We start from the raw sequence: 57,671 nt of genomic DNA, 5'->3' as shown, positions 1-57,671 counted from the left end.
TTTTAGATTAGATGATGTAGCTTCACAATTTGGTGTAAATAAATATAAATTTATAAGACTCTTTAAACAAGAAACTGGTTTAACTCCAAATAATTTTGTGCTTCTTAAAAAAATTGAAATGAGTAAAGAAATGCTCAAAAAAGGGAATTCAATTTTTGATGTTGCCATTGATTGTGGTTTTTACGATAATTCTCATTTCTATAAAAACTTTAAAAGATTTATTGGAGTAAACCCTTTAGAATTTCAAAACGCTTTTCTATCAGTATAGTGCAATATTTTACAATAGAAGCAATTTCAAAATTTTCATCTTTGTTAAAATTTTAAAAAAATGAAAAAATATTTTTGGGTACTATTGTCTTTAAATACAATAATTTTTTCTGCACAAAATAGAGATAATTCTATTGAGAAATTAGAGCATAGATTAGATTCTCTTATTAATAAAACAATGAAGAGTGAGCATATTCCAGGAGCTTCATTCATAATTGTTAAGAATAATAAAACTTTACTTAAAAAAGGATATGGATTCACATCACTTGGACAAAACGCAAATTATATTCATCCAGATTCTACTATTTTTAGAATTGGTTCAATTACAAAAACATTTACAGCATTTGCATTACTTCAAGAATTGGAAAGGAAGAAAATAAAAGTTACAGATGACATTAGTAAATATTTACTTTCTGTAAAAATTCCTGATACGTTTTCTGAACCAATCACTTTTCATCATTTACTAACTCATAGTGCAGGTTTTGATGAAATAGGAGGAAGGAGGATTTTTCAAGAAAACTTACAAATTCCTTTAGCTGTTTTTTTGAACTCCAATTTAGTAAGAATCAGAAAACCTGGAATTATTTCTGCATATTCCTCTTATGGAATTGCAGTAGCTGGTCAACTTGTTGAAGATTTAAGTGGGCTTTCTTTAGAAGATTATATGCGAAAAAACATATGGAGCTTATTAGAAATGAAAAAAACAAGTATCAATTTACCTGAAAATGATCGAAATTATTTGTCACTAGGTTACGAAATGTATAATGGAATTAATCTTCCTCAACCTTGGGAATGGTATCATACATTTCCTGCATCTTCTATAAATAGTACAGTTTCAGATATGGGAAATTATATAAAAATGTTGTTAAATAATGGCAATTATAAAGGGAAACAAATTCTATCTAAAAGAAATGTGCTTAAAATGCAATCACAACAACTCTCTATTCAACCTGAAGTTTTTGGTTTTGCTTATGGCTTTTATGAAAAGCATCAATTTAGATTAAAAGTATATAATCATGGAGGAGATATGTTGGGTTACAGTTCATTATTAACTTTAGTTCCAGAAATTAATTTAGGAATTTATATAGTGCATCATCATGAAAGTACAAGTTTGAGAAAAAAAGTCATGGAACTTGTTTTGGAGTATTTTGGTAAAAAGAATATCATACAACCTAACCCCAAAAGAATATATAAAGATGTTTCTAAATTTGCAGGCTCTTACAAATGGATGTCAGAATGTTATACTTGTTCAAATAATAAGAAAGTGAAAAAATATCAGCTTGTTAAAAGCAATAATAACACACTTTCTGGTTTTGGAAGAAAGTTTTATCAAGTAAAACCATTAGTGTTCAAAAGCTTTGATGGAAAAAGAATTATGGGTTTTTTAGCAAATAAAAAAGGAGAAATCAAGTATATGTCTCTTGGAAATGTAAATAGTTTTGAAAAAATCGAATAAAATTATTCAAACTCCTCTTTAGAATGTTCAGAATACGTTCTCCATTTTTCTAAACAATCTGCCATATCTTTTGGGATTTCAGAATCAAATTGCATAAACTCTCCAGTTTTTGGATGTGTAAAACCTAATGTTTTGGCATGTAAAGCTTGTCTTGGTAAAACCTTAAAACAGTTGTGTACAAACTGCTTGTATTTGGTAAAAGTAGTTCCTTTTAAAATGTCATTACCTCCATAACGTTCATCATTAAAAAGTGTATGACCAATATGTTTAAAATGGGCTCTAATTTGATGCGTTCTTCCAGTTTCCAATTTGCATTGCACTAAAGTAACATAAGTTAAACGTTCTAAAACCTTAAAATGAGTCACTGCATGTTTACCAAAATCGCCATCAGGAAAAACAGCCATTTGCAGTCTGTTTTTTAAACTTCGTCCAATATTGCCTTCAATGCTACCTTCATCTTGTTCAATATTACCCCAAACTAAAGCGTAATATAAACGTTCTGTAGTTCTATCAAAAAATTGGCGAGATAAATTAGCCATTGCAAATTCAGTTTTGGCAACCACCAAAAGTCCACTTGTATCTTTATCAATTCTATGGACTAAACCAGGTCTTTCATTAGAATTAGTAGGTAGGCTTTCTATGTGATGAATTAATCCATTAACTAAAGTACCACTATAATTTCCATGACCAGGATGTACCACCATTCCTGCTGGTTTATTTACAACAATAACAGTATCATCTTCGTAAACGATATCTAAAGGAATATCTTCTGCAACCAATAAATTTTCATGTGGTGGATGAGCTAAAACCACTCGTACAACATCATGAGGTTTTACTTTGTAATTTTGTTTTACAGCGACATCATTTACTAAAATATTACCAGCTTTCGCAGCTTGTTGAACTTTATTTCTTGTAGCATTTTCAATAAAATTCATCAAGAATTTATCCACTCTTAAAGGAATTTGTCCTACACTAGCTGTAAATCTGTAGTGTTCGTACAAATCATCATTTTCTATTTCTTGCGGATTGTTTTCTTGCACTTTTTTTATTTAAAGTTCAATATTTAAAGTTTTAGTTTGTCAGTTCGAGTGATTTTCGATTTTATGAGAAAATTGTATCGAGAACTTTTTATTTTTTCTAACTCCTAATCATCGTTTTCCATCGCCCAAAACCAAATCAATAATGGTGTTTTTAGGTAATTTATCATTTGGATTTATAATTTTTCCCTTATATCTCAAACCTCTTACTACGTCTTTTCCAATATCTCTTACGTAAGTGTAGTTTGTGCCAATAATAAAACCTATGGCTTGTAATTCAGATTCAGCCTGTCTTTTAGTACGTCCATTTAAATCTGGTATGGTAATATCTCTATATTTTGATGGATTTAAAGTCAGATAGATTTTTCGTTTTTCTTTTACAAAGTCACCTGCTTCTGGGCTTTGCTCAATAACAGATTTTTTTGGATACGTAGGATTATAACTTGCACTATCAATCACTTTAAAATCTAAATTAAGTTCTTTTAATTTTCGTTCAGCTTCATCAATTGTAATTTTATGTAAATCTGGAACTTGAATTTTTTGATCATGATTGGTGGTAATATTCAACCAAAATTTTAAAATGAAGAAAAATAAAACAAAGCCAATAATAGCAATGGCTATTTGCTTAAAAAAAGATTTACTTTTTAAAAACTGAAAAATACTCATAAAATGTTTTTTGTTAGTGGCACAAATATATAAAAACTAAACGTTGTACTTTCTATTTATATTTTGATAAATTTGTTACAATTAACTAAAACTGATGAAAAAAAATATTGCCATAATTATGGGTGGCTATTCTTCTGAAGCAGACATTTCTATAAAAAGTGGAAATGTGGTTTATAAGAACCTAAATATAAAAAAATACAATCCTTTTCGAGTTCATATTTTAAAAGAAAAGTGGATAGTTTTAGATGATGAAAATCATGAACATACTATTGATAAAAATGATTTTTCTTTTGTTTTGAATGATGAAAAAATCACTTTTGACTGTATTTTTAATGCCATTCACGGAAATCCTGGAGAAAATGGAATGATTTTGAGCTATTTAGAATTATTGAATATTCCACATACATCAGCACCTTTTTATCAAATGGCATTAACATTTAACAAAAGAGATACCTTAAGTGTTGTTAAAGAATATGGAATTAAAACTGCAATTTCTGTGTATTTAAATAAAGGTGATAAAATTAATACTGATAAAATCATTGCTAAAGTTGGTTTACCTTGTTTTATAAAGCCAAATAATGCTGGGTCTAGTTATGGAATTTCAAAAGCATATAGTGTAGATGAAGTTTTAGCAGGAATTGAAACTGCGTACAAAGAAGATGATGCAATTTTAATAGAATCTTTTTTAGATGGAACAGAAGTTTCTGTGGGAGTGATTGAATATAATAACGAAATAAAAGTATTGCCAATTACAGAAATAGTATCAGAAAACGATTTTTTTGATTACGAAGCAAAATACGAAGGAAAATCACAAGAGATTACACCAGCAAGAATTACTGAAACTCAAAAAAGTAGGGTAGAATCAACAGCTAAAAAAGTGTATAAAGCGTTAAATATGAGAGGTTTTTCGAGATCTGAATTTATTTTTGTTGATGATGAACCTCACTTTTTAGAAATGAATACGGTGCCAGGAATGACAGAAGAAAGTATTTTACCACAGCAAGCAGCAGCAGCTGGTATTTCTTTAAAAGATTTATTTGGAAATGCTATTGAGAGTGCTCTAAAATAAAGTTGATTTGTTTAAAGGTTTATTTGTTTACAATTAAACTTTTAAATGTATAAACAGTTAAACAACCAAAAATGAAAAAAGCAATTTTCCCAGGATCTTTTGATCCGATTACATTAGGACACTATGATATTATTGAAAGGGGTGTTACCGTTTTTGATGAATTAATCATTGCAATTGGTATTAATGCAGATAAAAAATACATGTTTAGTTTAGAAGAACGTAAAAAATTTATTGAAGATTGTTTTAAAGATAATCCTAAAATAAAAGTGGTGACTTATAAAGGATTAACAGTAGATTTTTGTCAAAAAAATGATGTCGAATTCATTTTAAGAGGATTAAGAAATCCTGCAGATTTTGAGTTCGAAAAAGCAATTGCACATACCAATAGAGATTTAGCACCAATTGAAACTGTATTTTTATTAACAGCAGCAAGTACTTCTTACATTTCATCTTCAATAGTAAGAGATGTAATTAGAAATAATGGAGATTATACCAAATTAGTACCTAAAACTGTAAGAATAAAATAAATATATATCATTTCGACTTTATGGAGAAATCTTATAATTTATGTTGATTATATTATCGACATTTCAACAAAATATAAAATGAAAAAATCAATATTACTGCTTTTATCAATAGCTTTTCTAATGATTTCTTGTGATAAAAAATCAAAAGAAACCAAAGATTTTACTACACTTTTTGAGAAATCAAAAGGAACAAAAACACCAGAATATAAAGACGTAATTGCCTATTATAAAAAATTGTCTGAAACCTATGATGAAATTTCATTATTCACATTTGGGCAAACAGATTCAGGTGAGCCTTTACATTTAGTAGTATATAACAAAGAAGGAATTTATAATGTATCAGAAATCAAAAAATCTACAAAAAATAGAATTTTAATTAATAATGGAATTCATCCAGGAGAATCAGATGGAATTGATGCTTCAATGTTAATGTTAAGAGATATTGTTCAGAATGATTCTTTGCAGAAAAAATATCAAAATTCATTAATATGTGTAATTCCTGTATATAATGTTGGTGGTGCTTTAAATCGAAATTCGTATACAAGAGCTAATCAAAACGGACCTTTAGAATATGGTTTTAGAGGCAATGCCAGAAATTATGATTTAAACAGAGATTTTATCAAACAAGATACAAAAAATGCTGCCACTTTTGCAGAGATTTTCCATACTGTAAATCCTGATGTATTTATAGACAATCATGTAAGTAATGGAGCAGATTATCAATATGCAATAACACATTTATTTACACAACATAACAAATTAGGAGGAAATTTAGGAGCATTTTTACAAGACAAAATGCGTCCAGAGTTAGAAGCTTCTTTAGTCGCAAAAAACATTAATATTACACCTTATGTAAATGTTTGGGGTACAACTCCAGAAGCTGGTTTTTCTCAATTTTTCGATTCTCCAAGATATTCTACAGGGTACACAACTTTGTTCAATACACTAGGCTTAATGGTAGAAACACATATGTTAAAACCCTATAAAATTAGAGTAGAGCAAACTTATGAATTAATGCTTTCTACTTTCGATTTTACAGAAACCAATTCAGAAATTATTAAAAATTTAAGAACAAAAGCAACAGAAGAAATTTTAGCAAAAAAAACATATCCAATTCATTTTAAGGTTGATAAAGAAAAATATAGAGATTTAAATTTTAAAGGTTACAAAGGAGAAATGATAGAAAGCAAAATAACCAATGGAAAACGTTTATTTTACGATAAAACAAAACCTTTTGAAGAAACAATTAAATATTATGACGAGTTCGAAGTAACCAAAGAAATAACCATTCCAAAAGCTTATATTTTGCAACAAGGTTGGCACAAAATTATAGATCGATTAAAAAATAACAATATCGAGTTTACTAGATTTAAAAAAGATACAACAATTGCAGTTATAGTAAACCACATCAAAGATTTCAAAACTAGAAAATTACCTTATGAAGGTCATTATTTGCACTACAATACAACAGTTTCTTCATCTACAGAAAATGTCAACTTTAAAAAGGGCGATTTATACATTTCTACAAATCAAAAGGGAATACGTTATTTGTTAGAAACTTTAGAATCAGAAGCTACAGATTCTTTTTTCAATTGGAACTTTTTCGACACTATTTTGCAGCAAAAAGAAGGTTATTCTGCCTATGTTTTTGAGGATATTGCAGAGAAGTATTTAGTTGAAAATACAGAACTAAAAAAACAATTTGAAGACAAATTAAATGATGATGAAACTTTTTCGAAAAATCCAAGAATGCAATTAAACTTTATTTATAAAAATTCTCCTCATTATGAAAAAGCACATTTAAGATTGCCAATTTTTAAAATTAAATAAATGAAATATATCGCTTTTTTTATCCTTATAGTTCTAATTATAGCTTGTAAATCTGTGGAAAATAAAAATAACGAAACAAAACATTTTTATGTAGGAACATACACAAATGGAGAAAGTGAAGGGATTTATAAATATCAAATTGATGAAAATGGAAAATTATCTAAAATAGGTTTAGTAGCAAAAGCAAATAATCCATCATTTTTAGCAAAAACCAAAGACAATAAAACATTGTTATCAGTAGAAGAAACTGATGAAAATGGAACTGGATTTGTAAAATCATTCAAAATTCAAAAAGATAGTTTGGTGTTTGTGAGCAAATCAAAATCTGGTGGAGCACATCCTTGTTTTATCACTGTAAATGATAAAAACCAAGTTTTGGTTGCCAATTATTCAGGTGGAAATGTTGGTTATCTAAAAGTTGATGATCAAAATGGATTGACTAATTTATTGTCTGTTCAACAACATAAAGGAAAAGGAACAACTGACAGACAAAAAGCACCTCATGCACATTCTACTTGGTTTCATCCAAATAAAAATGAAATTATTTCTGTTGATTTAGGAACAAATGAATTATGGTTTTCTACTATAGAAGATGCAAAAAATGAATTCACCTTCACAAATCAGAAAAAATTAAAATTTACTGATGGAGCAGGTCCAAGACATTTAACTTTTCATCCAAATAAAAAATGGATATATGTTTTAAACGAATTGAATAACTCTGTTGCTTTAGTAAAAGAAAAAGAAGGAAAATATGTTGTAGAAACTTCAATTTCTATGTTACCAAAAGGATATAGTAAATACTCAAAAGGAGCAGATATTCATATTTCTAATGATGGGAAATTCTTGTATGCTTCTAATAGGGGGCATAATTCAATTATAGTTTATAAGGTAAATTCTAAAAATGGAATTTTAAAATTAGTTGATTTTGAGGCTGTAAATGGAGCAAATCCAAGAAATTTTACATTAACTCCTAATAATAAATACTTATTAGTTGCTAATCAAGATACCAACAATATCATCTCTTTTAAAAGAAATTCTGAAACAGGGAAACTAACTTTTGTTGATGAAGTAAATGCACCAAATCCGGTATGTATTTTGTTTTAAAATTTACGTAACTTGTAGTTTTTAAATCTTTACAGGTGAGCAAAATTTTATCAATTAATGGAAAATCTTATACAATTGATGTACAGGAGGATATGCCTTTATTGTGGGCAATAAGAGACATTGTAGGTCTTACAGGAACTAAATTTGGATGTGGAGTAGCACAATGTGGAGCATGTTCTATTTTAATTGATGGCAGACTCACAAAATCTTGCAGTATGCCTGTTTCTTATGGAATTGGAAAAGAAATTTTCACAATAGAAGGTACTTCAGAAAATTTAGAATTTTTAAGAGAAGCTTGGAACGATGGTAATGTGCCACAATGTGGATATTGTCAATCAGGGCAATTAATTGCAGCCACTTCTTTGTTAGATAAAGTTGCAAACCCAACAGATAAAGATATTAATGATGTAATGTCTGATAATATTTGTAGATGTGGAACATATACAAGAATTAGAAAAGCAATTCACAAAGCTGTAGCACTTAAAAATAAAGCAATATGAGCAATATTCATCAGGTAAATCGTAGAGATTTTATGAAGCTTTTTGGTTTGGCTTCTACTGGAATTATTTTAGGATGTACATCTACAGTAGAAAAGAAATTTCAACCAGAAATAAATAAAGATTTTTTTGCTCCGAATTTATTCATCCATTTAGAAAAAAACGGGAATATCACTTTAATTGCTTCACGTTCAGAAATGGGGCAAGGAATTAGAACCTCATTAGCATCAGCAATTGCTGATGAATTAGAAGCAGATTGGAAATACGTTGCTGTAAAACAAGCTACAGGAGATGCAAAATATGGCAACCAAAATACGGATGGTTCTAGAAGTGTAAGAACTAGACTAGAACCTATGCGTAAAATGGGAGCTGCTGCAAAAATGATGCTAATTTCAGCTGCTGCAAAAAAATGGAATGTTGTAGCAACTGATTGTAAAGCAGAAAATCATTTTATAATCAATACAGTTACAAAAGATAAAATTTTCTATGGAGATTTAGTAGAAGACGCTTCAAAAATAGCCATTCCTGATGATGCAACTATCCAATTAAAAAAAGTTGAGGATTTTAAATTTATAGGAAAAACTTTAAAAAGTGTCGATTTAAACCATTTTACACACGGAACTGCAACCTATGGAATTGATGTTCGTATTCCTAATCTAAAATTTGCAGCCATTGTAAGATGTCCTGTAACCTTTGGTACACTGAAAAGTGTTGATAAAACTGATGCAGAAAAAACGGCTGGTGTAGAAAAAGTAATTGAGCTGGATAGAATAGTGCCTCCAGTTGGACAATTTTTTGGAGCTTTAGGAGGTGTTGCTGTCATTGCCAATAATACTTGGTCTGCTTTTCAAGGGAAACTCAACCTAAATGTTGAGTGGGATTATGGAGAAAATCATTCTTTTGATACTGATAATTTCAAACAAGTTTTAACAGAAAGACTGCAAGAAACAGGAAAGTTAGTTCCTGGAAGCAGAGGTAATACTATATCAGCTTTTAAGAAATCAGAAAAAATTATAGAAGCCACTTATCACGTCCCTTTTTTAGTGCATGCACCAATGGAAGTGCCTAATGCAACTGCTTGGTTTCAAGGAGATAAAATAGAAGTTTGGGCGCCTTTACAAGATCCACAAACTGCCAGAGCAGAATTGGCGCACTTTTTTGAAATTCCTTTAGAAAAAATTACCATAAATGTTACTTTTTTAGGTGGAGGTTTTGGGCGAAAATCAAAATCTGATTTTGTGGTTGAAGCAGTTGCGTTATCCAAAGAAATAGAATCTCCTGTTCAAGTAGTTTGGATGCGTGAAGACGATATAAAACATAGTTTTTATCACGCAACAAGTGCACAATATTTAAAAGGTGGAATTGATAAAAAAGGGAATGTTACAGGTTGGTTGCAAAGAGTTGCTGTGCCATCTATTGTATCTTCATTTAAACCAATGTCAGATTACGCTTCTGGTTTAGAATTGAACCAAGGTTTTACCAATAATCCCTATAAATTGGATAATTTTAGGTTAGAAAATGTAAAAGCGGAGTCGCATTTAAGAATTGGCTGGTTGCGTTCTGTAGTGCATATTCATAGTGGTTTTGGAAACAATTCTTTTGTAGATGAATTGGCAAATGCTGCCAAGATTAATCCTGTACAATTTCATTTAAACTTAATAGGAAAAGATAGAGTTATTAAAGGAAAATCGAATTATCCTTATGATTCCAAGCGAATGAAAGACGTGTTGAATAATACAGCAAAAATGGCAAATTGGGAAAAACATTATCCAAAAATCACGGAATTGGAATTGCTATTCATTATAGTTTTTATTCTTATGTAGCAACAGCAGTAGAGGTTGTTGTAATTGATGAAAAAGTAAAACTAGAAAATGTTTGGACAACCATAGATTGTGGTTTGGTACTGAATAAAGACAACGTAAAAAACCAATTAGAAGGTGCTGCTATTTTTGGAATGTCTATAGCACTATTTGGAAAAATTTCCACAAAAGAAGGTGCAGTTGAACAAAATAATTTCTTCGATTATCAAATGACAAGAATGAAACACGCTCCAAAAATTCATATTGATATTTTAGATAAAATGCACGAAAAACCAACTGGAGTAGGAGAACCTGGAGTTCCTGTAATGGCTCCTGCTATTTGCAATGCTATTTTTAATGCAACTGGAAAACGTGTAAGAAATTTGCCTTTGGTAGATTTGGGGATGGTTTAAAATATCAAATTATGTTTAAAACTTATACTCCCCCAAAGGTTTAGGAAACTTTTCAGGGTTAGCAGCCAAATGATAACGTGGGTCATCAATATCTTCTTCAATAATATCTGTAAAAATTGGACTAGCTTTATACAAAAGAACTTTACAATCTTCACTCAAATGTTTTAAAGTAATTTTCTTGTTCGCTGCTTGATATTTCTCTACTAAAGCAAAAATAGCTTCAATTGCAGAATGATCAGAAATTCGAGCCTCTACAAAATCTATCTCTACAGTATCAGGATCATTTTTTACGTCAAATTTATCATTAAAAGCAGAAATACTCCCAAAAAATAATGGTCCCCAGATTTCATAAACTTTTGTTCCATCAGCATTAAAACGTTTACGAGCTCTAATTCTTTTCGCATTTTCCCAAGCAAAAACCAAAGCAGAAACAATAACACCAGAAATTACAGCAATTGCTAAATCAAAAATTACTGTTAGAGAAGAAACTAAAATCAATACAAAAACGTCAGATTTCGGAATTTTATTCATAATTCTAAAACTAGACCAAGCAAAAGTACCAATAACCACCATAAACATTACTCCAACCAAAGCAGCAATAGGAACTTGTTCAATATAAGAAGATGCAAAAAGAATAAACATCAACAAGAAAACAGCTGCTGTAATTCCTGATAATCGTCCACGTCCACCACCTTTTATGTTGATAATCGATTGTCCAATCATGGCACAGCCACCCATTCCTCCAAACAAACCAGTAATAATATTTGCACCACCTTGGGCCATACATTCTCGGTTTGAGTTTCCTCGAGTTTCAGTTAAATCATCAATTAAATTTAAGGTCATCAAGGATTCTATCAACCCAATAGCTGCTAATATTAAAGCATAAGGAAAAATAAACCAAAATGTTTCCATATTTAAAGGAATATTTGTGAATGTCTCTAAAACAGGCACAGGGAAACCACCTTCTAAACCTTCTCCACCACCATCTCTAATAAAAGAACCTACAGTAGCAACATCTAAATTTGAAAAAATTACAATTCCTGAAACTACTAAAATAGCAATTAAAGCTTCTGGTAATTTTTTAGTTGCTTTTAGTTTTGGTAAGCCCCACATCATTAGCATTGTTAAACCTACTAAACCAATCATTAACCATAAAGAATTTCCTTCTAGCCAAACTTTATCTCCATCAATAGTTTCTTTAAACATTCCTAATTGAGATAAGAAAATCACAATAGCCAAACCATTCACAAAACCCATCATTACTGGGTGTGGAATTAATCTGACAAATTTACCGAGTTTTAAAACTCCAGCTAAAAACTGAATAATTCCCATCAATATTACAGTTAAAAACAAATAGTAAAGACCTAAATTTTCATCTGGGCTACCCATTGCATTTCCTTTGGCTACAAGAGTTACCATAACAACTGCTAAAGCACCTGTTGCACCAGAAATCATTCCTGGTCTTCCTCCAAAAATCGACGTAATTAAACCAATCATAAAAGCCGCATATAAACCTACTAAAGGGGCAACTCCTGCAACAAATGCAAAAGCCACTGCTTCAGGAACTAACGCTAGAGCAACAGTAATTCCAGATAAAATATCATTTCTTACGTTACTTACACGTTTTGTGATAAATTCAGTCATAATTTTGGTGATTTTTTAAGTCGGCAAATATAGAACGTTTTTTTAGAAAACTATGCTTCTTTATAAGTATCATAAACCAATTTAATATTAGCATAAGATTTTTCTAATATTGCTTTTATTTCACTTTCATTTTTAAAAGTAGCTTCAGTAATACCTTCCTCAATTTGAGGTATTAAAGGCTTATTGTAATTAGAAGTCATTAAAAACCAATGTGTTTCTTTTAATCGTAATCCTTTTTGATAATAGGTGTGATAAGTGGTAATTAATTTTTTTAAAATTGATAAATTAAAAATGCCACATTCTTCTTCAACCTCTCTAATTGCAGCAATATCAATAGTTTCTCCTTTTTCTATTCTACCTTTTGGTAAATCCCAAATGTCATTTCTAAAAATAAATAAAAATTCATTTTTACTGTTTTTAACTAGTCCACCAGCAGCAGGCACAACTTTAAAATTTGTTTTAAAACGATTCCAATCTTTCTCTAAATTAGTAGTATATAGCAATATGCCTTGTATCGCTTCATTTTTTAATTTATAAATGACTTCATCAAAAACAATATTCTTATAAATGTAAACAGGATAATTATTTTTGTTTTGTGAAGAAGAAGTGATAATTATTGGCTTATCATTTACAAAAACTTTATACATTTGTTTTATGATTTTAAACAAAGATACTGCAAAAAAGACAGCTGAACTTTTGTTGCAAATTAAAGCAATAAAATTGAATCCTTCAGAACCATTTCAATGGGCTTCTGGTTGGAAATCTCCTATTTATTGTGATAATAGAGTTACATTATCTTATCCTCCTGTTAGAGTTTTTTTAAAAGAAGAAATTGCTAAAATTGTTGAATTAGAGTATGGTAAGCCAGATGTTATTGCTGGTGTTGCTACTGGTGCAATTGCTATTGGTGTTTTAGTAGCACAAGAGTTGGGGATTCCATTTGTTTATGTTAGGCCAGAGCCTAAAAAACATGGAAGAAAAAACCAAATTGAAGGACATTTAGAAAGTGGTCAAAACGTGGTAGTTGTAGAAGACTTAATTAGTACTGGTAATAGTAGTTTAAATGCTGTTGCTGCTCTAAAAGAGGCAAATGCTGTTGTTAAAGGAATGGTAGCAATCTTTTCTTACGGATTTGATATTGCAACTAAAAACTTTGAAGATAACAATGTAAGTTTAAAAACGTTAAGCAATTACGAAAACTTGCTAGAACAAGCTTTAGACAGTAATTATGTTACTCAAAAAGAATTAGCTACATTGCAAGAGTGGAGAGCCAACCCAAGTGAATGGAATCAATAAAAAGTAATCAAAATGAATATATCAGGAAATAGAGTAGTAGTAGAAAAATCTCAAAAAGAAACTTTTGAATTTTTAACTGATTTAAAAAACTTTGAGCAATTAATGCCAGATACTATCGAAAAATTCGAAGTAGATGGTGATTCTTTTATTTTTGGATTAAAAGGAATGCCAGAAATACGATTGGTTTTAAAAGAAACTACTCCATATTCTAATGTTACTTTAGGTGCAGCTAGTAGTAAATTAGATTTTCAATTAATTGCTGATATTGCAGAAATCGATGAAGATTCATCAGAAGTACAACTAGAATTTAATGGTAAATTTAATATGATGATGGCAATGATGGTAAAAAAACCATTAACAAATTTCATTGAAACACTTACCGACAATCTAGAAACTATCTAGGCAAAAGCAATTTCTTTAATGCCAAATTCTTGTATTGTATCGTTTTCAAATTTAATTTGAAGCTTACCGTTTTTAGAAATTCCAATAATCATTCCAGTAAATAAATTATCATTTACATCTCTAAATGTTGCTACTTTATCTTTCTTATAAAGATTTTTTAAGTAACAATCTTCTAAATACTTTTTGTCAGTATCTAAATACTGAATCCAATTTTTTACTTCTGATACAATTTTTTCTAATAGATCATCCAAATTAAAATCTTTGTTTTTTAATAATTTTAAAGAAGTAACGTTTTTAATACTTTCAGGAAAATTAGTTTGATTCACATTCAGTCCAATACCAACTATAGAAGAGGTAACAATATCTTTTTTGAGGCTATTTTCTATAAGAATACCACAAATCTTTTTATTATCTGACATAATGTCGTTAGCCCACTTAATAGCAATGTTTTTTAAATCTAGTCTTTTTAAGACTTTATAAATTGCTAAACTAACTGCGAAATTTAAATATTTTTGCTGATAAAGTTTTACTTTAAGGTTGTTTAATAAGATACTGAATGTTAGGTTTTTATTAGGTTCAGAAAGCCATTTGGTATGCATTTGACCACGACCATTTGTTTGCTTTTTAGTAACTATAACTGTATAGTTTTCTACTGTAGAATTTTTAACCATTTCCTTTAAAAAAGAATTGGTAGAATCAATGGCATCAAGTTTGATTATTTTCAACTGTTAAATAAAGTGTAAACTAGTTCAATATTACACAAAATAGTCGCAAAAAAATAATAACTTTGCCAAAAATTTAGAAAAGCGTTAATGACAAAAAAAAATGTAAGCGCAGATAATTTAATATCTGTAATTATTAAGGGGATAGATGATGTAAAAGGAGAAGATATCCAATTACTAGACTTACGAGAAATTGAAAATACTGTTTGCGATTATTTTATTATTTGTTCAGGTAATTCTAATACGCAAGTAAATGCAATTTCAGGATCAATTCAAAAAGTAGTTAGCAAAGAAACAAAAGATAAGCCTTGGCATATAGAAGGTCAAGGAAATGCTGAATGGGTTTTAATGGACTATGTAAACGTTGTGGTACATATTTTTCAAAAACATGTAAGAGATTTTTACGACATAGAAAGCCTTTGGGGTGATGCAAAAATTACTGAAATAAACCCAGTTTAAAAGAATAATAAGAACATGAGTGACTCAAATAAAGAGAATAAACCAAATTTGCCAAAGTTTAAATTTAGTTCTTACTGGATTTATGGTGTAATTTTAATAGCTATAATAGCAGTTCAGTTTTTTAACACAAGCGATTTAGCTTCTAAAAGTATTTCAAAAAATAAATTTGATGAAATCTTAAGGGATAATGATATCAAAGAAATTGTTGTTATCAATAAAGATGTTGCACAGATTTATTTAACACAAGATGCACTAAAAAAGACAAAACATAAAGAATTTACTTCTTCAGCTTTTTATAGACCAGGTTCTCCTGTTTATGAATATAATTTTGGTGACCAGAAGAATTTTGAAGACAATGTTTTTAATGCAAAAGAAAAAAATAATCTTATAGTTGATATAAGAAATAAAGAAAAAACTAGTGTTTTTGATATGATTATCGGGTTTTTACCATTTATCATTTTAATTGCAATCTGGTTATTTTTTATGAGAAGAATGTCTGGTGCTGGAGGTGGTGCAGGAGGAGGAGGTCAAATTTTTAGCATTGGTAAATCCAAAGCAAAATTATTTGACAAAGACACTAAAGTTAAAACTACTTTTGAGAATGTTGCAGGTTTAGAAGGTGCAAAAGAAGAAGTACAAGAAATTGTCGACTTCTTAAAAAGTCCAGAAAAATATACTTCTTTAGGAGGTAAGATTCCAAAAGGAGCTTTACTGGTAGGACCTCCAGGAACTGGTAAAACGTTATTGGCAAAAGCAGTAGCAGGTGAGGCAGGTGTACCATTTTTCTCTTTATCTGGTTCAGACTTTGTTGAAATGTTTGTTGGTGTAGGAGCTTCTAGAGTTCGTGATTTATTTAAGCAAGCACAACAAAAATCTCCATCAATTATTTTTATAGACGAGATTGACGCAATTGGTAGAGCAAGAGGTAAAAATAGCATGACTGGTGGTAATGATGAGCGTGAAAATACCTTAAATCAATTATTAACTGAAATGGATGGTTTTGGAACAGACACAAACGTTATTGTTTTAGCTGCTACAAACAGAGCTGATGTTTTAGATAAAGCTTTAATGAGAGCTGGACGTTTTGATAGGCAAATTTATGTTGATTTACCAGACATTAGAGAAAGACAAGAAATTTTCGAAGTACACATTAAACCTTTAAAATTAGCAGATGATGTTAATTTAGAGTTTTTAGCACAGCAAACACCAGGTTTCTCGGGTGCAGATATTGCAAATATGTGTAACGAAGCAGCTTTAATTGCTGCAAGAAATGGCAAAAAAGCGATTCATCATCAAGATTTTTTAGACGCTGTAGATAGAATTGTTGGTGGTTTAGAAAAGAAGAAAAAAGTTATAACACCAAAAGAAAAAGAAGTAATTGCTTATCACGAAGCTGGTCATGCAACTGTAAGTTGGATGTTAGAACATGCTGCACCATTAGTAAAAGTTACTATTGTACCTAGAGGTCAATCTTTAGGAGCTGCTTGGTATTTACCAGCAGAACGATTAATTGTGCAAACAGAGCAGATGCTTGATGAAATGTGTGCAACTTTAGGAGGTAGAGCTGCTGAAAAAATAATTTTCAATAAAATTTCTACAGGTGCTCTAAGTGATTTAGAAAAAGTTACCAAACAAGCAAGAGCAATGGTTACTGTGTATGGTTTAAATGAAGAAGTTGGTAATATTACATATTATGACTCTTCTGGAAACGATACGTTTGTAAAGCCTTATAGTGAAGAAACTGGTAAGAAAATTGATAGAGAAATTTCAAAGATGATTGAAATTCAATATCAGAGAGCTATAGAATTACTTGAAAATAATAAAGAAAAGTTGAGTGTTTTAGCTGAATTATTATTAGAAAAAGAGGTTATTTTTAAGGATGATCTTCAAAAAATATTTGGTAAAAGACCTTTTGAGAATGAGGCAGTAGAAAAAGAAGTTAAAGAAGAAGTAATTTCTAAGAAAGAAGATATTTAGAAATAACCAACTTGTTTTTAAATGAATTTTTTTAAAAAACTTTTCAATATTTCATCCCAAGAAGAAAGCCATATACAAAAGCAAAATGTAAGGCTATCTTTAGATGATTTGTTTGTACATAATTTTGTTGAAAAAGGAGGTAAGTTTTTATATTGCCTCAAAAAAGAAGAAGTCTTACAAAACATTAACAATATTCTAAAAGAGAATAACTGGTCAAAAGTATTTTTACTAGATCAAAAATTATCAAAACTAATTAATAAGAAACAAGCAGAAATTGTTACTCGTATATCTTTAGATGTACCTGTTTTTACTTCATGTGAACACTTAATTGCAGATAAAGGCGATGTTTTATTCTCTTCTAATCAATTAGCTAGTAGGAAGTTAACAGAATATCCAGATAATTTTATTGTTTTTGCAACTACTAGTCAATTGGTAAAAGATACAGGACAGGGGCTAACTGGAATAAAAACGAATTCAAAATCTAACTTACCTACTAACATTTCTTCAGTTAAAAATTACGTTCTCAATAAAAGTGATGATAATTTTTTAAACTACGGTAACAGTAATTCAAAAAACTTATATTTGCTGTTATTAGAAGATTTATAATATGCGCAACCTTTTACGAAGGAGTTTCTCTGGAATAATTTACATTATAATATTTATTTCTGCCATTTTATTTTCTAAAGAATCTTATATAACTCTCACAACTATATTTGGTTTTTTATGTATTTGGGAGTTTGCAAAAATGGTAAATTTAAAAAACTATGCTGCATACTTATTTTTTCCTGCTGTTTTATTTTTATTGTTAAAAAAACAAGATAATATTGCGACTTTAATTGTCTTAATTATAACTTTATTATCATCTGTATTTTTAATTTATCAATTAATAAATAAAAAGGAAATTGGTTTTTCTAATGATAGAGCAAAATTAGGTACAACCATTAGGTACGTTATTTTTTCCACCTGCTTTTTAGTTATGTTGCCTTTTTATAAGAACAGTTTTCATCCTTATTTAATGATTTCTATTCTATCAATTATCTGGGTAAATGACTCTTTTGCCTTTTTAGTAGGCAAAAATTTTGGAAAACATAAGCTATTTGTTTCTGTCTCTCCCAAAAAAACGATAGAAGGTTTTTTAGGAGGTTTAGTTTTTGCACTAGTTGCTGCTCTTCTTATAAGTAAATTTAATTTAGATTTTTCATTATTTAATTGGTTAGTTATTGCATTCTTAATTTCCACTTTAGGGACTCTTGGAGATTTAGTTGAGTCTAAATTTAAAAGGCAGGCTAACATAAAAGATAGTGGTAATATTATGCCTGGTCATGGAGGAATTTTAGATAGACTAGATAGCTTGATGTTTGCTGCACCATTTGTATATTTGTATATTCATTTTATTATATAACTATGATTCGTTTTCACAAAGAAGGATATAAAATTATTTTAGTAACGTTTATTTTTTGTATTGCTGTTATTTTGTTGGCAGAAAAGTTTTTAGATATCATTTGGTTGTCTAAAACCATACAAGTATTAGCAGTAGCTTTTTTAATAATCGTCTTACAGTTTTTTAGAAATCCCAAGCGATTAACATCATTAAATGATAATACAATTATTGCACCTGTAGATGGTAAAGTAGTTGTAATAGAAGAAGTTGAAGAACCAGAATATTTTAAAGATAAAAGAATTCAGGTTTCAATATTTATGTCGCCAATTAATGTGCATGTTACAAGGTACGCAATGAGTGGTATTGTAAAATACAGTAAATATCATCCAGGAAAATATTTAGTAGCTTGGCATCCAAAGGCATCAACAGAAAACGAAAGAACTACTGTAGTTTTAAAGAATGAAACTATTGGAGAAATTCTATATAGACAAATTGCAGGTGCTTTAGCTAAACGGATTGTAAACTATGCTAAAGAAGGAGATAAGGTAACTCAAGGTACTGATGCAGGTTTTATTAAATTTGGCTCTAGAGTAGATGTGTATTTACCTTTAGGCACTAAAATAAACGTAAATTTAGGAGATAAAGTAAAAGGTGGTGTCCAAGTTATCGCAGAAAAATAAATCTTCAGATAATAATTTAGATGGTCAATACAAAAAAGCTTTTGACGAAATTTCTAAATTAAAAGAAGCAGTTGCACCAGATGTAATGCTTAAATTATATGCATATTATAAACAGGCAAATTTTGGCAATAATTTTTCTTTTAATAGTGGTTTAGATGTTAGAAGTGCTTTTAAATTTAATGCTTGGATGCAACTGAATGGTATGTCTGCAAAAGAAGCAAAAAAAGAATACATAAAATTAGCAAATAAAGTTTTAATTAAAAAAAAGTAAAAACATGAAAAAAATAGCAATTATTTCATTTTTATCAATTGTAAGTGTGCTTAACTTTTCTTGCAAATCGGAAGCAAAAAAAGAGGAAAGTAAAAAAGAAGTTAAAAAGAGTACAGCAGCATTTATGGTTTCACAGGCTAAAAATGATATTAAATTTACAGCATATAAAACTACAGAAAAAGTTGGAGTAGCTGGTTGGTTTAAAAAAGTTAATGTGGTTTCTGGTGGTGAAGGAAACAGTGTTAAAGAAGCAATTAATAACACCGAATTTTCTATACCTGTGAGTAGTTTATTCACAAAAGATACCAGTAGAGATTATAAAATTCAAAATTTCTTTTTTGGTAAAATGGAAAATACAGAACTGCTTTCTGGTAAATTAATGATAAAAGATGATACAAATGGAATAGCAGAAATTAAAATGAATGGATATACAAGAGAAGTACCTTTTACATATACAATTGCAGAAAAGACGTTTAGTATGTCTTCTAAAATTGATGTAAATGATTGGAATGCTTCAGCAGCTTTGGCTGCTTTAAATAAAGTATGTGAGGTTTTACATACTGGTGCAGATGGTGTTTCTAAAACATGGAGTGAAGTAGCATTAAATATTACCTCTACTTTTTAAAGAGGTCATTTAAAGCTTCAGATAATTTAGAAAATCGAAAAGTAAATCCTTGCTTTTCGATTTTTTTTGCAGAAACTCTACTACCTTCTAATAGTATTTTAGACATATCTCCAAAGAGTAATTTTAGCATAAAGCTTGGTACATTAATGCCTACAAAAGGTTTGCCAATACTTTTTGCTAAAATTTTAGAAAAGGTTTTACTTGTGTGGTGTTCTGGTGCAACAGCATTAAAAATACCAGTTATATTTTTTTCAATTAAAGATATATACATATTACACAAATCGTCTATATGAATCCAAGGCATATACTGTTTTCCTGAACCTAAAGCAGAAATTACAGGAGGAGCAATCATTTTTTCTAAAGCCCCACCTTTTTCAGACAAAACAATACTTGTTCTTAAGATAGTAATAGGTATATTTAGTGATGAAAATTGATGTGCAGCATCTTCCCATTTAATACAAACCTCTCCTAAAAAATCATTACCAGCCTTATCACTTTCTTTAAATATTTTATCTGATGTTACTGCTCCATAAAAACCAATTCCAGAAGCAGAAATAAATCCTTTTAAATTAATTTTTAATTTTTTAATTTTATTAAAAAGTAGATTTGCAGTTTCTACTCTGCTATTAATAATAACTTTTTTTCTTTTTTCAGACCAACGTTCATCAGCAATTCCTGATCCAGCCAAGTGAATAATATAGTCTATATTTTCAAAAGCTTTTTCATCAATATAGTTTTTAGAAACATCCCATTTAAATTCATTTTTCTTTTCAGGGTTTCTACTTAAAATAACAACTTCGTGTTTTTTATTAAGTAATAATTCAGTAAGTTGTGTACCTACTAAACCAGTGCCTCCAGTAATTAATATTTTACTCATTTTTAGGTGTAAGTTTTAGAATTGTATCTGTAAAATTGAATACTTCTTTTTGTACATTTAAATAATTAGGGTTAAAAAAGCGAGAAGCTATAGAATGTTGCTTTGCTTCTGGAAATGCCATTTTTATTTTTTTTTCTGGTTTTGTAAAAGTTTCTTCAAACATTTCTAGCATTCTTTTAACAGAAACTGTTTTATCTTGTTCTTCTTCATTCTTATAATAATATCCCATAAAAAATGGTTGATGAATTTTCTTGAACGTTTCTGTATTCATTGTAGCTTCAATCATTGCCTTTAGTTGAATAATAGCCTCAACTCTATATTTTCCATACCAGAACTTATCTGCTCCATTTGGCGGGCTCCAAATCTGATAATCGCTACCCATTACTGTTTTTAATAGTTGTTCTCCCCATGGTTTTGTAATTAAGTTTGATGTTGAATCATAAATATCAATATTCGGAGAAATTAAAATTAACCCAGTAATTTCTGGATGATGAGCAGCTAAATATAAACCAGCTGTAGCTCCTGTACTTGCGCATATCAAAATTACTTTTTCACCTAACTTTTTTCCTATTGCTAATCCTCTTTTTGCAGAATTTATGTAGCCTTCTGCAGTAAAATCTAATAAAGGAGCTGCATCGTTTAAACCGTGTTTAAAAAGGCGAGGAGCATATAAGTTGGTTTTATATCGTTTTGAGAAATTAGTATACAATACTTCATTTTCAGCAGGACTAGCAGAAAAACCATGCAAGACTACAACAGAATATTCTGTTTTTGTAGGAATACTATCGGCCCAAATTAATCTAGATTCATTACCTTTTCGAATATTCTTATTTAGATTCTCTAAATTTACTTGAGTATTGATTTCAGATAAATCATTTGTAACATTTGGAAGATTATAGGATAAATTAGGAGTTTCTACTTTAGGTCCTAAAAAGTAGATAAGAATTAAAATTATAATTAATATACCTAAATATTTTAGTATTTTTTTTATCATTTAGTAAAGATAAAAAAACCGCAATCAAAAAGATTACGGTTGCAATAAATATATGTAATAAAATTACTTAATTTCTTTCATGGCATTAGTAATTAATGTTTTTAAGTGATTTTTATGTGCTTTAGTAGCTAAATCTCCTGAACCATTACTTACCCAAGTTCTAATATTTTTTAAATTATAAATTGCCATAGATTTAGCAGCAACAGTAAATCTACTACTAGTTTTACCAGCAATCATGCTTATTAACCTTTTAGTATAAACAGCTTGCAAATTTTGGCGAAAAGAATTGATACTTCCATATACATCTGGTTTAAACATCATATTATTTAAGTCTGTCATATAAGTTGACAATTTATAATTATTACCATAAAGTGTTGAATTAGAAATTCTCTGTAATGTATTTGGATGCATTAAATGTGATAACACATAAGTTTGATACCCTAACACTTGCTCATGAATTTTTGGATCTTCTGGTCCTCCAAAAAAATCATAACCTCTTCTCTGTCTTGCCAAATGTGTATACACGTCTTTTGGAGCCTCAAAAGCATTTGGAGCAAAAATATATTTCTTTAATGCATTCATTGCTCTTTTTTGGTCTTCTAAACTTACTGGTGTATAAGGTTGTGTTCCACCTTCTTGCCCAATGTTTGACCTATCTACATAAACACCTCCAATATATCTTGCTACAACTCCACCAGCAATAGCTGATTGATTTTGTAACGTATAATAAGCTCTCCTCAAATTCTCATAGGTCTCCCCATCTTTCATAAATTTAGGTTTAAAGTCTTTCAGCATAGAATTTACCAATTTAAATCTGTTTACAGAATACCCAATTGCATCATTAGATAAATCTCCAATCATTACTCTTGGATCTATTCCTCTTGATGAAGAACGCATATCATCAGCATCATTTCCAAAAATCAATTTTGGTTCAGAACTTCTGTTTAATAAAGCATTTTTTTCTGCTTCATTTTTAAATGGTGTGTATCCAAATTGGATTGCCCAAACATCATAAGGACCAACAGCCATATCATAATATTGACCTTGCTTACTTCTATCATTAGTAATATTTATTCCTGCATAATCCATAACAGAACCTGTCAATGCTTTTCCCTTAATAAAATTAGCATCTGCCAGTTGTTTTGGCGAAAATAATTGAGAAGCTTTCATATTGTGATTTAATCCTAAAGTATGCCCAACTTCGTGCATGATTAAAGACTTCATTCCTTCCTTTTTAATAGCTTCCATATCTAAACTTGAAGCTCCTGAAGCTTGTAAAACAGCAGTTCCTAATTGTAGGTTTTCATGCATAACATGTCCAGCAGAACAGAAAAGCATATTATTTTTTGCTAGATATTTTTGTACTTCAAGCTCTTCTGAAGTTTCTAGATGCATATTAGCAGCTGTATTATTATATAATTTATCAGCAAAGACTCTGTTTGTAAAATGAACAAATTCTAGCATAATATCTGCGCCTAAAATTTCACCAGTTCTTGGATTAACAAAACTTGGTCCATAACCACCAAAAGGAGGATTTGGTGAAGATGTCCAACGTAAAACATTATATCTTACATCTCCAGCATCCCAATCTGCATCATCTGGTTGTACTTTTACAACCATAGCATTATTAAAACCAGCTTTTTCAAAAGCTTCATTCCAAGCTAAAACACCTTCTTTAATAGTTTCTCTCCATTCAACAGGAGTAGAATTTTCTATCCACCAAGTAATTGGTTTTACAGGTTCAGAAATGGCAGCTTCCGGATTTTTTTTGACTAATTTCCATCTGTGAATCATATCTTTATAGTTCACAGTTTCTGTAGTAGTCATATCATTTACTTGAGTATTTATATAACCAACTCTTGGGTCATCAATCCTTACCTCATAGTCATCTTCAGGCATTTGCATAAATGAATGAAAAACTTTCACAGAAACATTTCGACCATCTGTAACATCTCTTCCTCCACCATTTAAAACAGATGGATTGCTATACACGTATTCTGTTTTAATATTAGTATTTTCTGGGTAATTTTTAATATGATGAATTTTAGATTTGTTTTTATCAAAACGTCCTAATGAAAAAGCAAAAGGAGATTGTCCTGGAAATCTTGGAGATTTTATTCTTGTAAAAGTTTCTGATAAGAATAGACCATTTGCATCAATTAAGTATTCTCCTTTCTTATCATCTGAAGCTAGAATCTTCCCACTTGCAATTACTGCATCACTAATATTTGCTTCTGCAGATTTAGAAATTGCATTATTCTCGTCAAAATAAAATGATGTATTTGGAGCTATAATTTCTAATTTATTAAAATGTTTTTTAACATGAAAAATACTTGATCCTCTATAACTTCCTCTAAAGGCTCTTACAGCAGCAACTCCGTCTGCAATTTGAGAAAAATAAATAAAGTCTTTATTTAATTGCTCTTTTTTTACCAACATTTTTACGGATCCAGTTATTGTATCTTGATAGATTGTAAAAAGACCGTCAATTTTTTTGCTACTTTTTGTTAGGCTAGCAATTGTTTTTCCTTTCTTTTTTGGTGGTTTCTTTTTTTGAACAGTTTTTGTTTCAACTTTCTTTTTTTTCTTTTTAAATAATTGTGCATTTGCATCTGGAATACTCAATACTGAAATACATAATAATGTAAAAAGAATTTTAAATTTACCTAAATTTATTATCTTCATAAAACATGATTTAATTAAAAACATACAAGTTAACTTTTGAAATAATTTTAAATGTTAAGATTTTTATAAAAAATGAAAACTATTATTTTTAGATGACCAAATTTATAAATTTCATCAAATTTATTTTATTAATTGATTCCAATAAAATAATTGCTTTTTTCAATTGGTATAATTGATGCTTTTATATGTTAAAGCAATGCTAATGTTTTTTAATAATCTCTGTAAAGCCTTATTTTTATAGTGATGAAAAACAATACAAAAAGAAAAGGTTTCGTTTTTAAAACATACCAACCTAAAAATCAATCTCCTTTTGAGAAACTTTTTGAAATCTTTAAAGAACTAATTACTTACACTTCTGGCGATTTTGATGAAGCCATAGATTGGTTGCGTTCTTTAGATAAAGAATATAATTTAACAACAGCAGAATATACTATAGATGATTTTGTTGAAGATTTAAAGAAGAAAGGCTACATTAAAGAAGAGATTGATGGAGATGGAGTAGGTGGAACAAAAATCACTGCAAAAACGGAAAGAGCAATTCGTCAACAGGCATTAAATCATATTTTTGGAAAGATTAAAAGAACAGGTTCTGGAAATCATAAAAGTAAATCGCCAGGAGTAGGAGATGAGCATACAGGAGATTTTAGAGCCTATCAATTTGGAGATAATTTGGATAAAGTTTCGATGACAGAAAGCATCAGAAACGCTCAAATTAATAACGGAATTGGCGATTTTTCATTAACCGAAAATGATTTGGTTGTAGAAGAGGCATTACACAAAAGTCAAATGAGTACTGTGTTGATGATTGATATTAGTCATTCTATGATTTTATATGGTGAAGACAGAATTACACCTGCCAAAAAAGTAGCAATGGCTTTGGCTGAATTAATCACCACTCGTTATCCAAAAGATACATTAGATATTTTGGTGTTTGGTAATGATGCTTGGACCATCAAAATTAAAGATTTACCTTACTTGCAAGTTGGCCCTTATCATACAAACACAGTGTCTGGTTTAAATTTGGCAATGGATTTGTTGCGAAGAAAGAAAAATACAAATAAACAAATTTTTATGATTACTGATGGTAAGCCAAGTTGTTTAAGTTTGCCAGATGGACAGTATTATAAAAACAGTAATGGATTGGATAAATACATTGTAAATAAATGTTATGCAATGGCACAACAGGCAAGAAAACTACACATTCCAATAACTACGTTTATGATAGCTCAAGATCCATATTTAAAACAATTTGTGAGTGCTTTTACACAAGCAAATCAAGGAAAAGCATTTTATACAGGATTAAAAGGTTTGGGTGAAATGATTTTTGAAGATTATGAAACCAATAGAAAGAAGAGAATAAAAGGCTAGAAAGCTGTTCGCTTTTGGCTGATAGCAATTAGTATTTACTAAAAGTTTTTAGCGAAAAGCTAATGGCAAAAAGCAAAAACACTACAAATGAATTTAGAAGATATAAAAACATTAGGAGAATTAAAAAAATCAGGATACAAATCAAAATCAATAAAAGACGAGTTACGTGAAAACTTAATCAGTAAAATGATGAGTAAAGAAACCGTCTTTAAAGGTGTTCACGGTTATGAAAATACAGTAATTCCTGAATTAGAAAGAGCAATTTTAAGCAGACATAATATCAATTTGTTAGGTTTGCGTGGTCAAGCAAAAACACGTTTGGCAAGATTGATGGTAAATTTGTTAGACGAATATATTCCTGTTGTGGAAGGTTCAGAGATTAATGATGATCCACTCAATCCAATTTCAAGATTTGCTATTGAAACTATTAAAGAAAAAGGAGATGAAACTCCTATTTTTTGGTTGCATAGAAACGAACGTTTTGCAGAAAAATTGGCAACTCCAGATGTTACTGTTGCAGATATTATTGGAGATGTTGATCCTATAAAAGCAGCCAATTTAAAGTTGAGTTATGCTGATGATAGAGTCATCCATTATGGAATGATTCCAAGAGCAAACAGATGTATTTTTGTAATTAATGAATTACCAGATTTACAAGCTCGTATTCAAGTAGCTTTATTTAATATTTTACAAGAAGGTGATATTCAAATACGTGGTTTTAAATTACGCTTGCCTTTAGATATGCAGTTCGTTTTTACTGCAAATCCTGAAGATTATACAAATCGTGGAAGTATAGTAACACCTTTAAAAGATAGAATTGGTTCGCAGATTTTAACGCACTATCCAGAAGATATAGAAACTGCAAAAATCATTACACAACAAGAAGCCAAAAATATTCAGAAAGACTTTATTCAAGTTCCAGAATTGGCAAAAGATTTGTTAGAACAAATTGTTTTTGAGGCAAGAGAAAGCGAATATATTGATGCAAAAAGTGGTGTAAGTGCACGTTTAAGTATTTCAGCTTTTGAGAATTTGTTGAGTACAGCAGAAAGAAGAGCCATTTTAGCTGGAGATTCTGATACAATGATTCGTTTAAATGATTTTGACGGAATTATTCCTGCAATTACAGGTAAAGTGGAGTTGGTTTACGAAGGTGAACAAGAAGGAGCACAGGTTGTGGCTGAAAATTTAATCAAAAAAGCGATTAAATCGTTATTTCCAACATATTTCCCAGAAATTAAAAAATTAGCAAAAACAACAGATGAATCTCCCTATGATGATATTGTTTCTTGGTTTTTTAATGCTGATGAAGATTTTGAATTGCTTGAAGATTTTACAGACGAACAATACAAAAATGAGCTGGACAAAATAAAACCAATAGATAATTTTTTAAAAGAACATCAACCTAATATGAACAAAGCAGATGCCTATTTTGTAAAAGAGTTTTTACTTTGGGGATTAGTTGAATTTAAGAAATTGAGTAAATATCGTTTTGCAGAAGGCACTCAATTTAAAGATCCTTATGGAGATTTTATGAGTGGGTTATAAACTAAAACTTTTAAATTATAAAAGCTGTCATTTTGAGCGAAATGAAATGAAGTCGAAAAATCTATTTTTATTAAGGAATTTATATAAGATTTCTCCACAAGGTCGAAAAGACAGCTTAATTTTTATTAATTCAAAATCAAAGGGTAATCAATATCTGCAGGTTCAATAATTTCATCTTGGAAACCATTTAAATCAATACCTAATAAAATGCGTAAAGCTTTTAGCTCATAAATATCAAAAATTAAAACTAAATTTTGATGCGAAGTAGGTATTGGAATCTTTCTTTTTTGAGCAGAACAACTATTATAATCTAACCAATAATCTACATCTATTTGAGATACATAAACTTTAAATTTGTACAATTGCTCTTTTGTAAACTGAAAGAAAACATTGTTAAAAGTTAATGCATAAGTTTTACAAGTATTACAAATAGAAAGTTCTCCATTTTTTACTCTTGATATAATTTTTGAATTTTGGCACATAGTTTCTTTTTTAATAGCAATCTGTTTTTATTTGATTCTTTTGCTTAAACTCTTCTAATGAGGTTTCTAAAAGTTCTTCTGATATTTCTTGTAAAACCAGTTCAACATCTTTTTGCATTGCCAAAGAACCACAAATTAGAATAGTATTTCCGTTTTTCAAAAACTCGGAAATAAAGTGATTGTATTTTTTTAATACATTCTGAACGTATATTTTTGAATCACTTTCTCGAGAAAAAGCAGTTTCAAAAGAATTAAGAGACCCTTTTTTTAAAGCTTTATCAATATGAGGTTTATAGATTTTTAAAGACTCTTTTGTTCTTCCTCCCCAAAAAAGGCTAATCTTTGTTTTTTTGTTTTTAGCAATCATCCCTAAAAACGGACCAATACCAGTTCCGTTTGCAATTAAAATAACTTCCTTTGCTTTTTTAGGAAAGTGAAAATTTTTGTTTTCTTGAATAGTAGCTTCAAAATTATTTTCTTTTGAGAGTTGCTGTAAAAAAGTAGAACAAACTCCAAATTTATGCTTTTTGATACTTAACAAAATGTGTTTATCAACTTTTGCTATTGAGTATAAACGTGGTGTTTTTTCATTTTTTGGAGTAATAGAAATCAAATCTCCTGAATTAAATTTTATATTTTTCTTCAGTTTTAATTTCAGTAAAAAAGTATCATCTATGTTTAAATCAGATTTTTCAATTACTTTTATAATTGTTTTTTCTTTTGAGTTAAATATTTGACTTTCATCGATATAAATATCGAATTTATACAGGTTTTTCAACTGTGTAAACCATTTTTCAAAATCTACAAAAGATTGATTATTCACTTTAAAAAGAGGCAGAATAGGAGTGAAGTTTTCGTGAATTTGTAAGTTAGCTTGTACTAATATCGCAAACTTGCAAAATTCAGGGTAATTTGTAGAACCAAAACCAACTACAGAAAAATTGATATTATTTATAGGTTGATGTTCCTTTAATTTTTTTAAAAATAAATTGGCGTTTGCAGGTGCATCTCCATCTCCATAAGTTGCTGTAAAAATAAGCAGATTGGTTGCTTTTTTATAGGAAGTGTAATTATCTAATTCATCAATAAAAACCTTCTTTTTTTGTTCAATAAGTGCTTTGTAAATTGCATTAGCATATTTAAAAGTACTACCAGTTTCAGAACCGATTAGAATGATAAATTCAGCTTCATCTTTCATAATTATATTGTTTAGGGTATCTGTTTTTTTACGCCTTTTTAAAGTCATAGAAAATCCTGAAATAATAAAAAATAGAATCGCAAAACAAGACAATAATAAAACCAAAGACCAAAATATAGAACCTCTACCAGTATGCAGAAACAAACTATAATTAGATAATAAATTGACTAAAGTTTGTTTTTTTTCACTGATGATTTGTCCTGTAAACTGATGAACTGCAATTTCTTTATTTACCAATTTTACAAAAAAGAAGTCTTCTTCATCCGTAGAAAAAGGAAACTCAATTTTTTCGACTTGATTAAGTTTTATGTTTTTAAAAATCTCAAAATCAGTGGTTTTTAGTTTTTGAGTTGTTGTTTTAGTATTTAGAGTTTTGTGTTTTGAATAATCTTTTGGTAATAAAGAAAATTTTTCTAAAGACAGACATACTCCTGTGAGTGTAATAATAATAATCGGAATTAAAAACCATCTTCCAAAAACAATATGATAATACTGATTAACTTCCTCTTTTATGATTTTGGTAAATACTTTTGAAAAACCACCTTGTCTTTTAGCAATTAAAATAACACCAGTTATTGCAATTAAGAACAAGAAGAAAGAGAAGAAGCCTACTAAAAAACGACCTGTTGATTTTAAAAATAAAGAACGATGTAGGTTGGTTGCAAATTCAAAAATGGTTTTTTTTGGGATGAGTTCTCCGATTTTTTCTCCTGTTTTTGGGTTGATGTAAAAACTAGCACTTTTACCATCTTTAGTAATTACAGAAGCTTTAACAAAACTGTTCTCATCAATAGAAAGCGAAACAATTTCATCATATTCGTTTTGTAACACAGTAATAGTTTCAGCAATAGAAACAGTTTCTAAATCAATATAATTATAAGGTTTTATTTGATTTGAAATTGGCTCAAAAGCTAAAATAATTCCTGTTATAGCAGCAATTAGTATAAAAATAGCAGAAGATATAGCCAAGGTTAAATGACTATATCTCCAAATTGAAATTGTCATAGATTTGTGCTTATTGAGGCATCATTCTAATATACCTGATAAAACCTTTTCCCTCAATTTTAGATTTTACATTTGTTGATGTCAGCTCAAATTCTACATCATCTTTATGATAATCTTGATCTTCTACAGCAGATTCAAAGCGAATTTTATAGCCTTTATCAATTTTATTATCAGGAATTTGAATTACGCTAATTTTACGTTCACCACCACTTATGGTTGCTCCAGTAATTGCGTCTATATCTGCACGTTTTTTGCCTTGAAAAGCCCACCACTCTGTAATATCAAAATACCATTCATCATCATCACCTTGCACATAAAGTGTTTCTTCATATTTACCTTCAGGATTTAATAATGAAATGACAATGTATGCACCTTCACCAGAATAATTTTTCATCTGAATCATACATTTGTAAGGCGATTTTGTTGCAGATTCTGTAAAACTGAACAATAGGAATCCAGTTAAAATAAAAAATGGAATGATTTTAATGATTTCTTTTAGTTTCATTTTGATTTATATTTCGAGATTTCTCGACTTCATTTCATTTCACTCGAAATGATATCGATTTTGTCATTTCGATCTTGTAGAGAGATCCCAATAAATATCTTTTTTGAGATTCCTTAATTACACTGCGTTTCATTCGAAATGAAATCCTTAATTTATTTTAAAAAGCTAATATTAATATTGTTTTTCTTCAACAATTCGTTTTCTGATGCTAAATCGTAAACGGTTTCTTCAAAATCGGTTTTTACGTTTTTATCTGCTCCAATAGTCAATAAATATTTTATGATTTTATCATTTTTAGCTTTCATAGCAGCAATTTGTAGTGCAGATAAACCCTCTTCGTTTTTTGCATTTACATCAATTTTGAATTCAGCTAACCTTTTTAGTAAATCTAAATTATTTCTTTCAGTAGCAATATGTAATAACGTATTTCCTGCATTTTGAAGCTCATTTATAACCAACCCTTTTTGTTGTAATAGCACTAATTTATCTTCAAATCGTTTTGTGTTTTTTGCAGGATAATTGTTCATTATATAATAAGACAAAGTATTTCCTTCTTTATCAACAGTATTTATATCTGCTCCTTTTTCAAGTAAGAATTTAATAACATCAGTTGTATTTCTGTTCACAGCCATTGCCAAAGCAGAACGTCCATTTTCATCTTTTACATTATAATCTTTTACATATTTTGATAAAAATTTGACAACTGCTAACGTATTGCTATTGGCAGCATTCATAAATGGAGAATCTCCTCCTTTATCTTGATAATTTACATCCAAACCTTTATCAATAAAGTAAGAATAGGTGGCTAAATCTTTACTACTGTATGCAATATAGTGCAAAGGGCTTCTACCTCTTTCGTTTAAAATATTGGCTTTTGCACCTTCTTTTTCTAAAAATTGATACATTTCTAACGTATTCTTTTGTCTACGCAAACCTTGGCTGGCAAATATCATTGCATTTTTACCAGGCTTTACTCCTTTTTTAATTGTTTCTTTCAAAAAAATGATATTACCACCTTTTGCAGCATACTCAAAAAAACCATTACCATTGTTGTCTTTGTCTTGCAAACTAGCTCCTTTAGAAACTAAAAAGTTTACCAATTTAAAATCTTTTAAATAGGGTGCCACTAACAATAATGCATTAGCACCACTATGATTTTTTTCTGTATTAATATTTGCACCAATATCTAAAGAATACTTGTAAATTTCTTGGTTTACAACACCAGCTGAAGCTGCAAAATTTAGAAACGTATATCCATGCGTATCTACAATATTTGTTTTTGCACCATTTTTATAAAGGTGTTTCATAATCTCTAAATTATTTTTGTAGGCAGCCCAAAAAATGTAGGTTCTTCCATCGTGTGTTTTTTTATTTACTCCATTTCCTTTTTTAGAAAGTAAGTGTTTTATGGTTTTATCATCTACATTTTCAAGTATAGCATACACAACAGCATCAAAAGCATTTTGGTTTAGTTGGGTTGCATTATGTCCATCAGAAATTTTTTCTTCAATAGTTTTTATAGATGGATTCTCTTTCCAAAAATCTCTATTTAAAAAAATGTTAGAAGTTTGTGCTTCTACAAAAACACTGGTTAGAATAAAGCAGGTAATTAGTATTTTTTTCATTATTTATTTTTTTACGAAAGATTCTATGATTTCACTCATTTCTTCTTCTTCCATTTTTTTATCAGTAAATAAATGTTTGTATAATGGCTTGTTATCCACTTTTGCTACTAAAGTTAAGTCTTGGCTTCTACTATATACTTCTTCCCATTTGTCTCTTACTTTTTGCCATTTGTCATTTTTTGCTATCCACCAATCTTGAGCAGCTTTACATTTGCTATCAGCCACTTTTTTATAAACATTATAGCCTTTTTCTTTTGCTAAAATGATATCATCTTTACCAGCTTCACGAATTATTTTACTATTATCTTGATCGTGAACCCAACCAAAATCTGTAATTTCTTGTCTGTTTCCTCTTAAAGTGATATTGTAATCGCTTCTTTTGGTGTATTCTCTTCTTGGTAAAGGAGCTGTGGTTGTATTCTCCCAATAGCTTTTCCCATCTACATGAACCCAAGAACCAGAACCTTCATAACGTGGACTGTCATCTACTTGATATACTTTTTGTGTCCACTGTTTTTTTACATCCTTTTTATCCTTTTTTGTAAACGTCCAATTGTTATCACCATCATACATATAGAAATCTGTGTTTTGATAAATCCAATCTTGCCTCCAATGTTTTACTATCATTGGTTTTGCAGGGTTACCCACTTGTAAAATATGTTGAATAGAGATTTTATTTTTGCTATCTTCAACTAAACCAGCCCATTCTAAACCTTTACTAACTTTATTTTTAGAAGGTTTATAGTTTTCATCTTTACTATAATTGAATGTTTCTGCAAAATTGAAGGTAACTTCATAACAGCCACACATTTTTTTAATGGCATTTTTATCTTGCTTCTTTTTGCTCTGTGCAGTTAAAAACGAAATACTTAATAACAGACAGAAGGTTGTGATAGTTCTCATAATTAAATTTTTATATTTATTTAGAATAAATTAAAATAAGGTTTATATTTGCAACAAATTTAATAAGAATGAGTCTAAATAAAAATAAGAAACTCACTTTTTTTCTGTTAATTTTTTCTGTTGCTATTTTAGGGCAACAAAAAAAAGAGATTGATTCTACAAAAGTGGAGGCTCTAGAACCTGTTGTAATTACTGCAACAAGAACTATTAGACAACTTTCTTCTTTACCAATGCCAGTTACTTTAATCTCTAAAAAACAGATTAAACAAACTGGATCTACTCGTTTACGAGATATTTTACTAGAACAAACAGGAATCAATTTTGTAACCGATCAAAGTGGATTTACAGGAGTGCAATTACAAGGTTTATCTGCAGAATACACCATGATTATGATTGATGGTGTACCACTTGTAGGCAGAAGTGCTGGTAATTTAGATTTGAATAGAATTTCTGTAAATAACATAAAACAAATCGAAATTGTGAAAGGACCATCATCCTCTTTATATGGTTCTGAAGCTTTAGGAGGTGTTATTAATATTATCACAGAAAAACCGAAGTACGATACTTTAAAAGGGGATATGTCTTTTTTTGCTAGAGGTGGAGAAAGAAATGAATTGGATATGAATGGAAATTTGATGTACAAAAAAGATAAATTAAGTATCATTTCTGGATTTAACTACAATTCTGGGAGTGCTTTTGATTTATCACCAGAAACACAGGGGAATACTACTGAAGCTTATCAAAATTACACAGCAAGCTTACAATTGACATATGAGTTTTCTGATCGATTACGTTTGTTGACTTCTCAACGTTATTTTTCTGAAATTCAAAATGTTGTTAACAAACAGGTAGATTGGAATTTAAACACAGAATTGAATCATATTTTAAATGATCAATGGAGCTTCGATTATACGTTTTACGCTACTCGTTTTAAGACAGAAAGTCAATTTAATAATGCTACTTCACTATTTAATCAAACGTTGTTTAGACCAGAAATTAGAACCACTGCCAATTTTAGCAACAGCACTTTAAATGCTGGTATAGGTATTAATTTTGATGCTTTAGATAGAACGTTTTTTTCAAAAAAAGAAACCTTTAATGCAAAATATGTATTTCTTCAATATGATTTTCATCCTCTTAAAAATATGAACACAGTTGTTGGTGCACGATTTGATGCACACAACAAATACAAATCTGCTTTTAGCCCTAAAATATCATCAACATACACTATTAACAGTTGGCTAACAGCTAGAGGTTCTGTTGGTTTTGGTTTTAAAGCACCAGATTTTAGACAGTTATTTTTCAACTTTATTAACAATTCTGGAGGTTATATAGTATTAGGTACAAGAACGTTACACGAGTTATATGGAAATGAACCTAATGTAGCTGTTTTAGATAAAGATTTGAATCCAGAAACTTCTATTGGATACAATTTTGGATTTCAAGTAAAACCTACATCAGACCTAAAAATTAATATTAACTTTTTTAGAAATGACATTAAAGATTTAATTAACACGATTGCTTTACAAAAACCTGTAAACACTCCTGTAGGTACTCCAGTTTTACCTGGTTTGGGAGCAGGTACCTCTGTTTTTTATTATGAAAATAGAGATGAAGTTTTTACACAAGGTGTAGAGTTAGATATTAACTATAAAATAGCTGATAATTTACGTTTTATAGGAGGTTATCAATATTTGGAAGCTAAAGACAAAGAGCAATTAGATTTAATAAATTCTGGGACGGTTTTTTTTAGAAGAGCTCCAAGTTCTCCTTCTGAACTATTGACCAAGCAAGATTATTTTGGATTACCAAATAGATCTAGACATACTGCAAATGCAAAGTTATTTTACAGTAATAGAAAATATCAATTTAATGCAAATGTTAGAGCATTGTATAGAAGTAAATATGCACTTTTTGATACCAATAATAGCCAAAACATCATAGATAAATATGATGATTTTGTGGCAGGAAATGTTCAAGTAAATATTGCTTTAGATAAAACTTTTCTAGATACTATGAATGTACAAATAGGTATAGATAATTTGTTTGATGAAAGAGGTTTAGAGAATGAAAGTACCTTTCCAAATAATGATGCAGTTTTACTTTTAGGAAGAACAGTATACAGTAGAATTCGATTCAATTTTTAAATATATAAATCAATAAATAGTAATAATGAGAAATTTAAAATCAATTTTAGTCATCGTTTTTGTAAGCGTAATTATGGTGTCTTGTGACAAAGATAACGAAGTAGTTTTAGAGCCTGTAGTTGCTCAAAAAGTAGAAAATTTACCTGCTCCTGCTGTAACAGATAGAACTGTAAACCCACCAGTAGAATCTGGAGAGTTTGTAAAGTTTAGTTTTAAAACAGGTACAATTGTAACTAGTGATGATTGGGATATCGCTTTTAGAGCAACAAAAATTTTAGTAAATGGAGGTGGGTCAATTGGTTTAACAGATGAACCTACAAGAACTGGTAACGCTTCTTTAGCATTGGTTAGCAGTACTTTTTCTGATGTAAAAGAAGCACCAGCAGAAAGCAATTTTGGTCAAGATTCTAATGGAACTTATGCTTTGCCTTGGGGAAGTGGAAATGGTTGGTATACTTACAATGGACAGACAAATATTATCAGTACAATTGCAGGAAAAATTATAGTTGTAAAAACACTGGATGGTAATTATGCAAAAATGGAAATTATTAGTTATTATAAAGATTTGGATGCTTCAAATCCAGCAAATGGAAGATATTATACATTTAACTATGTGTATAATCCAAACGTAGGAGAAAAGAGTTTTGAGTAAATTCTTGTTTTGTTAACTAGTAAGCTTCAAAAATCAATTTTTGAAGCTTTTTTGTTTTTAATTATTTAAAGGTTTTTCTTTTGGGGAGATTTAGCTGTATTTCTTCTAAATCCTACTCTTTTCATCCTCAATTCCTGTTTTTCTTTTTCGTGCTTTTTTAATTTCATTACCACCAAAATTATAAGTTAGGTTTATTTTGAATTGCCTGCTATCTCGTCCTCCAGAACCATCAATAAATAAATCTCCAAACTGGGTAGTTCCACTCCAAGGAGAGGTAAATAATACGTCATCAACACCAATTCTTACATTTAACTTATCATCCAAAAACTTTTTTTGAAGTGCTAAATTCAACGAACCTAGGCTATTGGTTCTATAAGTTCCTCCCCAAATAGATGGTGAATTGTACCAACCAGAAACTTCAAAACGAAAATCATTTGGAAGCTTAAACGTATTTTGAGCATAAAAACTTAATGAGTTTTGAGAAATACTCAAAAAGTCAGGGTTTGTTGCAATAAATTCATTTCTTGAAGCATTTATACTGATGTAATAACTCCACCAATTTGTAAATTTAGATGGATAAGAAACGCCTAAATTATAGACTCTTTGATTAGCAACATTTCTAACATTGATAAAGTTTTGATTGTTTGCACCTGCTTCTGTAATTTGAGCAAACAAATCTTTGATAAAACTATAACTCAAAGAAGTATTTAAACGATATTTATAGGTATGAGATAGTTTAAAATTATTAGTGTATTGAGGTTGCAAAAAAGGATTTCCTTTTCTGAATGAAAGCTCATCAATTCTATTTTCAAAAGGGTTTAAATTTTGATAATTAGGTCTTTGAATTCTTCTGCTATAATTTAATGCCCAAGAATTATTTCGATTGACTTTGTAGGTAACTCCTGCACTTGGAAAAAAATCGGTATAATTACGTGGAACTACATTGTTGTTATTGGCTTGCATACTTGTTAAAGTTCCTTTAGAATCTGTATTTTCTACTCTTAAACCTATCTGATAATTAAATTTTTTAAATTTTTTATTAAAGTTGATATACGCAGCATTTATGGTTTCATTATAATCAAAATCATTAGATCTTGTATTATCTAAAACATTATTTCCATTATTTCTATTGAAAAAGTCAAAATCATTTTCTGTATTAATTTTAGAAAATTTCACACCAAAACTCAATTTTCCTCTTAAAAATTTTTGCTCATAATCTGCTTTTGCAGAAAAGAGGTTGATTGTGGTTGGTGATACTATAAAAAAAGTAGTTTCACTAATAACTTGTGTTTCATCTCCGTTAAAATAGCTGTTAGGTTGCAAATTATCTCTATCTCTGCTGTATTTACCAAAATCAACATCTACATTAAAGGTAGTTCCTTTTTTGTTATCAAATTTATAATTTACGTTTCCATACAAATTATAAACATCAGAATTTGTGTCACTTCCAGCAACTAAAACGTTATCAGGATTATTTTGGTTTTGTGGTGTAATTGGTGTTCGGGAATTAGAATTTGATAACAAGTCACTAAAATTACCTGATAGAATTATACCAAAAGTAGATTTTTTATTCGCGAAATAATCAAATCCAAAACGTGTATTTGTTCTGTTATAATCAGAAACTGTTTCTGTTTTAGCATCAAAAATAGTATTATTTTGTATTCTATAAAGATTCAAAAAACCAAAATTATCTCCTTGTGCATTGCTAATGGAACCATACAAACTTGTTTTTTTAGCTCTATAATTAAAAGAAACAGAATTGTTAAAACGCCCAAAATCTCCTTGAGTGTAGCCACTTGTTAAACTTCCATTTGTTCCTAACGTTTTGTCTCTTTTTAAAACGATATTTATAATTCCTGCATTTCCTTCTGCATCGTATTTAGATGAAGGTTGTGTAATAATTTCTACAGATTCAATATCTGTTGACTGTAAAGTCTGCAAGAAGTTTACCAAATCTTCTCCTCTTAAAATTGATGGTTTTCCATCAATATAAATAAGCACTCCGTTTTTACCTTCTACAATAATGTTATTGTTGTTATCGATAACAATTCCTGGTGCTTTTCTTAACAAATCAAAACCAGAATCACCAGCAGCATTAATGGTGTTTTGCACATTAAAAACAGTTTTATCTGCCAAAACTTGTACCATTGGTTTTTCTGTTTTTATAACTACTTCATCCAGTTTTTCTGAAGAAGTTTTTAATGGTAAATTTCCAAAATCAATAGATTCTGATAACTTGAATCTTCTAGTTTTGTAGGTTTGAAAACCTAAACTTTCTATCTTTAAAAAATAATTATCTTCTTTTATATTTAATAATGAAAAGTTCCCTTTTGTATTGGTAATAGCTGCTTTGACAAATTTTTTAGTATTAAAATTGATTAATGAAACTGCAACAGCTTCTAAAGGAGTATTTTTATCATCAGTAATTTTTCCTGAAATTTTAAATTGAGAAAATCCTGAAAAAGTAATAAGTAAAATAATAATAAGTATGCAATTCTTCATTTTTGATTAATTTTATTGTTTACACTGCAAAGATGTCAGATTGATAGATATTAAAAAACTAGAAGTCTGTGAATGGTGCTATAAACCGATAAATTGTCTAGGGCATTTTAACTGCAAATAGGACAACTCGTAGAAAAGCAATTCTTATAATAAATGATTACTTTTAGATTTGTAATAAATATTATGTGTATGAAAAACATCAAAAAGAAAGAAGTTTTACTCATTTTTTTATTCTATATTTTCTTTTCCTTTCTGTATAGAATTGTTTTGTGGTATAATATAGGTGGTTTTAAAGATGAAGGGTTTTTTGGGTGGGCAAATCTACGTGATTACTGGTTTATGGCTGGAATGCAATACTTTTTTTATTTTTTAGCATCTATACTTATTTGGTTTTTGGGCATAAGATTATTAAAAAATAAACCTCATTTTTTACAAATGATAACAGTTGGTGTTTTAATTCCTATTTGTGTCTATTTTGTAAGAAGTTGGAGATATGCCTATTTAGATTCTATAGATATTAAGCATTTAATAGGTACAGGTTCTGTTTGGGATTGGTATATACCTACTTTATTTATGTTTATTCAATTTGGTGTCTTTTTCGCCTATAGATATTTTATAGACAATCAAAAGAAAATAAAGTTAGAAGGTGAGTTAAAACAAGTGGCTTTAAAAAGCGAATTATCTGCACTAAAAGCACAATTAAATCCGCATTTTTTATACAACGTGTTCAATACCATAAGTGCTTCTGTGCCTGCAGAACAAGAGAAAACGAGAAATATGATTGCAGAATTATCAGATTTATTTCGCTATCAATTAAAAGCAAGTCAGGTAGAAAAAGTTTCATTACAAGAAGAATTGAGTTTTGTAAATAAATACCTACAACTAGAAAAAGAACGTTTTGAAGAGCGTTTACAAATTAATATTGATGTTGATAAAGAAATTTTAAATGAAAAAGTGCCACCAATGTTATTACAACCTTTGGTAGAAAATTCTATAAAACATGGTTTATCTAGCTTGATTGAAGGAGGAGAAATCAACATAAAAATTAAAAAGAAAGAAGATAAATTATTTTTTGAAATTACTGATACAGGCATTGGTATTAAAAATAAAGAAACTGTTTTTAATAAAGGAATTGGCTTAACCAATACAAAATTACGTTTAGAAAAAATGTATAATAGTTCTTTAAAATTATCTGATAATTCCCCTAAAGGATTAAAAATTAGTTTTGAATTGTAATAATTTTTCTGTCATTTCGACGTTGTGGAGAAATCTGTAACATTAGATTTTTCGATTTCATTTCGCTTAAAATGACATTTCTTAATTTTAAAAATAGATTTAATATTATAAAGAAGTAATGAAAAAAGTAATTATTGTTGATGATGAAAAGGCTGGGAGAAAACTCATTAAAGAGTATTTAAAAGATTTTCCTGATTTAATTTTATTGGGTGAAGCTAACAATGGAGTAGATGCTGTAAAAATAATAAACGAGTTTAAGCCAGATTTGGTTTTTTTAGATATTCAAATGCCTGGGTTAACTGGTTTTGATGTATTAACACATTTACAAGAATTACCACATATTATTTTTTCTACAGCTTTTGATGAGTATGCTTTAAAAGCATTCGAAGTTCACGCTGTAGATTACCTTCTGAAACCTTATACTAAAGATAGATTCAAAAAAGCAATTGATAAAATTCCAACACAAATTGCAGAAAATTCAGCTAAAGAACTGACAAATAGTTTGTTGATGGATTCAGAAAAGTATCCAGAAAAAATATTGGTACAATATCAAAACAAATTAGTTACTATTGCTGTGGACGATATCATCAGAATTGAAGCTTTTGGAGATTATTCTAAAATTATTACAAATAATAAAACATTTTTAAGCAATTATGGAATATCACAATTAGAAGAAAAGCTAAATGATGCGATTTTTTTAAGAGTACATCGTTCTTCAATTATCAATATCAATAAAATTGAAGAACTCAATAAATATGGAAAAAGTTATGATATTACTATGCTGAACAAAGATGTTGTAAGAGTAAGCAGAGGTTATATGGAAACGATTAAGAAGTTGATGTATTAATTATTCTAGTTTAAACATTTTAATAGGTTCATGGTTTCCTCTCTTTAAATTCTCGCACATAATTAAAGATTTATCAATTTTTTGCTGACTATTTTTAAAACGCAAAACACCATAAATAATACTTCTTTGTTTGCCTTTTGTTAAAGATTCAAAAATTTGGTAAGCATCATAATCGCTCATTAAAACTGCTTCTAATTCTTCTGGCATATCTACTCCGTATTTAGAAGTATCTTCAAAAAGTTGAATGGTAAATTCATCTCCCAAATCTAAATTTAGTTCTTTTTGTTTGGCTTTACTGAACATCATTTTAAAATCTCCAGAATTTTTATCTCTTTTTATAGCAGCATAAAAATCAATGTTTTTCTGTTGATGACTAATTTCAACTTTTACACGATTCATTTTTTGATCTGCAAAAGGTTGAAAAATTTCAGCTGGGATAAATATATTGTATTTATCAATATGAGTTATTTTAAAAACATCGGTTTTCATGATTAACGAGTGCTTCTAGATTTAATATTTTGTTCGCAAAAAGTTATAATTTCTGAAATTCTATTTTTTCTTGTAGTTTCTCTTTTTGCTTGATTTAACCAATATAAATAATTCTTTCTATAACTAGGAGCAAAGTTTTTGTAGTTTACAAAAGCGTTTTTATTGTTATTAAATGCTGTTTGTAAATCGTTGGGAATAATCCCTTTTTCAACAGCATCTAAAGCAGTCCAAGAACCATTTAACTTGCCAATTTCTATGATTTTTAAACCGCTTTTATGCATTAAATTATTGGCAGTTAATTCTTTAATATATTTTTTATTTAGTGCACTCCAGACACTTTTCGAGTTTCTTGGGCAGAAATATTGTCGTCTTTTACCATTTCCTAAACTTTTTACAGTAGAGTCTATCCAGCCATAACATAGTGCTACTTTAACTGCTTCTTCCCATCTCATAGATGGTTCAGTATTTTCTACTTTAAAAAAAATAAGATAAACCCCTTTTGAAATATTGTAATTAATAGCTAGCCAATTACGCCACTCAATATCATTTTTGAAATATAATTCTTCTTTATTTTTCATGAATTAAAAATAGAAAATATCATGAAACCTAAAAAAATAATCAATCACTAATTTTTGTTTCAAATTTGTGATTGATTATTTTATACTACTAAAGCTGGGGAACTGATTTTAAAAATTAATAGCTAAAATGTTAAGGCTAGTGTTTAATGTTTTTTCAATATCTGTTTTGTACATTTTATTTAAATACGGATAAAGACTTTTTCCTATTTGTATTTCTACATTTTCTGATATATTTCCGTATACAATCAACTTATTTTCTAAATTAGAATAGTTTCTATATAAATCAATATTTCTATCTCCGTAAGTAAATGATTCATTAAGAATAATATTCTTTTTTAATTCTTCATCAAGTTTTTTAATTATAATATTATCAACAAATTTCTGTTTTATATCTGTAGCTAAATGTATGTTTTTTGCATCAATATATTTCATATCATTTGTAGAAGTAATTTTGTTAAAATAATCTTTTTCTTTTTTATTTACCAAAAACTTTCCTTCAGAGTTTTCTTTAATTTTAAATGATTTAGTTTCAATAATCTTCCATTCTGGAATCTTATAAGTTTTATCATTTTTATTTAGTACATCAATTTTCAAAAAATCTTTATTGTAGAATTTCAAATCTACTTCTTCTTGTGAAAAAATAGGCTGAATAATAAAAATTAATGCTAGGTAGAGTAAGTTTTTCATAATTAATAGTTTTATACGTAAATATAATAGTAATACTTTTATTTAAGAAATTAAAAGTGTTATTTAACATTGTATTTAACAAATTTTTAAGAATATTTTGTTAAAACTAATTGTTAAAGGCAAATTTCCCTTTTTTATATTTTTTTGTGGGAATAGAATCTAAAATATAAGGAATAGAGATAAACCCTTTGGGTGTTGCTTTAAAAACACCAAAATGTAAATGAGGCTCTGTTGAATATCCTGTATTTCCTGAATAGGCTATAGGTTGTCCTTTTTTTATTGTATCACCTTTTTTTACTATAACTCCATCTTTCTTTAAATGAACATACTGCGTATATAAACCATCTTCATGAAATAACATTACATAATTACCATCATTCAAATATCTTTTGTTTTTGCCTCCTTTATTAGAGTCTTCTTTAACAGAGATAACAATACCATCTTTCATAGCACAAACAGTTTGTCCTACTTTCATCCTAAAATCTATGGCGTACCTAGAAGTAGGGCTATTGTGAGTAAAATTGGTATTCTGACCTTGTATTATTCTGTAACGTTTTCCTTTTAGAAAAGGCAATGCATAGTTATACAAAGTATCGTAACTTTTTATAGGGTATGAAGTACCGTAATAAAAATTAAAAGTATATTGGTTTAAAATTTGAGTAGAATCTTTCTTACTTTTAAGAAAAGTCAATACTTTTTTTTGTTCGTAAGGATTAAAATCTAAAATAGTATCTTTTTGAGTTTTCTTATTTTTAATTTTAAAATGAGTAGGGCAAGCCCAGTTACTTTTTGCTATTACTTGTATAGTATCATTTTTGAACTCAAAATTAATAAAATATGGTTTTTCTTGACTTTTAGTACAAGAATTAAAAAACAAACATATAATAACAATTCTAAACATCTATTTTCTCCAAATTTTATTAGGAAAAGTAACTACACTTTCATAACCGTTTTTGCCAACAGTTGCCACTCCAAAAAAGAAATTGTCAATAACAATTCCTTCTAAAGTAAATTCTGTTCCTTCCACATATCTTGAGTAATCCCAAGTAGGTGAAGTAGTATCTCTCCAATAAATTTTATAACCTTTAGCACCTTCTACCTTGCTCCATTTTAATTTTGCTGATGGTTGAACAATACCACCAATAGCTACTTCTTTTGGTGCATCTGGAGCCCAAGCTAAAGAAGCCAAATTAATAGCATTTACTGCAGTTAGTTTTTTTGCATATTCAAAGTTTACATGTTCAAAAGTATCTCCATATTTTATACCATTTTCAGTTCTAATATCTTGATGTTGTTGTGTGTAATTTTCATGAGCTTCCATAATTCTAATACCAGCAAAACCTAAATCGTTAAAAGGTCTGTGATGTCCTCCTCGTCCAAATCTGTCTAGTCTATAAATCATCATTGGGTTCATTTCTGGCATATAGGTTTTTACATTTTTATGAATGTATCTTGCTAATTGACGAGAAATGCCATCAACTTCACCACCATAAAAACGCCTAGCTCTTGCTTGTCTTGCTAGTTTCTTTGGATCTTTTTCATTAGTGGTTATGGGTTCAGAAAAAATTCTAAATGCTCTATTATCGATAACACCATCAACACCTGTAATATTGCCAATCATATCATTGTTTAAGATGCCAATAATGTCCCACTCTTTATCTTTAGCAAATTTTGCTAAACCTGCACCTCCGAAAAGTCCTTGCTCTTCACCAGATAAACCTACATAGATAATACTACTTTCAAATTGATATTTACTCAATACTCTAGCTGCTTCAATAGTACCAGCCATTCCAGAAGCATTGTCATTTGCACCTGGTGCATCTGTTGTATAATCCATTGTATTACTGGCTCTAGAGTCTATATCTCCACTCATAATTACATATCTGTTTGGATATTTTGTGCCTTTTTGTATAGCAACTACGTTAACCACATAAGCATCATGAGGAACTCTACTTCCCATTTTTTTAGTTACTAAATCTTTTTGATAAAAAACATTTAAACAATTATTACAATTTGTAGATATTTTATCAAATTCAGATTTAATCCATCTTCTTGCAGCTCCAATTCCTCTTGTGTTAGAAATGGTATCAGAAAATGTATTTCTTGTACCAAATTCAGTTAAAGTTTTTACATCAGCCTTAATTCTATCAGCAGAAACAGCATCAATAATATCATAAATTTTGTAATCTGTTTGTGCTAATGTTACTGATGCTAAAAGTATAAGAAGTAAAGTTATTTTTTTCATTTTTATTGTTTAATGTACCAAAAAGGAATATCAATAATATGTTCCTTTTTTAATTTTTTTTGATTTTTTAAGGTAATAAACCTTTTTATATTGATAATATGTTTGCCATAATTAATTGAATCTAAAGGAATAATTGTCTCGAAACCAAGCTGATTATTTATTTCTGTTGTAGAAAATTCTGGCTTTAATAATAAGCTATCTAGTTTAAAAGTATAAATTTTTTGGAAAGCTTTTAAATATAATGAAGTTAAACTATCTTTATTTTTTATATTTTTTTTTGATGAGAAAAAATCTGTTCTGAAACCTCTTTTATCATCTAAAGGTTGTAAATTTTTATATTGATCGAAAATTAAATTTTCAATTTTTTCCTTAAATGGAATGAATACATATATATAATTATCTTTTATTATTTTAGATTGTATTGCAGCCGCTGAAACGTATTTGTTTTTACCTAAAGTATTTAAATAGTTATTTTTATTAGAAAAATGAACAGAAGAATTATTACTTTTTAAAACGTAATTAGATCGAATATTTTGAAATGTTGTTAGAAAAAAAATTAAAATATAAATTGGTGTTAAAATAAAAGTAAGTCTTCTACTAAACTTATCATCTAATACATTATAAACTAAAGGTCTATATAAAAATGAGAGTGTAATTACAGAAAAAACTTTATAGATAGGAAAATATAAAAAAGAAGTCCACTCTTTTTTCTTTAAGAAGCCTTGTGTTATAAAATCAATAAAAACGATAAAGGCTAGAAAAATAAAAAAACAACCAAATATGCCAAGTAGAAAATAGCCTAAAAAATCTGGTAATAGCCCAGATTTTATAAAAATATTACCAGCAAAAACAATAACTAGTATAATAGTAAAAAAAGAAATTATATAAAAAAGATATAAAAAAGTTAATGCAAATAAGATGCTACAATAGTTTTCTAATACACCTATAAACTTATCAAAAGAACCAACCTTTTTCTTTAAATATTCAGTAAATCTTTTTTTATAATTTAAAGAATCGTAGTCTATATCTCCAGATACATAGCGTAAACCAATGGCACCTATCCATAAACCTCTTAAAACTACGTGAATTACAAGATTTATGATTAAAACCCAGCATGCAATGTATGCAATTGGTAAGAGGTATTTGCTATAACTTTCTAATGCTATTGCTTCATTAAGAAATTTTTCTAAATAGTTTAAAGATGAAATTAAACCAAAAATAGCAAAACCAGAGATTAATAATTCTAATTGCCAACTTTCTTGCTGTAGCTTATCTAAAAGCTTTTTAAACTTACTATCATTATATTCGTTTTTCATTAAATCTTATTATTGTTTAAAGTACCAAAAAGGAATATTAACTTCTGTTCTTTTTATGGTATCTTTTTTTCGATTTCTTTTAATTAACCTTTTTACTTTAAGATAATGTTTACCTTCAGCAAGTTTTTTTATATTTACGTAAGTTTCAAAACCTAATTGATCTTTTTTATTTTTTGAAATTAAAAAATCACTTTCAAACCGAATTGTATCAATATAAATTTGATGCATTTCATTAAAAACTTCCAAATACTTTTTAGTTAAACTATCTCTTGATTTTATAGATTCTGTTGAGTTGAATGTAATAATATCTGTACTAAAACCTCTTCTATCTTTTTCTGGTTTTAAAGATGGATGATAGTTGTAAATTCTATTCTCAATACTTTCAGTAAAAATTTTAAATACTTTTACATAAGGCTCACGAATTATTTTAGATTGAATTGTAGCTACTTTTCCAAAATCATCATCTTCAGTAAGTAAATCTTCATAATTTTTAGAATTTATATATGTTGAATTTACATATTTTGCATCTATAAGATAATTTGTTTTTGTATGTTTAAATGAAATTAAAACAGAGATAGCAATGTAAGATGGTACTAGAAAAAAACTTAACCTTTTAGTAAATTTATCATCTAAAAAATTATAAACTAAAGGTCTATATAAAAAGGTTAATGTAAGAAAACTAAAGACCCAATAAAAAGGAAAATAGATTTTAGAAAGCCATTTTTTCTTTTTAATATATCCTTGAGTTAAAAAATCTAAAAATACAAGTAAACTGCCTATAGCTAAAAAAAGCATTAAAGCAATACCAACTACAGTTCTAGGTATTTCAGGGAAATCATCGTTTGAAATAATTAATGATGCTACTCCCACAAAACTAACCATTAATAATGAGATACTTACAACATAAAAAATCAATAAAAAGGATACAGCAAATAGCACACTACAATAGTTTTCTAAAGTAGCTACATATTTATCAAAAGAAACTATTCTTTTTTTTAAATAGGTTGTAAACTTATTTTGATAGTTTAGTTTTTCAAAATCAATATCACCAGATACATAACGTAAGCCTAAAGCTCCAATCCATAATCCTCTTAAAATTACATGTATTAATAGATTGAAAATTAAAATACAGCAAGCAACAAATGCAACTAAAAGAAATATAAAAGGAATAAATTCTCTATCATTTTCAGCAATTAACATTGCTGTTTTAATATGAGGAATGGCAGTTATTAAACCAAAAATAGCAAAACCAGAAATCAGTAATTCTAATTGCCAGCTTTCTTGCTGAAGCTTATCTAATAATTCCTTAAACTTATTGTCTTTGTAATCACTACTCATCTAAAAAACTTTGCTTAAAGATACTGACCTTTTTAAAAATAAAAAAACAGAAAGCTTTAAAAGCTTTCTGTTTCTAATTTGTATAGTTTTACCTAATATTATTTAAGTAAAATAAAAGTAGATAATGTTAACCTTTCATTTTTTTCTTAAACTTATCAAACTTATTCGCTTTTTCTTTAGGAAAACTATTGTTAGAAGTATCAACATCTGCTGTTTCTAAATCTGGGTCTATCATAATACTTTCCACTTGTTTGTTAGAAGAAAAGACTTTAGTAACTTCATTATCATTATATCTCCAAATTTCTGCAGGATACATTTTCTTTTCTTTTGTACCATCTTTGTACGTGAATTCTACAATTATTGGCATTACTAAACCTCCAGGTTTATTGTAAGTAATTTCATAATGATATTTATCTTGTTTAGAAGCAAAACCTAAACCCTCTGAAGTATCTTCTATAAATTCAACTGATTTTTCTCCTTCTTTCGCACTGAATTTTTTTACACCTTTTATGCCTATATCAGTAACATCTGTTGTGTAAAACCATCCTCTCCAAAACCAATCTAAATCTATGCCAGAAGCATCTTCCATAGTTCTAAAGAAATCAGCAGGAGTAGGGTGTTTAAATTTCCATCTTTGTGAATATGTTTTAAAAGCATGATCGAATAATTCTCTACCCATAATAGTTTCTCTCAACATCCAAAGACCAGTTGCAGGTTTACCATAAGCATTACTACCAAAGCTGTATACATTATCTCCTTTAGACATTATTGGTGCAATTCTATCTTGATTGCCACTCATATATCTTACAATATTTTTTGGATATCCTCTTGTAATAGGGAAGTTAGGATCGTAATCTAACTCTGCTAACATTTCCATATATGAATTTAAACCTTCATCCATCCAAGTCCATTGTCTTTCATCAGAGTTTACAATCATTGGGAAAAAGTTATGCCCAACTTCATGAATGGTTACTTTTATCATTCTGTATTTTGTTCTGTCAGAATATGTACCATCAGGATTTGGTCTACCTGGGTTAAAACATATTTGGGGATATTCCATTCCCATTTGTCCATCTACTGAAATAGCTTTGTGATACGGATAATCAAAAGTATATCTAGAATATGTTTTTAGTGTTTGTGCAACTGCTCTTGTAGAATGATCTCCATATAAAGGATTTGCCTCTTTAGAATAGAGAGATTCTGCCATTACTGTTTTACCATTAATGTTTACAGCCATTGCATCAAAAATAAATTTTCTTGATGTCGCAAAAGCATAATCTCTAACATTTTTAGCTTTAAACTTCCATGTTTTTGTGCCTTTTGCTTTTGACTTCTCTATCTTTTCTGCTTCTTTTTGCGTTCTGATGATAACAGGTTTATCAAACGTTTTTTTAGCAGTTGCATATCGTTTTAATTCTTTTCTAGAAAAAACTTCGCTTCTGTTTTGTAAAACTCCTGTAGCTCCTAACATATGATCTTCTGGTACAGTAATGTTTACATCAAAATCTCCAAATTCTAATGCAAATTCACTTCTTCCCCAAAACTGGTCATTTTGCCAGCCTTCTACATTATCGTATACACACATTCTTGGGTAAAACTGTGCTATTACATAATTGTTATTTCCATTTTCTTCAAAATGTTCGTAACCAGATCTACCACCTTGTGTTCTATGATTATTTATATTATACCACCAAGAAATGTTAAATTTAAAAGTTTCTCCAGATGCTAAAGGTTCTGGTAAATTAATACGCATCATGGTTTGATTAATAGTGTGTGATAATTTACTACCATCAGTATTTGTAACACTCATTATATTAAAGCCACCATCAAAAGGTTTATCAGGAAAAGATCTATCATACCATCTTTTAGGTAGTTTCTTTCTAATTTTTCCAGAACTAATATCTGGAGTTTTAGAATCAGCAGCTCTCATGTTCTGATCTAATTGTACCCATAAATATGGTAAATAGTCTGGAGAATTATTTTTATAAGTAATGGTTTCTTTACCCGAAATTCTACGTTTATCATCATCTAAAGTGATGTCCATAACATAATCTACCTTCTGTTGCCAGTAGTCTTTACCAGGTGCACCAGAAGCAGTTCTAATTGAATTTGGTGTTGCTAATTCTTGTTTTAATTGTCTAAACTTATTGGTATTCGTATGTCCTTGTTTTGCTTTTTGGGCATAAAAAGTGCCAATAAATGCAAAAGAAAATAGAATAAAACTAATTTTTTTCATGAATGTGTGGTTTTTGATTTTAATGAATTACTAATATTTTAAATTGGCTATATTTTTATCTTTTGTAAGCAACACACTTTTGTATGTTGTGCCTACTTTAGATTTTATTAAATTTTGTTGTTTTTCAAAATGGTGAATTAAAATGGTATTTTTTATATCTATTGTGTTTATTGCTTCTATATTTTCTATTTCTAAATAAAAAAATACTAAATCACCATCATATTCTTTACCAATATAATTGAACTTTTTGTCATCACCATTTACTTTAAAATCTAATTTTTGGTTCAAGTATTTTTCAAAATATGTATCGTTATTTTTTAACTCATCTTTGGTGGTTAATTGTAAATCAATATTATAATCTTTATTTAGGGCGAGTTCAATATCATCCATAAAAACATTAATAATAATTTGAATAGCCTTCGCTTCTTCTTTATATTTAATTTGTGTTAAACTCAAATAATATTTATGAGTAGAAAAGGAAAAAAGAGGAATTAATAATAGTAGTAAATATGTTTTTTTGAATCTCATATATTAGTAAAATATCAAATACGAAGCCAAATTACTCTTTTTTTATGATTTTATGATAAGAGACACTCTCTGTTCTGAATATTTTAATCACATCTAATATTTTACCTTCTTTGTGTAAATCTTCAATACCAAGAGGGTTGCAGTAATCTAAAAAGTGAAAATATTTATCAATTGGTATTTTTAATTCGTCAAAGAAAAATTTCTCTCCTAGTTCTGATAAGATTTTATAGGGAAATGCTTTCTTTTGGGATAATTTTTTACGTAAAGCCCATAAACGTTGAGAATATTTAAAAGGTATAGCAGCTGCAGTACCTGCACCTACGAAAGCTCTTGTTGGATCAGTTTCATTGATTTGAGGTCTTACTCTTTTATCTATATAATCGTCTGCAACATTAGCTTTCATATCAATATTAGAAAAATCCATAACATCTCTTAACAAAGAGTCTTTTTTATTTGTTTTAACCTTCTTAAGATCAGAGCTTAAACTGCCTAATAGATTGTGACGTTTCAACTCAAACTCATCTAATTTATAGGTATTAGATTTAAGTGTTATTGAAATTGTTTTGTTGTTAATAATAGCGTCTGTAACAACAATTTTCGTTTTTATATGTTGTACTGAAGATACGCTTAATGTATCTCCTGCTACAGCAAATATTCGAAATAAGCCACTATCATTAGAAAAAGTACCTTGGCTTGTTTTTAAGTTTATAATATTTGCATTTACAACTACTCCTAAAGAATCAGTAACAACACCGCTAATTATTTTTTTTATTTTTTGAGCATGTAAATTTGAGAAAGCGTAAAATAAAATTACAGTAAAAAGTAGTTTGGTTTTCATATAAAAATTTCCATCACAAAGTAGTTATTAAACAATTAATTTTGGCGATTTCAATTTTTAAACTTTTGTTAAAAGATTATTTCTTTTTGATAAGTTTTAAGAAAGAGATACATTCTTTTCTAAATATTTGTATAACTTTTAAAGTTTGATTTTTTTTATATAAGTTAACGATATCTTTATATAAACAGTAATCAAAAAAATTATTATATTCATTTTTAGGTATTTTGAGTTCTATAAAGAAAAAGTAATCTCCGAGTTCACTTAAAATATCTTTAGCTATTTTATTTTCTTCTTCAAGTTTTTCTATAAAAGAAGTATCTTTTGCAAAACTACTTGATGATTTTATACCCATTCCTTCAAACCTATTGTTAGGTAGCCTTACAATATCAGCTTTCATTAAATGAGCTTCATCAATTCCAATTGGTGTTTTTGAAATTGCATAAAAATCCATTTTTTTAATATCTGATACTATCTTATCTACCAACTCTATATTTTTATCAACGGGTGTTTTTTTAAAATCAATAGCTAAAGAACCAATAAGATTGTGCTTTTTTACAATAATTTCATCAAGTTGGTATGTTTTTGACATTAAAAATATAAGATTGATATCTTCATTTAAATGATGTGCTTTAACAACGAAGAATTTTGTTTCATAACCAATAGCACTTATTTTTAAACTATCATTTTTTGAAGTTCTAATTCGAAATATACCATTATCATTAGAAAAAGTGCCTTGATTGGTTTTTAAATTAATAATATTGGCATTTGCAACAATATGTAAGGAATCAATAATTTTACCTTTAAAAATTGTTTTTTTATTTTGAGCATTAAAATAGGAGCAACTAAAAATAAGGACAAGAAAAAGTAGTTTGGTTTTAAAAAGCATCAGTTTTTATTAATTAATGCAACTTCAGTTTTTATTTTTTGAGGAAATACTTTACTTTCTTTCATTAAAACCTTTGTGAGTATAATGTTTTGCTTTTTATTGAATAAATTGATAATTCCTTTTTTGAAGCAATAATTTAAAAACGGGTTAATATTTTCTTTTTTGATATTTAAGTCTGTTATAAAAAAATCATCTGTAAAATATTTTCTTATTTCAGAAAGTACTTTGTCTTCATACGTAATTTTTTTTAGCATTTTTTCTCTTCTATTATTTCCATTTATTGCATTTATAAGATTATCTAAATTAACAACGCCACCAGACCTGAATTTTACAATGGCTTTATCTTTCTTGGGTTTGGTATTAGCATAGGGGAGTCTTAAAGTTTTTGCATTTACTTTAGGTGGAGGTAGTATATCTTTATCAATATGAAAAATACTTTTTGGTTTTTCTAAAACAATTTCTTCTAGTATGTAAACTTTTTCTTTTAATGTAATGTTGATTTTTCCTTCTATAAATATGTCTTTAGAAATTTTGATTTCTTTAGTTTCAAAGTTTACATGTGTAAATTGAAGTGTATCATCTAAAGAAACAGGAATTTCAAACCAACCAAAATCATTTGTAATTGTTCCTATGTTGGAACTTTTATTGATGACATGTACATTTGAAATCGCAGTTTTTTCAACTATAATATATCCATGAATAAGTTTTTTGCTTTGTTGACTAAAACATATACCTACAAAAAATAAAAAATAAGTTATTAGTTGTTTCTTCATGTAAACAAAGAAAACAGAAGCTACTCTTAAAACTCTATTAATGCAATTGTAAACTTTTGTTAAACAAAAAAATCATCATAAATTTTATGATGATTTTAAGAATTCTAGTTATAAAAAATGTTTTTTATTTTTCTAGAACCATATACATAGTTCCTTTAATAGTAATACTTTCTAAACCGTCTTTTTCTGTTTGATTAACTATTGCTTTAAGTCTTAAAGTTTTACCATCATAACTATCAACAACAAGATTTGCTGGGATATTTTTATCATTACTAAAAGTAATATTATTACCATCTAATTCCCAATTTGGGTTTTCATTTGGGTCATTTATGGCATAGACTTCTTCCTCTTCAGTTTCTGTTCTTCCATTATAAGTTGCAGTAGCAACTATAGTATATTTACCTTCTGTACTTGCTTTTTTAGGATTATCTGCAAAAGTTAATGTCATATTAATCTCTTTTGCATAAGCACTATATAAAGCAGTAATATTTTTACCACTACTGACATAAGAAACGGAACCATCTTCAATTCTTTGCTCTTTTAAATTCCAAGTACCAATTAAATCAGCTTCTGTAATACTAATATTTAGATTGTCATCAGTATCACAAGCTGTAAATGTTGCTAAAAAAGCAATTATTAAAAAGTGTTTTAATTTCATAGATTTTAAGTTTATTGATTTCGGTAAATGTAGATAACATATATAAAATAAAAAAATTATTTTTGGAGCATGAAAAATATGATTATAGCTAGCACTTCTACCATTTATGGAAGTGGTTATTTAGAATATTTGTTGCCAACACTAAATGATTTTTTTAAGAATATAAAAACGATACTTTTTATCCCTTATGCACGCCCAAGTGGAATTTCTTATAATGAATATACAAATATTGTAGCAAAAGCATTTTCAAAAATAGACATTGTAGTACAAGGCATTCATCAATTTGATAACCCTAATATTGCTATAGAAAAAGCTGAAGGAATTTTTACAGGAGGAGGTAATACTTTTGAATTGGTAAATCAATTATATAGGCATGATATTTTAGTAACCTTAAAAAAAGTTTTAGAAAACGGAACTCCATATTTAGGCACAAGTGCTGGGAGTAATATTTGTGGAGTTACTATGATGACTACTAATGATATGCCTATAGTTTATCCACCAAGTTTTACTACTTTAGGCTGTATTCCTTTTAATATAAATGCACATTACCTTGATCCAATTAAAGGTTCAACTCACAAAGGTGAAACAAGGGAAACTAGAATAAAAGAATTTCATGTTTTTAATAATACACCTGTGTTAGGTTTGCGTGAAGGAAGTTGGTTAGAAGTATTAGGTAATAAGATTTGTTTATGTGGAAATTTAACTGCTAGGTTGTTTCAAAAAGATAAAGAGCCAATTGAATTAGAGAGTGGAGGTTTGAGATTTTAAGTTTTGTGGTTAAAGGCGTGAATTAGGTGGTTAGGAGTAAGAGACAAGTTAGACTTATTAAATACAAACATTTTTTCTACCAACTTTAATAATTTCTTCAATATTAAAATCATCAAATTTTTCTAATAGTTTAGTAGTTCCATTTTCTTTTTTATATCTTAATTCCTCTTTATACAATGGTATAAGAGTATAAATATCTATTACTTTATTATTGTTTAATTTAATTTCAGTAAACTCTGAAGATAATTCCATAGAACTTAACAGAATAACAGAATTAAAGCCTAAACCTTCTGTATATTCTTCAGAATCCTCATACGTATATGTATGACCATATCCCAGCCAAGTTTCATTTGGATGTGGAAGTATCATTAATTCTTTCATCAATCTAAAAGGCCAATAATTTTTTTCATCACTAAAAGATTCATATTCAATATTCCAGTCTTTAGGAAGTAACATCATAACTTCACAAAATTCGGAAGATTCTATATCATCAGGAATTTCCATTGGAAGTGCACTCATTCCACAACTTAATAAAATATGAAAAGGTCTTTCTTGATTAGCTTTGATAATATAAATATCTCTATGGATTGTTTTAGATTCTATTTCATCCAAAACTACAATATCTTCTTTTTTATCAAAAAAACGATCTAAATGGAGGTCAATTGCTTTTACGCTATTAGGAATATTATCTTTTGAATATCTAATATGGCTTGCTTGTTTTTTATTATTAAAAAAGCTAAATATTCCCATTATTATGAATTCAATTTATCAAATTTAAAACTTTACATAATCTACAATCTCTAATCCATAACCAATCATTCCAACACGTTTTGTTTGTTGAGTATTGGTAATTAACTTTAGTTTGCTAATATTTAAATCGTGTAAGATTTGTGCTCCAATTCCGAAATCTCTTTGATCCATTGCTATTGTAGGTGCTTTATTTTCTCCTTTTGCTTGGTTTTCTTTTAAAATTGACAACCTACTCAATAAATTTTTAGATTGATTTTGTTGGTTAATAAACAATATAGCTCCTTTACCTTCATCATTAATCACTTGAAACATCTGGTCTAATTTCTTATCAGCATTATTGGTTAACGTTCCAAGAATATCATTGTTAACCAAAGTAGAATTTATTCTTGTTAAAATACCTTCTTCATTAGTCCAAGTTCCTTTTGTTAAAGCTATATGTATTTGATTATTAGTTGTTTGTTGATAAGCTCTTAATCTAAATTTACCAAATCTAGTTTCAATATCAAAATCTTCTTTTTTCTCAATTAAAGAATCATGCTCCATTCTATATGCCACTAAATCTTCAATAGAAACGATTTTGATATCAAACTTTTTTGCTACTTCAAGTAACTGTGGTAAGCGTGCCATGGTTCCATCTTCATTCATTATTTCTACAATTACACCTGCAGGTTTAAGCCCTGCTAAGCGTGCAAAATCTATGGCAGCTTCTGTATGACCAGTTCTTCTTAAAACACCACCAGCTTTGGCTTTTAGAGGGAAAATGTGACCAGGTCTAGCCAAATCAAAGGGTTTGGTTTCTGTATCTATTAAAGCCTTAATTGTTAATGCTCTATCTGATGCAGAAATACCAGTAGTAACTCCTTTACCACGTAAATCTACAGAAACTGTAAATGCAGTTTCCATAGGGTCTGTGTTGTTGGTTACCATCATTCCTAGTTCTAATTCTTTACACTTACTTTCAGTAAGTGGCGCACAAATTAATCCACGACCATGGGTAGCCATAAAGTTGATCATTTCTGGTGTAACTTTTTCAGCAGCAGCTAAAAAATCGCCTTCATTTTCTCTATTTTCATCATCAACAACAATAATAACTTTACCATTTCTAATATCGTTAATGGCTTCATCTATTGTGTTCAATTTGGTTGTTTGTAACGTCTGTGTTGTCATGCCTTTTTGCTTGATTTCGAAAATATTTTTCTAAAGAAATTAGTAATAGGTTGTAAAAAAGAGTCAAGATTAAAAATACCTTTGTCTTTTGTAGCTCTTGTTGTTAATAAAATTGCAATTGGTATCATAATTATTGCAGAAATCCATGAACCCAATAATGAAGTGATTGAGCTTTCTTCAGCTAAATTTTTACCAAAAGTATTTGCAAAGAAATAGAGAACATAAACTGCAATAGCCAGTATCATTGGTAATCCAAAACCTCCTTTTCTAATAATTGAACCTAAAGGAGCACCAATAAAAAAAAGAATAACACAAGATAATGAGAAAGCCATTCTATTGTAATACTCTGTATCATAAAAATTCACAATTTTTTTTCTCCATTTTGCAGATTTTATATTGCTAGTAATAGAACCTATCATTCTACTATTTTTTGTAATGGCGGAATTTATAATTGAAATTTTATCTCTTAAATTGAAATTCTCAATAATATTTTGGTCAATATTTTTTGCTTTTAAAGAATCAGGATATTTATATAATTTTTTTCCTCCAGATGTTAAAAAAATATTTTTTGCTCTTAATTCTAGAGCTTCATCATAAGCATTTTTTAGTTTTGGGATAGTATCTTTAATTTCTTTTAAGGTAAACATGCCTGGATGCGTTTTTGAAGTAGTAGAATCAATACCAATATTTCCTAAATCAATATTAATTTCATATTCTTTAAAAACAGCACTAGAGGCTGCCATTTTTTTTCTTTTTGCAGTTGTTTTTGCTGTTTTTACATGTTCTTCATAATAATTACCATCATAAAGGAAAAAAGTAATATACTTGCTACCTTCTGTATTTGAAATTTTGCCTCTTTCTGCTGTGATTACTTTTTGATTACCTCTATTACCAGTTAAATCATAGATTAGAACATTTTTCAACAAATTTTCTTCTTCTCCATATTTTTCATCAAACTTAATTTGATATCCAGGAATATCTGCGTTAAAACTTCCTGGAACTAAAGCCAATGCAGGCTGTTTTTTTCTAATATTATTCTTTAAATTTATTTGCTTAAAAATGGCATAAGGATATACATTGTTTAAGAATAGAAAATTAACAATACTTAAACCAATTGCTAAAATAGCAATGGGTCTTACCAAACGTTGTAAAGAAATACCAGCAGATTTTGCAGCAGCAAATTCATAATTTTCACCTAAATTACCTAGAGCCATTATAGAAGATAGTAGAACACCAATAGGTAATGCTTGCGGAATTATCATTAAAGTGGTGTAATACAAAAACTTGAGAATAAACATAAAACTGATGCCTTTACCAGCAATATTCTCAAAAGTTTGCCACAAAGCTTGCATTACTAAAACGAAAAGAACGATTAGAAAAGTAGCAAAAAATGGTACTAAAAAGCTTTTTAAGATGTATCTATCTAAAATCTTCATAAAAAACAAAAATAGCATCTTAATCAATAAGATGCTACTAATTTTGTGTTAATTGAAAACAATCAATCTATTATATAATCTAGGTCTTCGTATTTTTGTTTATCAAAGGTAAAAAAACTATCAGATAAATTTTGATTGCTTTTAAATTTATTGATAGTAAAGCTAGTTTTTGCACCATTAGCACCAGTTTGAATTAACTTATAAATGTGCTTTGTTTTTGCATCAATGCCTAATTCAACCTTTATAATATTAGAATCACTATCAATAGGGTTTAACGTAACA

Annotated in this window: 56 protein-coding genes (2 of these 56 running past the window's edge); 25 read left to right on the top strand and 31 right to left on the bottom strand. The window is 28.7% G+C overall.

The features are described from left to right. Together BTO18_RS05100 and BTO18_RS05095 are read left to right on the top strand one after the other, a co-directional pair. Positions 1-268 carry part of the coding region annotated (locus tag BTO18_RS05100) for a helix-turn-helix domain-containing protein (RefSeq protein ID WP_146106978.1) on the top strand (this coding region is incomplete at its 5' end). The annotated region extends 150 nt beyond the left edge of the window, so 268 of the 418 annotated nt are shown. A 60-nt stretch (positions 269-328) separates the two neighbouring features. Continuing rightward, entirely contained in the window at positions 329-1,723 is a 1,395-nt protein-coding gene (locus tag BTO18_RS05095; protein WP_105015192.1) for a serine hydrolase domain-containing protein, read from the top strand. Positions 1,724-1,725: 2 nt separating this feature from the next. Here BTO18_RS05095 and BTO18_RS05090 read toward each other — a convergent pair whose 3' ends face one another. Further along, positions 1,726-2,763, bottom strand: a complete 1,038-nt coding sequence (locus BTO18_RS05090; RefSeq protein WP_105015191.1) for an RluA family pseudouridine synthase — start codon at positions 2,761-2,763, stop codon at positions 1,726-1,728. Between the two features lie 108 nt (positions 2,764-2,871). Further along, positions 2,872-3,426: a PASTA domain-containing protein gene (locus BTO18_RS05085; protein ID WP_105015190.1), complete on the bottom strand. Its 555-nt coding sequence runs from the start codon at positions 3,424-3,426 to the stop codon at positions 2,872-2,874. 94 nt (positions 3,427-3,520) lie between these two features. Between BTO18_RS05085 and BTO18_RS05080 the strand changes: the two genes are divergently transcribed. From BTO18_RS05080 to BTO18_RS17950, 7 genes are all read left to right on the top strand, one after another. After that, the gene (locus tag BTO18_RS05080) at positions 3,521-4,495 is read left to right on the top strand and encodes a D-alanine--D-alanine ligase (protein ID WP_105015189.1); all 975 of its coding nucleotides are present in this window, start codon (positions 3,521-3,523) and stop codon (positions 4,493-4,495) included. A 71-nt stretch (positions 4,496-4,566) separates the two neighbouring features. Further along, on the top strand, positions 4,567-5,022 hold the full coding sequence (gene coaD / locus BTO18_RS05075) for a pantetheine-phosphate adenylyltransferase (RefSeq protein ID WP_105015188.1): 456 nt from the start codon (positions 4,567-4,569) through the stop codon (positions 5,020-5,022). Between the two features lie 78 nt (positions 5,023-5,100). Then, a complete protein-coding gene (locus BTO18_RS05070) occupies positions 5,101-6,852 on the top strand; it encodes a M14 family metallopeptidase (RefSeq protein ID WP_105015187.1) in 1,752 nt (583 codons plus the stop codon). Next, positions 6,853-7,956 (top strand): lactonase family protein, encoded by a 1,104-nt coding sequence (locus tag BTO18_RS05065; protein ID WP_105015186.1) that lies wholly within the window; start codon positions 6,853-6,855, stop codon positions 7,954-7,956. A 35-nt stretch (positions 7,957-7,991) separates the two neighbouring features. After that, complete coding sequence (locus tag BTO18_RS05060) at positions 7,992-8,456, top strand: (2Fe-2S)-binding protein (RefSeq protein WP_105015185.1); 465 nt, start codon at positions 7,992-7,994, stop codon at positions 8,454-8,456. Next, complete coding sequence (locus tag BTO18_RS05055) at positions 8,453-10,276, top strand: xanthine dehydrogenase family protein molybdopterin-binding subunit (RefSeq protein WP_226789007.1); 1,824 nt, start codon at positions 8,453-8,455, stop codon at positions 10,274-10,276. The genes BTO18_RS05060 and BTO18_RS05055 overlap by 4 nt, the downstream gene beginning before the upstream one ends. Next, on the top strand, positions 10,207-10,665 hold the full coding sequence (locus tag BTO18_RS17950; RefSeq protein ID WP_226789006.1) for a molybdopterin cofactor-binding domain-containing protein: 459 nt from the start codon (positions 10,207-10,209) through the stop codon (positions 10,663-10,665). The genes BTO18_RS05055 and BTO18_RS17950 overlap by 70 nt, the downstream gene beginning before the upstream one ends. Before the next feature lie 15 nt (positions 10,666-10,680). On the opposite strand, the gene BTO18_RS05050 is transcribed toward BTO18_RS17950, so the two are convergent. After that, complete coding sequence (locus tag BTO18_RS05050) at positions 10,681-12,309, bottom strand: SulP family inorganic anion transporter (protein ID WP_105015184.1); 1,629 nt, start codon at positions 12,307-12,309, stop codon at positions 10,681-10,683. Positions 12,310-12,359: 50 nt separating this feature from the next. Further along, the gene (locus BTO18_RS05045; protein WP_105017505.1) at positions 12,360-12,956 is read right to left on the bottom strand and encodes an NUDIX hydrolase; all 597 of its coding nucleotides are present in this window, start codon (positions 12,954-12,956) and stop codon (positions 12,360-12,362) included. 7 nt (positions 12,957-12,963) lie between these two features. Here BTO18_RS05045 and pyrE point away from each other — a divergent pair, with 7 nt between their 5' ends. Both pyrE and BTO18_RS05035 read left to right on the top strand, forming a co-directional pair. After that, positions 12,964-13,605, top strand: a complete 642-nt coding sequence (gene pyrE, locus BTO18_RS05040; RefSeq protein ID WP_105015183.1) for an orotate phosphoribosyltransferase — start codon at positions 12,964-12,966, stop codon at positions 13,603-13,605. 12 nt (positions 13,606-13,617) lie between these two features. Then, a complete protein-coding gene (locus BTO18_RS05035) occupies positions 13,618-14,007 on the top strand; it encodes an orotate phosphoribosyltransferase (protein WP_105015182.1) in 390 nt (129 codons plus the stop codon). Here BTO18_RS05035 and BTO18_RS05030 read toward each other — a convergent pair. After that, positions 14,004-14,732, bottom strand: coding sequence for a biotin--[acetyl-CoA-carboxylase] ligase (locus BTO18_RS05030; protein WP_105015181.1), 729 nt, complete (start codon positions 14,730-14,732; stop codon positions 14,004-14,006). The two genes, BTO18_RS05035 and BTO18_RS05030, sit on opposite strands and share 4 nt — an antisense overlap. An 87-nt stretch (positions 14,733-14,819) precedes the next feature. Here BTO18_RS05030 and rsfS point away from each other — a divergent pair, with 87 nt between their 5' ends. Genes rsfS through BTO18_RS04995 form a run of 7 tightly spaced genes read left to right on the top strand, consistent with a single transcriptional unit; the run spans position 14,820 to position 20,122 of the window. Beyond that, positions 14,820-15,188 carry a ribosome silencing factor gene (gene rsfS, locus BTO18_RS05025; RefSeq protein WP_105015180.1) on the top strand — a complete coding sequence of 123 codons (369 nt, stop codon included), beginning with the start codon at positions 14,820-14,822 and terminating at the stop codon, positions 15,186-15,188. Between the two features lie 15 nt (positions 15,189-15,203). Next, positions 15,204-17,165 carry an ATP-dependent zinc metalloprotease FtsH gene (gene ftsH, locus BTO18_RS05020; protein ID WP_105015179.1) on the top strand — a complete coding sequence of 654 codons (1,962 nt, stop codon included), beginning with the start codon at positions 15,204-15,206 and terminating at the stop codon, positions 17,163-17,165. Between the two features lie 21 nt (positions 17,166-17,186). Next, positions 17,187-17,771 carry an LUD domain-containing protein gene (locus BTO18_RS05015; protein WP_105015178.1) on the top strand — a complete coding sequence of 195 codons (585 nt, stop codon included), beginning with the start codon at positions 17,187-17,189 and terminating at the stop codon, positions 17,769-17,771. A gap of 1 nt (position 17,772) precedes the next feature. Next, entirely contained in the window at positions 17,773-18,567 is a 795-nt protein-coding gene (locus tag BTO18_RS05010) for a phosphatidate cytidylyltransferase (RefSeq protein ID WP_105015177.1), read from the top strand. Between the two features lie 2 nt (positions 18,568-18,569). Then, positions 18,570-19,226 carry a phosphatidylserine decarboxylase family protein gene (locus BTO18_RS05005; protein WP_105015176.1) on the top strand — a complete coding sequence of 219 codons (657 nt, stop codon included), beginning with the start codon at positions 18,570-18,572 and terminating at the stop codon, positions 19,224-19,226. Further along, the gene (locus BTO18_RS05000; protein WP_105015175.1) at positions 19,201-19,497 is read left to right on the top strand and encodes an acyl-CoA-binding protein; all 297 of its coding nucleotides are present in this window, start codon (positions 19,201-19,203) and stop codon (positions 19,495-19,497) included. The genes BTO18_RS05005 and BTO18_RS05000 overlap by 26 nt, the downstream gene beginning before the upstream one ends. A 4-nt stretch (positions 19,498-19,501) precedes the next feature. After that, complete coding sequence (locus tag BTO18_RS04995; RefSeq protein WP_105015174.1) at positions 19,502-20,122, top strand: YceI family protein; 621 nt, start codon at positions 19,502-19,504, stop codon at positions 20,120-20,122. On the opposite strand, the gene BTO18_RS04990 is transcribed toward BTO18_RS04995, so the two are convergent. From BTO18_RS04990 to BTO18_RS04980, 3 genes are all read right to left on the bottom strand, one after another. Next, positions 20,112-20,999 carry a TIGR01777 family oxidoreductase gene (locus BTO18_RS04990; protein WP_105015173.1) on the bottom strand — a complete coding sequence of 296 codons (888 nt, stop codon included), beginning with the start codon at positions 20,997-20,999 and terminating at the stop codon, positions 20,112-20,114. The two genes, BTO18_RS04995 and BTO18_RS04990, sit on opposite strands and share 11 nt — an antisense overlap. Next, positions 20,992-21,993, bottom strand: coding sequence for an alpha/beta hydrolase (locus tag BTO18_RS04985; protein WP_105015172.1), 1,002 nt, complete (start codon positions 21,991-21,993; stop codon positions 20,992-20,994). Before BTO18_RS04985 ends, BTO18_RS04990 begins: the two co-directional genes overlap by 8 nt. 63 nt (positions 21,994-22,056) lie before the next feature. Continuing rightward, positions 22,057-24,678, bottom strand: a complete 2,622-nt coding sequence (locus BTO18_RS04980) for a zinc-dependent metalloprotease (RefSeq protein ID WP_105015171.1) — start codon at positions 24,676-24,678, stop codon at positions 22,057-22,059. A gap of 243 nt (positions 24,679-24,921) precedes the next feature. Here BTO18_RS04980 and BTO18_RS04975 point away from each other — a divergent pair, with 243 nt between their 5' ends. Continuing rightward, a complete protein-coding gene (locus tag BTO18_RS04975) occupies positions 24,922-26,046 on the top strand; it encodes a vWA domain-containing protein (protein ID WP_105015170.1) in 1,125 nt (374 codons plus the stop codon). An 87-nt stretch (positions 26,047-26,133) separates the two neighbouring features. After that, entirely contained in the window at positions 26,134-27,594 is a 1,461-nt protein-coding gene (locus BTO18_RS04970) for a MoxR family ATPase (protein WP_105015169.1), read from the top strand. A gap of 125 nt (positions 27,595-27,719) precedes the next feature. Here the strand turns inward: BTO18_RS04970 and BTO18_RS04965 are convergent, their stop codons facing one another. The 5 genes from BTO18_RS04965 to BTO18_RS04945 all read right to left on the bottom strand — a co-directional run bounded on the left by BTO18_RS04965 (position 27,720) and on the right by BTO18_RS04945 (position 33,312). Then, complete coding sequence (locus tag BTO18_RS04965; RefSeq protein WP_211295570.1) at positions 27,720-28,076, bottom strand: DUF6686 family protein; 357 nt, start codon at positions 28,074-28,076, stop codon at positions 27,720-27,722. A gap of 10 nt (positions 28,077-28,086) precedes the next feature. Then, on the bottom strand, positions 28,087-30,279 hold the full coding sequence (locus BTO18_RS04960) for a PepSY domain-containing protein (RefSeq protein ID WP_211295569.1): 2,193 nt from the start codon (positions 30,277-30,279) through the stop codon (positions 28,087-28,089). A 10-nt stretch (positions 30,280-30,289) separates the two neighbouring features. Then, on the bottom strand, positions 30,290-30,784 hold the full coding sequence (locus tag BTO18_RS04955) for a DUF2271 domain-containing protein (RefSeq protein WP_105015168.1): 495 nt from the start codon (positions 30,782-30,784) through the stop codon (positions 30,290-30,292). 152 nt (positions 30,785-30,936) lie between these two features. Further along, positions 30,937-32,409, bottom strand: coding sequence for an ankyrin repeat domain-containing protein (locus BTO18_RS04950; protein ID WP_105015167.1), 1,473 nt, complete (start codon positions 32,407-32,409; stop codon positions 30,937-30,939). 3 nt (positions 32,410-32,412) lie between these two features. After that, positions 32,413-33,312 (bottom strand): DUF6607 family protein, encoded by a 900-nt coding sequence (locus tag BTO18_RS04945; protein WP_105015166.1) that lies wholly within the window; start codon positions 33,310-33,312, stop codon positions 32,413-32,415. Positions 33,313-33,380: 68 nt separating this feature from the next. On the opposite strand from BTO18_RS04945, the gene BTO18_RS04940 reads away from it, so the two are divergent. Beyond that, positions 33,381-35,459, top strand: coding sequence for a TonB-dependent receptor plug domain-containing protein (locus BTO18_RS04940; protein WP_105015165.1), 2,079 nt, complete (start codon positions 33,381-33,383; stop codon positions 35,457-35,459). A gap of 25 nt (positions 35,460-35,484) precedes the next feature. Further along, on the top strand, positions 35,485-36,111 hold the full coding sequence (locus BTO18_RS04935; RefSeq protein WP_105015164.1) for an HmuY family protein: 627 nt from the start codon (positions 35,485-35,487) through the stop codon (positions 36,109-36,111). A 105-nt stretch (positions 36,112-36,216) separates the two neighbouring features. Here the strand turns inward: BTO18_RS04935 and BTO18_RS04930 are convergent, their stop codons facing one another. Continuing rightward, the gene (locus tag BTO18_RS04930; RefSeq protein WP_105015163.1) at positions 36,217-38,613 is read right to left on the bottom strand and encodes a TonB-dependent receptor; all 2,397 of its coding nucleotides are present in this window, start codon (positions 38,611-38,613) and stop codon (positions 36,217-36,219) included. Between the two features lie 189 nt (positions 38,614-38,802). On the opposite strand from BTO18_RS04930, the gene BTO18_RS04925 reads away from it, so the two are divergent. Together BTO18_RS04925 and BTO18_RS04920 are read left to right on the top strand one after the other, a co-directional pair. Continuing rightward, positions 38,803-39,849, top strand: a complete 1,047-nt coding sequence (locus BTO18_RS04925) for a sensor histidine kinase (protein ID WP_226789005.1) — start codon at positions 38,803-38,805, stop codon at positions 39,847-39,849. A 118-nt stretch (positions 39,850-39,967) separates the two neighbouring features. Beyond that, on the top strand, positions 39,968-40,696 hold the full coding sequence (locus BTO18_RS04920; RefSeq protein ID WP_105015161.1) for a LytR/AlgR family response regulator transcription factor: 729 nt from the start codon (positions 39,968-39,970) through the stop codon (positions 40,694-40,696). On the opposite strand, the gene BTO18_RS04915 is transcribed toward BTO18_RS04920, so the two are convergent. From BTO18_RS04915 to BTO18_RS04855, 13 genes are all read right to left on the bottom strand, one after another. Beyond that, positions 40,697-41,185, bottom strand: a complete 489-nt coding sequence (locus BTO18_RS04915; RefSeq protein WP_105015160.1) for a YdeI/OmpD-associated family protein — start codon at positions 41,183-41,185, stop codon at positions 40,697-40,699. Positions 41,186-41,187: 2 nt separating this feature from the next. Then, positions 41,188-41,763: a YdeI/OmpD-associated family protein gene (locus BTO18_RS04910; protein ID WP_105015159.1), complete on the bottom strand. Its 576-nt coding sequence runs from the start codon at positions 41,761-41,763 to the stop codon at positions 41,188-41,190. A 108-nt stretch (positions 41,764-41,871) separates the two neighbouring features. Then, the gene (locus tag BTO18_RS04905) at positions 41,872-42,450 is read right to left on the bottom strand and encodes a hypothetical protein (RefSeq protein ID WP_105015158.1); all 579 of its coding nucleotides are present in this window, start codon (positions 42,448-42,450) and stop codon (positions 41,872-41,874) included. 106 nt (positions 42,451-42,556) lie between these two features. Further along, the gene (locus tag BTO18_RS18135; RefSeq protein ID WP_105015157.1) at positions 42,557-43,351 is read right to left on the bottom strand and encodes a M23 family metallopeptidase; all 795 of its coding nucleotides are present in this window, start codon (positions 43,349-43,351) and stop codon (positions 42,557-42,559) included. Continuing rightward, the gene (locus BTO18_RS04895; protein ID WP_105015156.1) at positions 43,352-44,695 is read right to left on the bottom strand and encodes a M28 family peptidase; all 1,344 of its coding nucleotides are present in this window, start codon (positions 44,693-44,695) and stop codon (positions 43,352-43,354) included. A gap of 2 nt (positions 44,696-44,697) precedes the next feature. Continuing rightward, positions 44,698-46,011 carry a hypothetical protein gene (locus BTO18_RS04890; RefSeq protein WP_105015155.1) on the bottom strand — a complete coding sequence of 438 codons (1,314 nt, stop codon included), beginning with the start codon at positions 46,009-46,011 and terminating at the stop codon, positions 44,698-44,700. Between the two features lie 9 nt (positions 46,012-46,020). After that, the gene (locus BTO18_RS04885) at positions 46,021-47,349 is read right to left on the bottom strand and encodes a hypothetical protein (protein ID WP_105015154.1); all 1,329 of its coding nucleotides are present in this window, start codon (positions 47,347-47,349) and stop codon (positions 46,021-46,023) included. A 127-nt stretch (positions 47,350-47,476) separates the two neighbouring features. Next, a complete protein-coding gene (locus BTO18_RS04880) occupies positions 47,477-49,585 on the bottom strand; it encodes a M1 family metallopeptidase (protein ID WP_105015153.1) in 2,109 nt (702 codons plus the stop codon). A 30-nt stretch (positions 49,586-49,615) separates the two neighbouring features. Continuing rightward, positions 49,616-50,113 (bottom strand): DUF6702 family protein, encoded by a 498-nt coding sequence (locus BTO18_RS04875; protein WP_105015152.1) that lies wholly within the window; start codon positions 50,111-50,113, stop codon positions 49,616-49,618. 31 nt (positions 50,114-50,144) lie between these two features. Continuing rightward, positions 50,145-50,951 carry a carboxypeptidase-like regulatory domain-containing protein gene (locus tag BTO18_RS04870; protein WP_105015151.1) on the bottom strand — a complete coding sequence of 269 codons (807 nt, stop codon included), beginning with the start codon at positions 50,949-50,951 and terminating at the stop codon, positions 50,145-50,147. Positions 50,952-51,027: 76 nt separating this feature from the next. Then, positions 51,028-51,837, bottom strand: coding sequence for a carboxypeptidase-like regulatory domain-containing protein (locus BTO18_RS04865; RefSeq protein WP_105015150.1), 810 nt, complete (start codon positions 51,835-51,837; stop codon positions 51,028-51,030). Then, complete coding sequence (locus tag BTO18_RS04860; RefSeq protein WP_105015149.1) at positions 51,837-52,610, bottom strand: carboxypeptidase-like regulatory domain-containing protein; 774 nt, start codon at positions 52,608-52,610, stop codon at positions 51,837-51,839. Before BTO18_RS04860 ends, BTO18_RS04865 begins: the two co-directional genes overlap by 1 nt. 124 nt (positions 52,611-52,734) lie before the next feature. Beyond that, positions 52,735-53,268, bottom strand: a complete 534-nt coding sequence (locus BTO18_RS04855) for a hypothetical protein (protein WP_105015148.1) — start codon at positions 53,266-53,268, stop codon at positions 52,735-52,737. Between the two features lie 69 nt (positions 53,269-53,337). Here BTO18_RS04855 and pepE point away from each other — a divergent pair, with 69 nt between their 5' ends. Continuing rightward, the gene (gene pepE, locus BTO18_RS04850) at positions 53,338-54,036 is read left to right on the top strand and encodes a dipeptidase PepE (protein WP_105015147.1); all 699 of its coding nucleotides are present in this window, start codon (positions 53,338-53,340) and stop codon (positions 54,034-54,036) included. 57 nt (positions 54,037-54,093) lie between these two features. On the opposite strand, the gene BTO18_RS04845 is transcribed toward pepE, so the two are convergent. From BTO18_RS04845 to lolA1, 4 genes are all read right to left on the bottom strand, one after another. Then, positions 54,094-54,786: a suppressor of fused domain protein gene (locus BTO18_RS04845; RefSeq protein ID WP_105015146.1), complete on the bottom strand. Its 693-nt coding sequence runs from the start codon at positions 54,784-54,786 to the stop codon at positions 54,094-54,096. Positions 54,787-54,810: 24 nt separating this feature from the next. After that, positions 54,811-55,953, bottom strand: a complete 1,143-nt coding sequence (ribB, locus tag BTO18_RS04840) for a 3,4-dihydroxy-2-butanone-4-phosphate synthase (protein WP_105015145.1) — start codon at positions 55,951-55,953, stop codon at positions 54,811-54,813. Next, the gene (locus BTO18_RS04835; RefSeq protein WP_105015144.1) at positions 55,950-57,389 is read right to left on the bottom strand and encodes an LptF/LptG family permease; all 1,440 of its coding nucleotides are present in this window, start codon (positions 57,387-57,389) and stop codon (positions 55,950-55,952) included. Before BTO18_RS04835 ends, ribB begins: the two co-directional genes overlap by 4 nt. A 62-nt stretch (positions 57,390-57,451) precedes the next feature. Next, positions 57,452-57,671, bottom strand: the end of a protein-coding gene (gene lolA1 / locus BTO18_RS04830; RefSeq protein WP_105015143.1) for an outer membrane lipoprotein periplasmic chaperone LolA1. 437 nt of this gene lie beyond the right edge of the window; 220 of the gene's 657 nt are visible here — the last part of the coding sequence; its start codon lies beyond the right edge, outside the window — the gene reads right to left on this strand; the stop codon is at positions 57,452-57,454.

Origin of the sequence: Polaribacter porphyrae (genome assembly GCF_002954685.1) — a bacterium.
In the GTDB taxonomy this organism is placed as follows: domain Bacteria; phylum Bacteroidota; class Bacteroidia; order Flavobacteriales; family Flavobacteriaceae; genus Polaribacter; species Polaribacter porphyrae.
The sequence above is the reverse complement of the archived record's forward strand: the minus strand, read 5'-3'. Positions and strand labels throughout refer to the sequence as shown.

Bases quoted from the DNA above. Each gene is read 5' to 3' on its own strand.
- BTO18_RS05095 (WP_105015192.1), top strand. From the start codon at position 329: ATGAAAAAATATTTTTGGGTACTATTGTCTTTAAATACAATAATTTTT.
- BTO18_RS05085 (WP_105015190.1), bottom strand. From the start codon at position 3,426: ATGAGTATTTTTCAGTTTTTAAAAAGTAAATCTTTTTTTAAGCAAATA.
- BTO18_RS05080 (WP_105015189.1), top strand. From the start codon at position 3,521: ATGAAAAAAAATATTGCCATAATTATGGGTGGCTATTCTTCTGAAGCA.
- coaD (WP_105015188.1), top strand. From the start codon at position 4,567: ATGAAAAAAGCAATTTTCCCAGGATCTTTTGATCCGATTACATTAGGA.
- BTO18_RS05070 (WP_105015187.1), top strand. From the start codon at position 5,101: ATGAAAAAATCAATATTACTGCTTTTATCAATAGCTTTTCTAATGATT.
- BTO18_RS05065 (WP_105015186.1), top strand. From the start codon at position 6,853: ATGAAATATATCGCTTTTTTTATCCTTATAGTTCTAATTATAGCTTGT.
- BTO18_RS05055 (WP_226789007.1), top strand. From the start codon at position 8,453: ATGAGCAATATTCATCAGGTAAATCGTAGAGATTTTATGAAGCTTTTT.
- BTO18_RS05050 (WP_105015184.1), bottom strand. From the start codon at position 12,309: ATGACTGAATTTATCACAAAACGTGTAAGTAACGTAAGAAATGATATT.
- BTO18_RS05045 (WP_105017505.1), bottom strand. From the start codon at position 12,956: ATGTATAAAGTTTTTGTAAATGATAAGCCAATAATTATCACTTCTTCT.
- pyrE (WP_105015183.1), top strand. From the start codon at position 12,964: ATGATTTTAAACAAAGATACTGCAAAAAAGACAGCTGAACTTTTGTTG.
- BTO18_RS05035 (WP_105015182.1), top strand. From the start codon at position 13,618: ATGAATATATCAGGAAATAGAGTAGTAGTAGAAAAATCTCAAAAAGAA.
- rsfS (WP_105015180.1), top strand. From the start codon at position 14,820: ATGACAAAAAAAAATGTAAGCGCAGATAATTTAATATCTGTAATTATT.
- ftsH (WP_105015179.1), top strand. From the start codon at position 15,204: ATGAGTGACTCAAATAAAGAGAATAAACCAAATTTGCCAAAGTTTAAA.
- BTO18_RS05015 (WP_105015178.1), top strand. From the start codon at position 17,187: ATGAATTTTTTTAAAAAACTTTTCAATATTTCATCCCAAGAAGAAAGC.
- BTO18_RS05010 (WP_105015177.1), top strand. From the start codon at position 17,773: ATGCGCAACCTTTTACGAAGGAGTTTCTCTGGAATAATTTACATTATA.
- BTO18_RS05005 (WP_105015176.1), top strand. From the start codon at position 18,570: ATGATTCGTTTTCACAAAGAAGGATATAAAATTATTTTAGTAACGTTT.
- BTO18_RS04995 (WP_105015174.1), top strand. From the start codon at position 19,502: ATGAAAAAAATAGCAATTATTTCATTTTTATCAATTGTAAGTGTGCTT.
- BTO18_RS04990 (WP_105015173.1), bottom strand. From the start codon at position 20,999: ATGAGTAAAATATTAATTACTGGAGGCACTGGTTTAGTAGGTACACAA.
- BTO18_RS04985 (WP_105015172.1), bottom strand. From the start codon at position 21,993: ATGATAAAAAAAATACTAAAATATTTAGGTATATTAATTATAATTTTA.
- BTO18_RS04980 (WP_105015171.1), bottom strand. From the start codon at position 24,678: ATGAAGATAATAAATTTAGGTAAATTTAAAATTCTTTTTACATTATTA.
- BTO18_RS04975 (WP_105015170.1), top strand. From the start codon at position 24,922: ATGAAAAACAATACAAAAAGAAAAGGTTTCGTTTTTAAAACATACCAA.
- BTO18_RS04970 (WP_105015169.1), top strand. From the start codon at position 26,134: ATGAATTTAGAAGATATAAAAACATTAGGAGAATTAAAAAAATCAGGA.
- BTO18_RS04965 (WP_211295570.1), bottom strand. From the start codon at position 28,076: ATGTGCCAAAATTCAAAAATTATATCAAGAGTAAAAAATGGAGAACTT.
- BTO18_RS04960 (WP_211295569.1), bottom strand. From the start codon at position 30,279: ATGACAATTTCAATTTGGAGATATAGTCATTTAACCTTGGCTATATCT.
- BTO18_RS04955 (WP_105015168.1), bottom strand. From the start codon at position 30,784: ATGAAACTAAAAGAAATCATTAAAATCATTCCATTTTTTATTTTAACT.
- BTO18_RS04950 (WP_105015167.1), bottom strand. From the start codon at position 32,409: ATGAAAAAAATACTAATTACCTGCTTTATTCTAACCAGTGTTTTTGTA.
- BTO18_RS04945 (WP_105015166.1), bottom strand. From the start codon at position 33,312: ATGAGAACTATCACAACCTTCTGTCTGTTATTAAGTATTTCGTTTTTA.
- BTO18_RS04940 (WP_105015165.1), top strand. From the start codon at position 33,381: ATGAGTCTAAATAAAAATAAGAAACTCACTTTTTTTCTGTTAATTTTT.
- BTO18_RS04935 (WP_105015164.1), top strand. From the start codon at position 35,485: ATGAGAAATTTAAAATCAATTTTAGTCATCGTTTTTGTAAGCGTAATT.
- BTO18_RS04930 (WP_105015163.1), bottom strand. From the start codon at position 38,613: ATGAAGAATTGCATACTTATTATTATTTTACTTATTACTTTTTCAGGA.
- BTO18_RS04925 (WP_226789005.1), top strand. From the start codon at position 38,803: ATGAAAAACATCAAAAAGAAAGAAGTTTTACTCATTTTTTTATTCTAT.
- BTO18_RS04920 (WP_105015161.1), top strand. From the start codon at position 39,968: ATGAAAAAAGTAATTATTGTTGATGATGAAAAGGCTGGGAGAAAACTC.
- BTO18_RS04915 (WP_105015160.1), bottom strand. From the start codon at position 41,185: ATGAAAACCGATGTTTTTAAAATAACTCATATTGATAAATACAATATA.
- BTO18_RS04910 (WP_105015159.1), bottom strand. From the start codon at position 41,763: ATGAAAAATAAAGAAGAATTATATTTCAAAAATGATATTGAGTGGCGT.
- BTO18_RS04905 (WP_105015158.1), bottom strand. From the start codon at position 42,450: ATGAAAAACTTACTCTACCTAGCATTAATTTTTATTATTCAGCCTATT.
- BTO18_RS18135 (WP_105015157.1), bottom strand. From the start codon at position 43,351: ATGTTTAGAATTGTTATTATATGTTTGTTTTTTAATTCTTGTACTAAA.
- BTO18_RS04895 (WP_105015156.1), bottom strand. From the start codon at position 44,695: ATGAAAAAAATAACTTTACTTCTTATACTTTTAGCATCAGTAACATTA.
- BTO18_RS04890 (WP_105015155.1), bottom strand. From the start codon at position 46,011: ATGAAAAACGAATATAATGATAGTAAGTTTAAAAAGCTTTTAGATAAG.
- BTO18_RS04885 (WP_105015154.1), bottom strand. From the start codon at position 47,349: ATGAGTAGTGATTACAAAGACAATAAGTTTAAGGAATTATTAGATAAG.
- BTO18_RS04880 (WP_105015153.1), bottom strand. From the start codon at position 49,585: ATGAAAAAAATTAGTTTTATTCTATTTTCTTTTGCATTTATTGGCACT.
- BTO18_RS04875 (WP_105015152.1), bottom strand. From the start codon at position 50,113: ATGAGATTCAAAAAAACATATTTACTACTATTATTAATTCCTCTTTTT.
- BTO18_RS04870 (WP_105015151.1), bottom strand. From the start codon at position 50,951: ATGAAAACCAAACTACTTTTTACTGTAATTTTATTTTACGCTTTCTCA.
- BTO18_RS04865 (WP_105015150.1), bottom strand. From the start codon at position 51,837: ATGCTTTTTAAAACCAAACTACTTTTTCTTGTCCTTATTTTTAGTTGC.
- BTO18_RS04860 (WP_105015149.1), bottom strand. From the start codon at position 52,610: ATGAAGAAACAACTAATAACTTATTTTTTATTTTTTGTAGGTATATGT.
- BTO18_RS04855 (WP_105015148.1), bottom strand. From the start codon at position 53,268: ATGAAATTAAAACACTTTTTAATAATTGCTTTTTTAGCAACATTTACA.
- pepE (WP_105015147.1), top strand. From the start codon at position 53,338: ATGAAAAATATGATTATAGCTAGCACTTCTACCATTTATGGAAGTGGT.
- BTO18_RS04845 (WP_105015146.1), bottom strand. From the start codon at position 54,786: ATGGGAATATTTAGCTTTTTTAATAATAAAAAACAAGCAAGCCATATT.
- ribB (WP_105015145.1), bottom strand. From the start codon at position 55,953: ATGACAACACAGACGTTACAAACAACCAAATTGAACACAATAGATGAA.
- BTO18_RS04835 (WP_105015144.1), bottom strand. From the start codon at position 57,389: ATGAAGATTTTAGATAGATACATCTTAAAAAGCTTTTTAGTACCATTT.